Source organism: Pedobacter chitinilyticus, from assembly GCF_003313385.1.
GTDB classification, from domain to species: domain Bacteria; phylum Bacteroidota; class Bacteroidia; order Sphingobacteriales; family Sphingobacteriaceae; genus Pedobacter; species Pedobacter chitinilyticus.
In genome coordinates, this window is record NZ_QMHN01000001.1 from 1042097 (window position 1) to 1099767 (window position 57671).

The window sequence follows — 57671 nt, forward strand, 5'->3', positions numbered from 1 at the left end:
CCGCCCCAGCACAAACTTCAATAGCAAAAGGCGCAGTCGGCGACTTTTCCTCCCTTTTGGTCGCTCAAAAGGGAGTGCCAATGCCCGGCATAAGGGCAGGCAAGCCTTAAGCGTGGGGCAAACAGCAACCATGCACAACTAAGCACCCTATTACGCTTTTTCAAAAGAAAACTTCAAAGTAAAAGTCGTCCCTTTATTTTGTTCCGTTTGGCACGCCACCGTACCATTCATAAGCCCTACATATCGCTTCACAATATTAAGCCCAAGACCAGTACCAGGAATATCGCCCGTATTATGCGCCCTAAAAAAAGGCTCAAACAAATTCACCTTATCCACTTCAGGAATACCAATCCCATTATCCTTCACCTCCACAATCAGTTCGTTTTGTTTCAATATCGTATTAAACTGAATCATGGTGTTTTCACCCGAATATTTAATCGCATTAGAAATAAGATTAATGATACAATTCTTTAACAGATTATGGTCTAAAAACACCTGCGAACTCGTTCCCGTATGCTCATACACAATCAGCTGGTTTTGTTTACTGATCAATTGCATTTCCTCCACAATCTCTTCAGCAAAAAAGATGATATCAAACCAATTGGCTCGAGGCTCTACCTTACCAGCTTCTAACTTCTCTAAGGATAAGAAATCGTTAAGAATAGTGGTCAGGTTGTTAATCGCGTTTTTAATCTTCGAAGTATGTTTTTCTACATTTGCTTCATCATGCTTAGAACTATACTTATCAATTAGCGAAGCAGATAACTGGATAGAACTTAGGGGAGTTCTAAACTCATGAGAGGCCATAGATACAAACCTGGTCTTTAGCTGATTAAGCTCCTTTTCCTTTTCAAAAAGTGCACTTACATGCTCCTTAGCCGTTTCCAATTCATTAATAGAGCGGATGAGGTCCTGCGTACGCTCCTTGATCTTCTGCTCCAGCTCCTCCGTATAACTTTTAATTTTGAGTTCATCCTCCTTCTGTCTACTTAAATCGTGGATAAAGCCCGTAAAGATACGTCGGTCAGAGAATTTCACTTCACTTACACCCAACCTAAAAGGAAAAACAGAACCATCCTTACGCTGCCCCTGAACCTCCCTACCAATACCAATAATATGGCGTTGGCCAGTATCACGGTAGCTAGCAATATACTGATCGTGCCTAGCTTTATCAGGTTGCGGCATCAATACCGAAACGTTTTTACCAATCAATTCACTACGCTCATAACCAAATAAAGTAAGTGCCGAAGGATTAAGATGCTCAATGATCCCAAACTCATCAATCGTGATAATTCCATCAATCGCATTCTCAATAATCGCATTTAACAATTTGGCTCTTTCCATGTATTTAATTCCAGTTGAAGTTCAAAGTTAAAATTTTTAGGAACTAGTTTTAGTGGTTAGTTACTAGTGGTTAGTAGTTAGTAGGTAGTGGCTAGACATTAGTAGTTAGTATGTAAATGAGTAGTGCCCAAATTCCCCTCTTTTAGAGGGGTGTCCAACGGGCGGGGTGTTTTTTCTAATTGTTTAATCGATGATTTGTTTAACTGGTCATTCATTCACAGGCTCATTAGTTAATTGGTTCATTTTTAGTAGTTAGTACTGCCATTCCTGTCATCCAGAGCACTGCGCCATATCCCCCTTTGGAGGCGGCAAGGGGGAGGTTAGTCTGGCAACTAGCTCCTTCCATTCCTTTCATCCAAAGCGTTACCTGTATCAATTCCTCGGTAGCGAAGGATCTTTAAAACAGCTTGGTTAACTGGTAATTTGTTCATTGGTTCACTAGTTCATTAGTAAGCAATATGGTCATCCAAAGCGTTACCTGTATCAATTCCTCGGTAGCGAAGGATCTTTAAAACAGCTTGGTTAACTGGTAATTTGTTCATTGGTTCACTAGTTCATTAGTAAGCAATATGGTCATCCAAAGCGTTACCTGTATCAATTCCTCGGTAGCGAAGGATCTTTAAAACAGCTTGGTTAACTGGTAATTTGTTCATTGGTTCACTAGTTCATTAGTAAGCAATATGGTCATCCAAAGCGTTACCTGTACCGACTCCTCGGTAGCGAAAGATCTTTAAAAGAGCTTGATTAACTGCTAACTGAAAACTGAAAACTGCCAACTGAAAACTGGTAACTGCTAACTGAAAACTGCCAACCAATCACCCCACCACCACCTTCTCCAACCTCTCCTCCGATAAACTCAACTCCTTTAACACCTTCACATTCGCCAATTCAGCAAATAAACCTTTATAATAATTAATCCCCTTATGTAGCTGATCCTTAAAACCATCCAAATGTTTCTTCTTCTTATCATTGATATCCTCCCAGTAACGTTGAATCTCCGCCTGCAAGTAATCAATATACAAGTTCAGCTCATTCACAAACACATGCGGTCGTTGTACCTTTTCCAACAGATTAACCCCACCATAAATATGTTTCACCATTTCATCCAAAGAGTACACCTTATTAAAAAACGCTAAGTTAGGGCCAGGACAAATCGCCACCGCTTTACTTTCCTTAGGCTTTAGCATATGATTTTTGAGATAAGTAGAAGCGCACAAACCTTCGCACAAACACACCTTCTCGGTAATGCGTTCGTAGGCTTTTTGATGCGCTTCATTATCCAAATGCTGTGCGGCCAACTCCTTTAACTTCAACTTTTGGTATTTGCTAGAAGCCGTACAAATAGGCTCTTTGGTAAACTCAGTATTGGTACACAAGTATTTCTTAGTGCAAGGACTTCCAGGTTTTCCCGCCGCAATACGGTCCAAACGTTGCTGCTCGGCACTGCTGTACTTAAAATTATTAAACAACACCCCTAACGGCGATGAGTTACTTAAATAATAATCCTGCTGTGCTGCCTCCGCTAACTGCTGTAACGTTTGCTCATCCACATTAGTTACCTCAGGCACCAATAAAAACGGACTACCCCAGCCCGTAGCATCCAAGCGATAGTACTTTAACAGAAATTCATTTTCCTGCGCCGTACCAATACCACCCTGTACCGTAATGCGCTGCTTAGGCAGCTTGTTAATGCTCATATGCTTTTGCTCCAATGCCTTGCGGTAAAGTGTTTCCAGCTCCAGTAGCATCAAACCACGACTTTGTTTAAACTCCTCTAAAATAGGACCTAGCAAAAAACCGTCGGTGGCAAAAGCATGTCCACCACAGTTTAAACCTGATTCTATCCTAAACTCCGATACCCATAAGCCCTTTTTAGCCAAAAACTTAGCTTGGATCAAGGCCGAGCGGTAGTCGCTTACCTTTAAAATAATACGTTTATCAAATTTACCTTCAGCATCAGGATTAAAGCCCTCAAACCTTTCGATATAGCTGTATAAACGTGGGTTCATTCCCGCAGAAAGCACTACCGAAGCCTTTAAATCACTTTTGGCAAAAGCCTTAAGCGCAGCCAAAGCATCAGTGTTTTCATCGCCCAAATAAGTACCATCTTTATCAAAGTTCAACTTGTCCACCTTGGCCATAATATTCACATCAATACGGCCTTTTTTCATCCGCTGACGTAAGCGGTCTTGGAAGATCTTTTTCCGCTGTCCTTCCGGATAATCCATCATCAGCTCATAACCATGCTTAGTTACCGAACCTTCGGGCAGTAGCTCAAAATAGCGACAAATATCACTCCCTGGCACAAAATCTTGTTGCTTAAGCGCTTCAAACTGTTCATCTACCAACTGATTAAGCAAGTTCAAATAAGCCGTAATACGTAAAACACGACTATCTGCCGTCTTCTTCTCAATAGGATGATAAGGAATTTGGTTCAATTGCGAATGGTATTTACGCATGCGCTCGGTCAGTTCATCATCAACAATAGAAACTACCGAAGAAATACCATAACGGGCAACTTTCAAAGGCGTATCAATGGAAAAACCTAGGCCTAAAACGGGAATATGAAATTGATGGGGCATATAAAATGAGGTTCTACTTTTCCGTCAAAATTATTGACACCGCTCACCTTTTAGCCGTTTGTTGGTCACATTAAAAAGTGATTTAAGTCATATTTAGGAGTTAGGAACTAGGAACTAGTGGTTAGTAATTAAGTAGCTAGTGATTAGTAGCTAGTGATTAGTAGTTAGTGTTTAAATGAGCAGTCCCCAAATTCCCCTCTTTTAGAGGGGTGCCCAACGGGCGGGGTGTATTTTAATGCTTATTCGTTTAATTGTTTAACTGATTAATTGCCGTTACAGTGTCCTTTCCCAAGCACGCTCTCGCCCTTTTTGGGAGAGACACCGCAAAGCGGAGAGAGGGTAAAGGAATCTCTCCCTAAGCCTTCCGAAGTATCGGAACAGGTACTCCTTGAAAATAAGAGGAAATTTGGCGATGCTAGCATTCCTTTCCTACAACATCATCCAGTACCGCCATTACTGTTATCCAAAGCGAACCCGTACCGACTCTTCGGTAGCGAAGAATCATAAAGCGGTGGGTTATGCAGCTAATCAACTATGCTCCTAAATCTTTATTCCTTGCTCCTTACTCCTTATTCCTAACTCCTAACTCCTAACCATTAACCCCTCCCAAGCACGCCTCTCGCCCTTTTAGGGAGAGACACCGCACAGCGGAGAGAGGGTAAAGGAACCTCTCCCTAACCCTTCCGATGAATCGGAACAGGTACTCCTTGAAAATAAGAGGAAATTTGACGATGTTAACCCATTCCCTCCTACAACGTCATCCAAAGCGTTACCTGTCCCGACTCTTCGGTAGCGAAGAATCATAAAGCGGTGGGTTATGCAGCTAATCAACTATGCTCCTAAATCTTTATTCCTTGCTCCTTACTCCTTATTCCTAACTCCTAACCACTAACCACTAACCACTAGCAACTAACCACTAACCCCATTATCAATTCTATGTTAAGCCCAACTGTTAACATTAACACAATGATAATATACACTTAACGCAACAATGCCCTAGTTTTGCAGAAAAGCCCATTCCATGAAGAAAGACAAACAGAAAGCCCAAATCAAAGCCGATCGTAAAAAAGCAGAGAAAGTAATTAAGGCAACCCTTATTACCGAACTCACTACTGTAGCCAGCAAATTCGCTGAACCTTCAAAGAAGCTAAAGAAACTGATTGAAAAAACCGCATCGGCCTTTGCCAAAGAAATCAATAAAAATATCAAGCCTACTGAAAAAGCAACTACCGATCAAACGGTAGAAACGGCACCTGTTGCAGCCCCTGCTAAAGTAAGTAAACCACGTGCTACCAAAAAAACAGCAAAGGAAACAGCAGAATAGTTGTATTAATTTATTGCACATAAATAGCTGTAGCGGTGTTATTTGCACCATTACGGCTATTTTATTCCAAGCACTATTCATTTAAAATTTGAATTTCTATTTCATTTAGCAAATAATTAATTGCAACTTTGTATCAATAATGAAAAGAAGAACGACATATCGTAAAAGAGCAGCAAAGCAATTTGCGGCATTTTTGTTAACGATATTGTTTTTGGCCATTCCACTAGTGCAAACCCTTCACTCGCACCACGCCAGTAACCTCTTCAGCAAAAACAATACAGAGAAATCATTTACCGATACCAGTGAGAAATGTCTCATTTGTGAATACACTGCCGAAATAAAGGGCAAGCAAATTCTCATGAGCTACCCACCAGTATTAGATATTCCTACCCAAGTATGTACCGAACTCAATAGTTTCGTATATACTCGAATTTATAAGTTCACCCTTCAGAACTTCTCCAACAAAGGGCCTCCTAGCCTTTTAGCTTAATTTTCTTAATGGCAGCACCCTTTAGGATGTTTTGCCTGTAATCCACTTATTTTTTAACGAAAATGCCCTTGGGCGCTTTCTCCAATCTATTTCTTGTTTTTGGTGATGTATTGCATCGCTACGGATCAAACCTTATCGTTTGACACCAGCCCTGCGACAAAGCCAAATGCTAAAACCAATTATTTCTGATGAAAAAATGGTATGCATTATTTTTTAGCTGCTTTTTAGCGAGCTACGTTTTGGCACAAAACACTGAAGTGTCGATATATGTAAGCACGGCTCAGCAAACTGCAGTTAAAGGTGCTAAAGTATCTTTAAATCAATCCACGGTACTTACAGATGCCGCTGGAACCGCTGTACTCAAAAACATCCCTTTGGGAAATTACGTACTAACGGTACAAGCTACAGGCTATGCTCATTACGAAAAGCGGGTGCAAATTACTGCTGCCAACAAACATATCCATGTAAAGCTTAAGCCAGAAGTGACGGAGCTTAAAACCGTAGAGATCAACAGCAATGCCCAAAACATCAGAAAGAACAGCGAAGCCAGAAGTATTGAGGTGTTAGACCAACGCTTTGTACAACAACATTTAGGTGGCAGTTTAATGCAAACCCTAGATCGCTTGCCTGGCATCAGCAATATTGGTATTGGTTCAGGTCAATCAAAACCCCTTATCCGTGGCTTGGGCTTTAACAGAATAGTGGTGGTAGACAAAGGCATTAAGCACGAGGGGCAACAATGGGGTGCCGACCACGGCTTAGAAATTGACCAATTTGCCGCTGGTGAAATTGAGGTCATCAAAGGCCCTTCATCCTTTTTGTATGGAGCTGATGCCATTGGCGGTGCCATTAACCTTAAACATGTTACCATTCCAATGAACCAAGGTTTGGGCGGAAGTGTAAACTTAATTGGCAAGTCCAATAACGACCATTACGGGACTTCTATCAACCTCTTTGGCAGTAATAAGAAATGGTTTTTCGACAGTAGAGTCACCTACCAGAGTTACGCAGATTACCGTGTACCTACCGACACCGTTTACGTGTATGATTTTGCCGTTGGACTTCATCAAAACCGATTACGCAATACCGCAGGCAGAGAAACTGGATTACATTTTAACACTGGCTATGTAGGAGAACATTTCAAAACCTCGCTTCATGCCAGCAATAGCTATGCTAAAAGCGGCTTCTTTGCCAATGCCCACGGTTTAGAACCCCGCAGGGTTGATCAAGCCCTACATGATCGATCCAACCGCGATCTCCTTTCGCCCTACCAACGCGTTAACCACTTTAAACTCATTAGCCGTACAGAAATTAATCACCCTACCAGTAAAACGGAAATAGAACTGGGCTTTCAGCGAAACTTTAGGCAGGAATTTAACCACTATGTAAATCATGGCTACATGCCTCCTGTTTATCCTGCCGAAATGACCATTCCCCAGCACTTGGAACGCGAATACGACAAGTTCATTTACTCAGGTAATTTAAGGCACAGTTTCATGCTTCAGCAACACCAACTGCAAATAGGCCTCAATGCCGATTATCAGGACAATAACATTAGTGGCTGGAGTTTTCTAATCCCAGGTTTCCAGCAATTCAATACAGGCGTATTCGTGTATGATAAATATGTAGTGAACCATCAGCTTATTTTGCATGGAGCCCTGCGTTACGATTACGGGCATATCCAATTTCAAAGATATGACGATTGGTTTACTTCCGAACAAAAAGAAGGTAACATTACTACCATCGAGCGATTAACTCGTGCCGCTAGTTTTAGTAGAGATTTCAACAGCTTTGTATGGTCGGCAGGTATGAATTATAACCCCAGTAAATTGGGCTTTAAATTAAATATCGGCAAAAGTTTCAGAATGCCTATTGCCAAAGAACTGGCAGCAAATGGGGTTAATTATCATTATTTCAGTTACGAAAAAGGAAACGCAAACCTAAATGCAGAGGTCGCTTACCAGGCCGATTTAGGCATTAGTTATACCGAAAAGAAATGGGGCCTGAGCTTTAGTCCATTTTATAACTATTTCCCAAACTACATTTACCTTAATCCAACCCCTTACCACGATTATTATTACGGTGCAGGTAACCAAGTATTTGAGTATACCCAAAGTCGGGTGATGCGCTATGGAGCCGAGCTAAAAGCCAATTACCAATTGCTCCCTAGTTTAAGCACTGAGTTTTTGGGCGAATACCTTTACAGCGAGCAATTATCGGGCGACAAAAAGGGATTTACCTTACCCTTCTCTCCTGCTCCATCGGCACTCATTAACCTGACTTGGTCACCTAAACTATCAGATAAACTGCACAATAGCTACCTGTCGGTAGATTATCGACTTACTGCTCGCCAAAATAACATCGTGCCCCCAGAGAAGAAAACCCCTGGCTATCAAATTGTAAATGTGCAAATGGGCACTACCCTTAGTTTAAACAAACAAGTGTTTGAGCTAAGTATGCAGGCACAAAACCTGCTTAATGCCAAATACCTCAACCATACCAGCTTCTATCGTTTAATCGAACTGCCAGAAGCCAGTCGCAATATCATCTTATCCATCAAAATGCCTTTTAAAATCAACTAAATAAATCACTAACAAACCATTAACATGAAAACAAAACAGATACTGGTTGCCTTTCTCATCTTAGCGGGAACCTTTACCGCATGTAAGAAAGACAAAGCAGAACCTGAAGCAGTTAAACCTAGCGTTCAAAACGTTGAAATTGGGTATGCCAATAATAAACGTGCCATCAGAGGCAGAGATTTCCACCTCAATGCCGATGTATTGGCAGGCAGTAAAATCACTTCTGTAATGGTGAAGATTTTGCAGAAAACAGGCCAAACCTATTCGGCCAACTGGAAATTTGAAATCACATGGGATGAGTTTAAGGGGGTAAAAAACACCAACGTACACAAGCACTTTACCATTCCGGCAGAAGCACCAGAAGGCACCTACGACTTCTTTTTTATTGTGAACGATGAAAATGGTAGTAAGCTAGAGATCAAGGAAGATTTTGTCATTATAGATGCAGCCAATATGCCTGTAGATCCTATTGTAGATCGAGATATTTTCTCCAGAAATGGCACGATGATCTATTACATTAATACCTATGTAGAAAATCCGTTGGTGTTTAAAAAGAATGATGAGTTTACCGCACGTACCCAAATTAAGCAAATTCAAGGTGACGGGACATTATATACCGTACTCATCAACAAGAAACTGAATTACTTCCCTGAAACCATCAGCCAATTGGATTTTGCAAAAGGGATCATTATTTCTAAAGTAGAACATAAGGGCCTTGGTCCTGCATCAAGCATTACTACTTTAAAAAATGTCAATGGCGTATGGGGCGGCGATTCTATCATTATTGGTGCAGAAAAGGATGGTATTGGCAATGCCATTTCTGGACAAAAAGCATGGGCATCAGGACAATACAATTTGGTGATCCTTTACCACAATTCTACTTATAACGTTAGCACACACAAGTCAATTCCTATTACCATTAATTACGAATAACAACATATCATATTTAAATAATTTAATATCAAATCTTAATGAAAATGAAAACAAACAAATTCCTATTCCTAGCCTTACTTTTTGTTACTGTGTTAAATGCTTGTAAGAAAGACAATGATGAAGTGATTGCACCAGCACCCAAAATCACTGGACTTGAGGTTGGAAGCAACAACAACAAAACCGCTTACCCTGGAAACGATTTGCACATAGAAGCTACTATTGAGGCAGAAGGCAATATTGCGGATGTAAAACTAGAAATCAACCCTGTAAGCGCTACAGGTTGGAAATTAAGCACGACTTATACCGATGGTTTTAAAGGTTTAAAAAATGCGGAGTTCCACAAACACATTGATGTACCAGCTACTGCTGCCGTAGGCGACTACAAAGTGGTACTCACCGTAACCGACCAAGCGGGTAAAATCACCAAAATAGAATCAGACTTAAAAGTGGTAGTTGACCCTACACTACCTTCGGTGGCTAACTTAGAAGTGGAATATGAAGGCAATGATGAAATTCATTTGGATGCCACGGTAAATGCTCCTAGCAAAATTGCTAAAGTAGTGGTAGAAGTACACGGAGGTACTTATAACAAGGAATTTGAATTTACAGATGCCGCCATGGTTGGACAAACCACTTATAAATTCCATAAGCACGTACACATTACCGGAGCACCAAATGGCCACTACCACATTCATGTAAAAGTAATTGACCAAGCGGGTAAATCTATTGAAGTAGAAGATCATTTCGATAAGAAGTAAGGCAGTTATTAGTGACCCAACAGACTTACGAAGTTTTAAAACGGCGAAGCCCTCAACTTTACAATTGAAAAAGTAAATCAACTAAAGTTAAACTTCGTAAGTCTAATTAATCGGTCAAGCACGTACCAATGAGGGTTAGGTAGAGGTTTCTAACCCTCTCTGCCCTTTAGGCATCTCTCCCTAAAAGGGTGAGAAAAGCACTTAGGAAAGGTTTGTGCAATTCCTTATTAGCTAAAGTCATACCCAATTCAATTGGGTATCCTAAAGCGATAGAAAGGAAAACTGCAATATGCTTTAAAATCCCCGCATACGCGAGGATGACGATATAAGAGCGGAGTGTGTTACAATTAACCGATTAAACAAATCAACAATTAACCAAGCTGTTTAGCTATCCTTCACTACAGAAGAGTCAGCACAGGTAACACTCGGAAACGACATAGGAATGAGCTAATTCCCAATGAACTAATGAACCAGTGAACCAATGAACTAATTACTAACAACTAACCACTAAAATAAAATGAACAAATTAAAAATTACCTGCCTTAGCGTATTACTACTCTTAGGTATTGCCAGTGGCTGTAAAAAAGACAAAGAAGAGGTAGATACCATTTATCCTACTATTTCCATAGAAGCCTCGAATGCTTTTCCTAAACAATGTAGCATCCTTAAAAGAGGCGAGAAATTCGTCTTTAGAGCCGACTTGTCGGACAACATCGCCTTAGGCTCTGTGAGTGTCGACATCCACCATAATTTTGATCACCATAGCCATAGTACCGAAGTATTAGGCTGTAATATGGATGCAAAAAAAACACCCGTTAACCCCTTATTATACATTAAGGACTTCCCTATCTCAAGCGGGCAAAAAAGCTATCAAATTGCACAGGAAATAGAAGTGCCAGCCAATGTAGATCCAGGCGACTATCACTTTCTAATCAGATTAACCGACCAATCAGGTTGGCAAACCATCAAAGGTTTAAGCATCAAAATACAATAAAGCAAATATTATGAGACCAATTAAAGCATTATTCATCATCCTATCGGTTACTTTCATGAGCAGCGGATGTAAGAAAGACCACCATGATGAGGAAACCACTCCAGAGAAACCATTTGTAATTACCGAACATTACATTGCTGGTACGCTTACCCAAAAAACAGGGAGCAAGTACAGCAGTGTATTTTTTATCCAGCTTTTAAAAGATGGTAAAGCTACGTTCATCAATTCTTCTGCTACTAACCTATCGGGAACCTATACCCTTACCGATACCGAGTTGGTTTTTGAGGTAACAGGTGGCAATGCCCGCATCGCTAAGTTTACTTTAGATAAAGACAAAAAAGTGACTTCCGCTTACTACAAAGCACTCACTACAGAATATGAAGCTACAGGAGAACTGCTTCCTGTAAAAGAAACCAATGAGCTGACAGGGAAAACCTTCAAAGGTGATGAATATAAAATGGGCGAAGTAAGTAACAGAACTGGACTAAATTACAGTTTCGGAGCTACTGCATACGGTTCTGGAACAGATGCTACCACCATCGACAAAACCACCAATAACTACACGCTTATTGGCGGCAGCGGATTTAAATATGTAAATGGCAGCAATGTAGAACTTGGCTTCGTTTCCAATAAAAAACTCACTGTTTTTAGGGTAAGTGGCTTGTATTACTATGGTAAGTATACTCAACAGTAAATAAAGATCGTTCGTTTAGGTTAGTTGCAATGGCCCCAGTGGATTCTGGGGCTTTGCTATTTTTCTATTCAAAAGAACCTTGTAGGTTTTAAAAACCTACGAGGTTTAATCGTCTTATATTTGCCTTATAGACTTACGAAGTTTCCGAAACTTCGTAAGTCTTGCTTATTAAATCTTGCTTATTTTAAAACCTGCTAGGTTGAATGTCTGGAACTGCCCTTCGGTTATAGCCCCGACAGTAATGGAAAGCCCGTAAGGGAGCGAAGCGAGTGCGGACTTGTAATGAATGGCGGGACTATCGGGATTTACCTGTATTGCATTAGCGCTTCAAGCTTTATAGACTTACAAAGTTTTGAAACGACAAAGCCCTCAACTTTACAATTGAAAAATTAAATCAACGAAAGTTAAACTTCGTAAGTCTTACTTTCTCCTAAATACCTGCGAGGCTTAACTGTTTGACTGTATCAACGTGCTACTATCTTGATCCAAAAAGAGCACCGCTTTAGGATGCCTTCTTAATACAGTGGCAGGATTTTTAGTATTGATTTCGCTGTTTAAAGTATGTGCTACAGCATTAGCCTTGGTTGGCCCTGGTACTACACAATTAAGGTAACTAGCGCTTAACAAAGCAGGAATAGTTAAGGTGAGCGCTTGTTGAGGGACTTCACTTAAAGAAGCAAAACAGCCATCATTTACTTGCTGTTGCCTGCAAACCTCATCTAAAACAACCACTTTTACCATTTTGGGATCTTCAAAATCAGCTACAGGTGGGTCGTTAAAAGCCAGGTGCCCATTTTCACCAATGCCCATACATACGATATCTACTGGGTATTTTGCTAGTAAAGAAGTATATCTGGCGCATTCATGCTCAATATCGTCGGCATTACCATTTAAATAATTCACCGACTTGAAATTAAACTGGTCAAACAAACGCTCTTTCAGGAAATTCCCAAAACCTTGCGGGGCATCAGCAGCCAAGCCAATATATTCATCCATATGGAAAGCATTAATACGTTGCCAATCTAAGTTCTCGTCCCTTAAAGCCTGTAAAAACTCGTCTTGCGAAGGAGCGGCTGCAAACACCACATTAATTTCGGGCTTGCTGTTTAAAAGCATATTTACCTCTTTGGCAAATTTTTCTGCCGCCGCCACTCCCATTTCCTTTCTGGTACTGTATATTCTTACGTCTAGTTTGTTTTCTTTAGTGCTTATCATTTCTATTTAGGTTGTAGTGGTTAGGTGTAAATTGTTGCGTGCTCATTAAGTGCATTAATTAAAGGCAAATTCTCCAAAAAAGTCTTTCCTATGAAAATCAGGTTGCTCTGCTTCAATCATGTTCCAAGTAAGGAAATGAGGTTGAGGCAAACCATCACCGCACTTGTAGAAATTACCTTTTGCGTTAAGGTGATGAAAAGAACTGATCTGATGCTTGATAAAAATCTCTTTAGGAATCACCAACATAATTTCCCAATCAAAACCTTCATTGCTATTAATGGTGCTGTTGGCGTTAATTTTAGAAGAAAAACTCAATTGCTTAATCACTTCTACAGGCAATAGTTCCCTATCCAGTCTATCGTATCCATAGCCTATTTTGGTAAATCCCAAGCAGTTAAATTCAAGGTTATAATAACCTTCGTCGCCAAAAGCAATAAAAAGCTCTACACAGCTATCATTGTGGATATTACCGTTGGTGCCTTCATTAGCAACCAAGTATTGCTCTGAAATGATATACTTCAACAATATCGCATCACCATTATGTGCTATTAAAAACTTGGCTTGGGCATCAGCTTGGTAGGCAGGCCAAGGATTGCAGTCGATAGCAGCTGCCTGTAAACCATCCATCAACTGGTTGAATTTGTCTATTTCCTTAAGGTTATGGGTATCTAAAAAAGGAATCTCTAATCTTCTCACACTTATTTCTTTTGGGTATCGGCTTTAAACTTTTACTTCATCTTTGGTATATACCAAATTTCCTTTGACAATGGTGGTGTAGATGTTAATTTTTTCATCAAAAATGATCACATCGGCATCTTTACCTTTTACGAGCTCCCCTTTGTTGTCGGCAATGTTCAAGATTTTGGCTGGGGTAGCACTTGCCATTTTTACGGCATCCAATAAAGACACTTCTGCTAAGGAAATCATGTTACGCACCAGCCTATCTGTAGTGGCTACGCTACCTGCAAAGGCTGTACGATCTGGTAATTTGGCTACCCCATCTTCAATAATCACTTCTAGGCCGTCTTTTAAGCTTCCTAATATGCTTTTGCCTTCGGGCATCCCTGCTCCTCTCATGGCATCGGTAATCAACGCCGTATGCTCGGGTCCTTTAATCTTATAAATCAGTTTGAGCAACGGGGCTGGTAAGTGGACACCGTCTACAATAATCTCCACGGTCATGTCATCCAATAAATAGGCGCTTTCTATCGCACCAGCATAACGAAATGCATTTCGACGTGATACTCCCGACATACACGAATAAAAATGCGTAGCATGGGTAAAACCTACTTCATATGCTTTCACTACTTCCTCGTAAATGGCGTCAGTATGGGCAATGGCAGCCAAAACACCATGCTGTTTTAAAAATTGACCAAAGGCCAAAGTTCCTGGCAATTCTGGTGCAGCACTCCAACGCTTGATATGTTTTGAAGCGGCTAATACTTCCTGATATTCCTTAGGATCTGGATCACGAATATACCTTGGATCCTGCGCCCCTTTTTGCGACATGGCAAAGTAAGGCCCTTCGATGTGGATGCCTACAAAATCGGCACCCGAATGATTAATAGCACCTGCTTTTTCATAGATATCCAAAGTAGCAAGCAGGTCTTCCTTTTCGCAACTTAAGGTGGTGGGCATTAATGCGGTAGTGCCATATTGAGCATGGGTTTTGGCAATCTCCAAAAAAGCTTCGATGGTGTTGTCCATAAAATCATGACCGCCACCACCATGCACATGCATATCGACAAAACCAGGAGACACATATTTGCCTCTGGCGTCTATTTCCAAAGCACCTTCTACGAAGATGTTATGATTGCCCACTTCGGCTATCTTTCCATCAGAAATGACCAAAGTACCCTCTTTTAGCACTCCCGCGGGAGTAATGATTTGGGCGTTGAATATTTTAATTAAGTTACTCATGGAGATTATTTTTTGATAGTCCAACTTTTCAGTTTGTGACCATAGAAAGCGTAAAAAATCAAATAAGTATAACAGGGAATCAGGACCCAATAAGCTTCTCTTAAACTATGTTGATCGGCCCAATAACCATATAACAAGGGCATAATGGCATTGCCACAAAGGCCCATAATCAATAGCGAAGCCCCTGTTTTAATGAAACGGCCAAGATTATCCAGAGCCAATGGCCAAACACCTGCCCATATCATAGAATTGGCGAAACCTAACAGTACGATGAACCAAACGGAGATATCGGTTTGATGACCGAACAACGTCATTCTTCCTGAAAACAACAAAATGCAACAGCTTAAAGCCAAACCTAGTAAGGTGCAGATTTTTAGCGCATTTAACTGTGACAGTACTTTTGGAATAAAAGTAATTCCCAACAAATAGCCTATAATGGTGGCGGTAAGCGTATAGGATGGAAAAGTTTTGGCTTCCATAAAATCCATTCCGTGATGCGTAGCGTAGTTTACAATGCTATCCACGGCAATTACCTGCGAACCCACATGAAAGAAAATAGCAACTGCCCCGAGCACTAAATATGGAAAGTCTAAAATGCTGTTCTTACCTTCATTGGCGCTTGATACTTCTTCCGTTTCCGTTTCTGTGTCTATTTCTGGCAATGGCGAAAGCCTCACAAAAAAGCCTAAAAGCAATAGCAATACCGCTACAATACCATAAGGCAACACCACACGCTGGATCAGTTCATCTAAAGCTTGCGCTTTTTCAACGCCCTGCATCAGTGCTATCTTTTTGAACAAAGCACTATCCGTTGGCCGTAACACTACTGCAGAGAAAAGTAATGGAGCCAAAATACCAGCCATTTTATTGCAAATGCCCATGATGCTGAAACGTTGAGCGGCCCTTTCTTTTGCTCCCAAAATGGTAATGTATGGATTGGCGGCTGTTTGTAAAATGGCTAAGCCTATTCCCAAGGTGAATAATCCAGTTAAGAAAATACCATAAGTTCTTGTTAGTCCAGCAGGTATAAATAATAATGCACCAATACACATAGCCCAAAAGCCATACATCATGCCGCGCTTAAAACCTACCTTTTTAAGTAAATAACCAGCAGGTAACGACATGACCAAATAGGCAATGTAAAAAGCAAAGGCTACCAAATACGACTCAAAATGATTGAGTTCGCAGGCTATTTTAAAGAATGGGATAAGAATGGCGTTGATCCATGTTACAAAACCAAAAATGAAGAACAACAGACCTATTATAGAAATAGATATGGCACTGTCCCGTTTGGACAAGCTACTTATCTGTACCGCTTTATTTTGCTCCATCGTTTTTTACTTGATCAATTTTTGAGACTTCGCTTCCCCTACCAGCATGGTCAAAAGTTCTAAAAGTAAGTTGACTGCCTATACTTACAGGCTGGGTATATAGTGGGCTTTTCAGTGTGGGCACCGAACCATCTGTGGTATATCTAATGCTAAAACCTGGCAATTGTACATTGGCCGAAACGCTACCGCCATTTACCTTTAAACCTGGCGTAGGTACACGATAGCTAAAACCACCAGCATAATGGTTAAGTCTTCTCAATTCTCTTTTCCCTAATAAATTGTAAAATGCAGATAGTGATTGTCCGTACAGCTCCTTCGCTTTAGTTTCGTCGGCTTCTTCCGCCCAATCTGGACTTTTTGACCAAGCTCTTTCTGCTAAAGCCAATAATCTTGGCATCAATAAATATTCTAAGTGATGGCTGTTTTTAATGGTTTCAGACCATAGCTGTCCTTGCAGTCCAACGATGTTATTTTTACCTACTTCGGTAAGTTTTTCTGCTTCGTTCAACACTTTTTCACTCAACTGTCGGCCCAAGTAATTTTTCTGCTGATTTTTAAGGTAGTTATAAGGGATAAAGTTAAAAGGCTTGTCAAGTTCTGTAAAGCCGCCCCAATAAAAACCTGGCTCTTCAAATTTCTTGAAATAGGCCATGTCAAAGTAAAAAGTACTTACAAAGGAAATAACGACTTTATAATTGCCATTAGCCAAACGATAGGCTAAATCTTCGTTGCCCAATAGGTTGTTCCATACATTTACATGCACATTCTGATTGGCAAATTTATCGTTCACCAACCACTTGGATTTACCATTTTCAACAGCTTTTTTTAAGCCTACCTCTTCCCATCCCGATAGGTATAAACCTTTCTTTTTTAGCATGGTACTCACCTTACCAAAATAGTAATTCCACAGGTCGGCAGTGGTTTTAACCTCGCTATTGCTTTGTTTTAAACGGTTAAAAGCTGGCGATTTTTCCCAAACGCCCTTAGGCACTTCATCACCACCGAAATGGATAGTTTCCAAAGGGGCGTTGGCTTCTTTATACATCGTGATGATTTCATCGGTTACTGTTTCTAAAAAGTTATAAACCGATGGCATAGCTACGTCCATTACATTATCATTCCACTTTTGTACTGAGCGATAAACCGATTGATCTTCTAAGTGACGAAGTAGGTACTTTTCCGCTGCAATTTTATCACCCTTCTTTAGTAGGTTTTGGTAGCGGTAATCCATTGACTTGATGGCCGCTCTGGCATGTCCAGGGGTTTCTATTTCTGGAATCACACAAATATGTCTAGCGGTAGCATAACGTAAAATTTCTTTAAAGTCCTCTTTACTGTAGTAACCACTTCCAGGAAGTTGGTCTATGTAAGGACCTGAGCCATATGACGGCTGCAAATGGCTACCTTGTGCATTTGCATGCGCTCGTTTAGCACCTACATTGGTCAGCTCAGGTAAGGCAGGTATCTCCAAGCGCCAACCCTCGTCGTCATTAAGGTGAAAATGCAAGGTGTTGATCTTGTACAATGCAAAAACATCCAATAGTTTTAATATTTGTGCTTTTGGCTGGAAATTCCTCGCCACGTCGAGCATAAATCCTCGGTAACCAAAACGAGGGCTATCTTTTACTTCAACTCCTGTTAAAACAATCTCCTTATTCTTGTCGGTTGCAAACGCCGCAGGATCAATCAAAGTTTTAAGCGACTGAATACCATAAAAGATACCCGCATTGCTACCTGCGTTAATCGTAACGCCCTTTTCGTCTACACTTAGGGTATAAGCTTCATTTGCCGAACCATCATTTAACAAAATAATAGTTGGTTTAGCTGCTGAGGGTAATTTGCTTACTTTGATTTTTTTACCAAATAGTTTAAAAAGGTCGTTTGCCAATAAATTAGCTTCATTTTCAAAACCAGTTTCGTAACCTATGCTTAGGTTTGAACTTAAAGTTAGCGATTTACCATTTTCTACATATTCAACGGGTGTTGGAAATACCTTGGTTAGCTTGCTTTCGCTGATATTTGAGATGCTTTGGTTGGCATTAAATATCATTTCGGGCGTCGTTTCCTTGTCGCCACCAACCCTAAAAAACTTCTTCTGATCTGGCGGTGCAACAAAGGAAACTGGTTTGAAGGGGACAATTTCGTTGCTATTGTCCCAAACCAAGTAAAAGCCCTGCGGCGAATCAGAAGTGTTTACCATCCACGAGTTGGATAGCATTTCATATTTCAAGCTTTCGCCAGGTTTAAGTCCCTCGAAGTTCTTGCCTGGTGTAAAACAAGACAAGTCGCCATTGAGGTGTGCTACGTTGAACGGTTGGTCTGCATTTTTCGGGGTAATCACCCTAATAAAATTGAAAAATAGCTTCCATCCATTCTTTGGCAAGGCCGTTTTACCTACATTTTTAATCTCTAGTACCGATAGCCCCTGTTCATCTTTCAGGTAGTTATTTTCCAGCGGCTGCCAAGTAATGGCTAAATCTAATTGTGGTGTCTTTTTAGTTTGCGCATATACCACCGAACTGAGTATACAAAGGATAATGCTATATAAAAATTTCATCTTAATCATTGGTTTTACTTCTGGATAATCGTTGAATTAAGAGCTTAATTTTCGCATTCCTTAACTGGTTTTCCTGTTCAATTTCTGCCTCATATAAGGTATTTTTATTCAAAGCAATAAATCTTTTATCCAGTTTAGCCGTGTCTATCTGTTTCAACTGTTTAATAATTTCTGGTATCCTGCTCTCTTTAAAATCTACACTGTTCACCTCTATTTCTAAAGCCATGTAAGTAAGGTATTGCACCCTGATGTCGGCCATTAAGCGGTAGTGCTCAAACTCTTCTTGGTTCTTTAAAGGCTTTAGTTGTTCAAATTGCTTTGCGGCAAGTTTTGCACTGTCTAACAGCTGATTGATGCTTACATTTTTATTGCTTACTACCCCTTGGGTCACTTCATAAGGAGCTGTGGTTAACGCTTTCCAAAAAGTTTTACTTTGGGCCTCGTCAAACCCATAATTCTTAAGCGTGTAGTTTCTAACAAATTGTACCGTATTTAATGGTTCTTTTGTCTTTAAAGCCTCAAAATAGGCGTCAATAAGGATGTTAAACCCAGTGATAGGATATACACGTCTGATGGCATATAAATCCACAATATCTCTGGTAGTTTCAAAAACTGGCGAATATAATCCAGAGGTTGACCATGAGGTGATGACCATGCCTTTGTAGCCAAAGTTTCGGGCTGTTGGAATGAAATCCTTGATGTTCTTAAAGTGTTTTTCCCATTGGGTTAAGAAATAATTGTCGGGATGGCTTCTGATCGATGGCGATCCCCATATCTCAAAACCACTCTCTAATAATTTGCTATGATCTCCAAACATGTTGGTATCCCAACCATAATTCCAATCAATAAAGATGGTTTGTTTGGGCAAATACTTTAAGGCGTCAGGATATTTAATGGCAATATCTGCCCATAATACAGGCGTTTTACCCAAGCTCACCACCAAGTCACAAAGCAGTTTAATATAATCGCCATACAAGCGGCCCTTACCTAATTCCTGCGCCTTCTTTTTTGATTTTTCCGAATGTCCAAGCAAATAGGTTTCATCGCCGCCTATATGGATATATTTTGAGCTGTGCGTAGAAATCAAATCGGTGTACAGATCTTTAAATAAAGCACGATTTAAATCTTCCTGCAAGGGATCTACCTGCGAATAGTCCTTTTGGTCCTCTCTCTGGTTCTTATATCGATAATTACGAAGGATATATTCTACGTGTCCAAAACTCTGTTGTAAAGGAATAACATCAATATTGATGGATTTACAGTAGTTCACAAAATCAACCACTTCTTCTCTGGTATAGGCAAACCTATTGGCAATCATAGGATGATTTTTAAAGGGATAGGTTGCTTCCCATTCCATCACCAAGGTATTAACGCCGTTATCGCTTAATTTCTTGGCAAATTGCTTTAAAGCGGGCATCTTCATCACCTGAATTCTAAGATCTAAGTGAAAACCTTTTACTGAAAAGTCGTTGTTTTTAGGGCTAGCCTGAGCTAAAACTAAGCTTGCGAAGAGCACGAAAATTATACTGAGAATATATCCTTTTTTCACCTGAAATACTATTTAATGAATTTGAAACTTTTGCTTTGATCGCCCATTACAACACGAGCAACATATAATCCCGCTGGAATATTGCTAAGGCTATAGTGGTAGTTGTTGAGCTGCTTTTGATAACGGATTTTTTGGCTCAGTACTTTCTTTCCCGAAAGATCACTAATGAGTACATCACCATTTCCTTCTGAATTAGCTGAAGCCGAAATATGAATGGCATCACCTGCTTTCGAGAATTGGATGTCACTACTTAATTCAAAATTAAGAAAAGTAATCTTTTCGAAGGTCGTCGCTTTTCCATCCTTATCTACCTGTTTAATTTGATAGTAATTATCCCCTGCTGCTGGATTAAAATCTGTATAAGCATAACTATTTAAGGCTCCAGCCGTTACTTTGCTTGATACTTTAGCAATGGACTCAAAACCCTTGGAATTGTCCGTTTTCCTTAATACTTCGAAATAATCATTGTCCTTTTCTGAGGAAGTTTGCCATTTCAAAAAAGCACTATTAGTATTTTTAGTTGCTGTAAAATCTACAAAGCTAACAGGTAACGTACTGGTCGGGATAAATTTAATATCGAAATTACCAAACCTAGCCGTAGCCAAGGCACCATTGGTACTTCTTACCCCCTGTACTAATAAGCTGTTTAATTCTTGGCCAAGAGCCAACTCGCCAGTGCGTGGAAAGTTGATTAACGATGAAGTCCCTGTAATTCTTGCACCGTTTACCCAAATATTAAAGGTTCCAGAGGGTAGCGTATAGGTGGTTATACCTCGTACATAATCGTGTGCATTAGCATGGTTGTTCGCATAGACTTCAACATCATAGTCGCCACCATTTTTACTAAAAGTAGAAGAGTTGATGGTGATTGCAGCGCCATCGGTGCCGCGATAAGAGAAAGTAATGGTTGTTGCCGTCATATCCCATCTCAAATAATTGAAAATGCCTGGAAAGCTACCTCCTTGGAGAATGGTGCCATTGTTAAAGATGTTATTTCCTTCGGTAGTGCTGGCACTGTTACCAAAAGCGTAGGTAATTGCCCCAGTACTTGCTGTAGTATTGTCAAAAGACATTTTAAAGAACGTACTGGTAACTGCGCTTAAACCTTGAATGTTATATAAAGATAATTTGTTGGGCGCAGAAGTAGAATTACTTGCCGTTAAGGTAACCGATACTGGCGAGCTATTAACCGCAAAACCTCCTGAAGAACTTGCTCCCGTATATACTCTGGCATAGCCACTTGTTGGATAAGCTAAAAATCCAGCAGTGGTACTGGTAGATACCGATGATTTTGATGTGCCTGTTGCATTGTAGGTGTTTCCACTGTTTCCCGTGGCACTACCAAAATCGTAATTAAAAGGTGGGGTGCCTTCTCCCTGCCATATACCCTGCGCCTCAACTTTAAAAAATTGAACCAGTAATAATGATGCTATCAATAAAGATTTCCTTTTCATAACGATGAATTATTTAGCAAAATTCATTTGAATATGACTTAAATTAAGGGTTAGCGCATTTGGTACAGAGCCTTTACTGTGGTAACCCTGAAATAAAAAGCTATTTAATGGCGCTTCTGGTGCCAATTCCCCACTTGCTGGGATACCTGCACCGCTTTCAGTCGTCATTAAATTACCATCTACCCAAATATTAAACGTAGCTGGTGCCAAATCATAAGCTTTACCCATTTTGGTATATTTTTGCGATGTAGTCGCATTATTGATATATAATTCTACTTGGTGCTCTCCAGTTTTGGTAAAGCTATTTGCATTGATCAATTTATATCCATACGAGCCGTTATTTAAGGCACGATAGGAGAAGAAAACTGCTTTATTGGTGCTAAACTCCCAACGTAGCCCAGCAAATACACCAGTAGCATCTGCACCCGTTAGCGACGATGTATTTTTGAAAATGTTATTGCCTCTAGCATTACCTATACCAAAAACCACAGCGCCATTTGTTGGATCGTTGTCGCCTTTAAATGAAACATTAAAAAACAGACTGGATACTGGGCTTGCTTTTGAAATATCGTATACGGCAAACTTATTTGCACTGGCATTGCTCGAAGCATCTAAAACCAATTTAGTAGCCGCATCTTTTCCTTCTGTTTTAACCGAACCACCAGCATTGGCACCTGTAGTTACCGCGGCAAAGCCTGAAGAAGGATAAGATAAGAAGCCTGGCGTAGCCGTAGATGATACAGATGTTTTAACAGCTTCACCGCTACTGAATTTATCTCCCGCATTCCCAGTACCTTTTCCTAAATTATAACTCCAAACAGTACCCTTATTGTCAAAAGTTCCAGCATCGCTCCAAGTTTTGGTTTGTGCCTGGGCTACTCCTAAAAATAGGGCTAACGCTGCTGTGATATGTAGTCTTTTATTCATCGTTGTTTAGTTTTTTGGTTGTTATTTATTTGGCTTGATAAGCGCCTGGAGTGAATTTGCTTAAGTTGATAGCGGTGCCAAAGAAATCTTTTGCGCCTAAATCTGGCAGCCAGTAATTCCCTTCCATTTCATTTTTAGCTAGGGCTTTATTCAAAATTGGACTGGTAGCTTTAAGCTTTAAGCCAATTGCAGAGGCAAAACCTTTACCATAGTTCAACGGACTTACCAATTGCGGATCTGTAAAAATCCCTTTGTCGTCTTTTACATAAAACTTCTCATAACCGAAATACACGTTGCCATTGAAAACAGCGGTTTGTCCGCCCGATTTTACCACCAATTCTCCTTGCCCTTCGTGATAAAAAATGTTGTTATAAAATTTAGAAGTGTTTAAGGCTTCGTCGGCAATCACTACCGCTTCATGCGCCTTATTTAATACTATGGTATTGTTGTGTGCAATGGCGGTTCCTCTTACATGGTTGGCCCAAACTGGAAAGTCAAATACATGCAGCCCTTTGATACCATCGTTCACACTTACATTATGTCTGACGATAGCATCTTCTGAGGTACTAGTAATCAGTACAAAACCACCTTCGTTATCATGTGAGTAATTGTATTGGATTAGAGTACGATAGGCATCCTCATCTGCATCAAATGCCTGTCCATCTTTCCCACCTCTGGTATTGTACACTTCATTGTATTGGAAAATGGTTTCATCGGTACTGCGGCACCATAAGGCTACTCCATACCGTACTAGTTCCTCATCAGCGTTATGTGTTTCCCACACTTCATTATGCTCTACCAATGCTCGGTAAGTATACCTTACAATCACTCCATCGCCAGCGCAATGATGGATTTTGTTTCTCCTAATTACCAAATTGGTAATCGGTCGATTTCCTTTAACAGCCTTTTTACCATCTGTTAAATTGGTAAAGATTCCTAACCGTACCACATTTGCAATTTCACAGTCTTCAATCAGAATGTCATCAAACTTACTTTCGGCAGTACCAATAATCCCAATTCCACCTGTGTTTTTCCCTTTCATTTCAAAAGAGTAATCGCCCATAATGTCGTGGATGTAGAGGTTTTTAAGATGGATATGTTTCCTCGAAGCACCGTTATCTTTTACCAGCACGCCTAACCTGCTGCCAATAGTGGTGGCATTATTGGTAATTTCTAAATGGTTAACTTCCCAATAGTCTACATCTTCCAATTTTAATACCTCCGATACTTTTCCTTCGCCATCAAGTAAGGCTTTTTTAGTGCCGTTGTATACCGAAACTACAATAGGATTTGCAGCATCGCCAGAGCCTTTAGGTGTCAACTGTCCCGCCCAACGGTCGCCAGCTTTAAAAAGCAACGAATCTCCTGCCATAAATTGATAGCCATTTATTTTTTGAAGTGATTTCCATGCTTTGGCAGGCGTTTTTCCATTATTGTTATCGTCACCATTTTTAGCATCCACATAAAAAGTACTCCCTTTTCTAGCGTTAGTTACTTCTGGCGTATCCGCTTTTTTGCATGCAAATACAGAAAATTGGAGGCAAAGCAACAAGAGCGTAAATGTTTTAGTCTTCATTGTTATTGGATGTTTACCGTAATTTTAAGTGGTGTAGTATAAAAACCACCATTGTTATCTTTTGCTTCCACAATGATTTCGTCTGCATTTCCAGTTCCCGAATACAAGTACCTGATAGAACCATTGGTTAAGTCTGTTTGTGAAAAGCTGGCATTTACTGGCAACGGAATACCGTACTTAACCAAATAGCCATTAGTCGGTATTTTATTAACGATATAGCTAATATTTCTATCCTCAGCACCATTCATTTTTAGCTGTGTAGTGGTCAGTTTGGCAAATCCATCTTTTGCCGAAACATTAAGTGCTGTAGCATTTCCAAAAGTTAAAATGGTTGCTGGTGGGCTTGAGATACTTAAATAAGCTTTGAATTTACCCGAATCGAACTCTCTAGGATAGATTTTCACAAAGTTATCGTTATTGTGGTTCATCAAAATATTCAGGAAAGTTTTATTGCTGCCATAAAGTTGGCTTACCAAAGAAGTCACATCCATGGTGATCCAGCCTGTTTGTCCAGCAGTTAGCGAAATATTTGCCAAGCTGATACGGTCGTAAGTGGGTGCGGTCATCCAAGTTACGGTAGTTTCATCAAAATTGGTATCGGCACCAGCGTAAGCTGTCAAAGAAGAAGCTAAACCCGTGAAATAAACGTAGAAATTGATTTTTGCCAATCCAATCTTGTTTCCAAAACTTGGAGTGGTCAATGGAAATTGAAATAGTCCCATCCTATCCACAGAAACATCCTTACCGTTCGAATTTTTCATATCGATACTAGTGGTGTTGTTAAAGTTCTTGTTTCTGTTGGCAGTACCATTTTGGATAAACAAATCCTTTGTGACGTTAATGACATCGGTTTGTGCCCCTACCGAACCAGAAGGCGCATCAGGAACAGCATCTTTTAATTTATAGAAAGTGAATTGATCGGTGACATGTGCAATGCCGTTTTTAAATTCTAGGTTCTGGCTTCTGATGGTTGCTGGAGGCGAAGTGAGCTCTGTAGAATTGTTGGCAGTTAACACATATTCGTTGGTGCTATTGCTACTTCTGGTATAATAAATAAAGCTTCCATTAATGGTTTCAAACTTTTTGGTTTCGCCAATAGCCAAATCAAACGAACGTAAACGGCCTTTAAAAATCTGGTCAGACAAAATATTTTTTAAAATAATGGTGGGTACGTCGTTAAGATTGGTGTAACCCAAACTGCCCACCATGTTATTTACTGCCTGGTTGGTCAAAAACAAAACCGTATAATTTTCAGGCTGGTTTAAAAACTCTGTTAACCCTGCCTTTTTTATGGCATCAGCATAAAGGTTTAGGTTGGTAAGGTCTGAGCTGTGATCTATTTTCAAGAAATCGGCAAAGGTCATTCCTTTGAGGTTGCTACCTGCATCTACCGCTTCTGGTTGTTCGTTTTTTAGAAACTCTAACTTGCCACAACTTAAGCTAGTGCAAGCTAAAGCAATAGCCAAAGATTTGATGATGATTAATTTTCTATTCATAACAAGTTTATTTAATTATTGATAGTAAGCGTTTTGTTTCAATAAAGGGTTTAACCTGATTTCGTTTAAAGAAATTGGCCACACATAATTGTCTACGTTATTTAAACCATTAATAGGTTGCATTACGCTGATCGCTTTGCCTGTTCTTACCAAATCAAACCAACGTTTACCTTCAAAACAAAGTTCCTTTGAACGTTCGTTTAAAATGATATCCTCTACTTGGCTTTTGGTCAAATTGTTATAATCTGTTGGCAACAAACCTGTTTCCCCTGCCCTTACCTTCATTTGGTTCACAATCGTGATGGCGTCTCCGGGTCTGTTCAACTGATTTAAAGCCTCGGCACGTAGCAATAAAATATCCGAAAGGCGGTACATGATGATATTCTTGTCATCCATGGTACTTCTAACAAAGTTGGTTTTATCAAAAAACTTGGTGATGTCCCTACGCTCGTTGTAACTAATGGTAGCCCTTTTATCGCTTGGCGAAAACATGGTCATTAAAGGCACGCTTACCTGAAACGCTGGTTGAAAGCCTATATCGCCATAAACTTGAATGTAGAAAGATCTTGCGCCACGCTCTGCAAAATTAAAGTCGATTTCAAAAATACTTTCCGTAGAAAAACCATGGGTAAATTGACGGGCATAAGAAGTATTTTCCAATGCCGTAGCGTCGGTTAATGACGTTAACGAGTAATTGGAAGTATTGCTGATAATTTTTTGCGAAGCAGTTAAAGCCTTCTCATATTGATGGCGCCACATGTACAAATCGGTATAAATGGCATTTACAGCTCCAGCGGTTAACAAAGCCTTGGTGGTTTGCGATGGCGCATAACTGGTAGGCAACAGCACCGTGGCGCTGTCTAAATCCAATTCTATACGGGCATAAACCTTTGCCGTGTCCGATTTTTCTACATAGTAGTTCTCGGTAGCATCTTTCAAAGGTTTGGTTACAATTGGCAATTCGCCCCAAATTCTGGTCATGTTAAAATAGCAAAGTGCTCTTAATGCGTAGGCTTGACCCAAAGTTTGGTTATACTCAGCCGTTTTATTGGCATAAAGTCCGCTTTGGTTCATTACCCTTACATTTTGAATGATCAAGTTAGCTTGGTTAACTACCGCATATAACTGGCTCCAATTGGTAATCCTTAAACTAGGGTTTACATTATTAGTCAGTAAGTTCAACGACTCAGTGTTTAACGAGGTTAAATTTTGTGCTACGTTATCTGCCCTAGCCTCACCGTAAAAAACGCCTTCGGGTCCCATAGCTGCTTGCAAAAGTGTATAAGCACCATTTAAGGCCGCGGTGGCCTGTGTTGTTTCCTTCCAAAAATTTGCGTTAGCGTATTCGGTAATGGGATTAAGTTCTAAGGCTTTTTTACAAGCTGTAAGCCCTAAAACCGCCAGCAGCATATATGTTAATAGTGTTTTATGTTGTTTCATGGCACTATAAATTAATGTTTAGAGAAAAGTTATAAGATCTTGTTCTTGGGAATGCGCCTCTGTCAACACCACCCGCCAATGAGTTGGTTGACGAGCTTACTTCTGGATCGTAACCTGAGTAAGACCCCAACGTAAATAGATTTGATACGCTAAATCCTACACTAGCACCCGATATTCTTACTTTTGATAAAAGGCTCTTCGGCAACCTATAGTTCAATGCAATATTTTGCAATCTGATAAATGAAGCGTCTTCTACAAAATGATCAGAAACTGCATAGTTTAACATAGGGTCAGTTTTCACCAATCTTGGGATATCGGTCACATCTCCTTGATTTTTCCATCTTCTTAATTGATCGGTCGAGAAATTTTGGTCAATTGGAGAAGAATCTAAGCTTCTTTTTAATTCATTGAATACATCAGCTCCAAAACTATAAGTAAACAAGAAACTGAAAGTGAAGTTTTTATAACTGAATTCATTGAATAATCCTCCAGTAAAATCAGGATTTGGATCTCCAATAATCTGCAAATCATCGTCGTTGATGATGCCATCACCATTCAAATCTTGCCAAATCATATCGCCACCTTTATAGACCTTACCATTTGCAGATCCTTGTTTGTAAGGAATGACTACGCCTGTGTTTTCGTCTCTTTTATAAACATTGTCTTCGTCTCTGGCATACACGCCCAGTTTTTTCAGACCGTAGAACACGCCCACAGGTTGTCCCACTCTAGCCATGTTAAACAAGTTTGGTCGGTAATCTTGTCCGTCAGGCAATGACAATATCTTGTTGCGATTGTAAGCGAAAGTAAAGGTAGACGACCATTTGAAAGGTGCTACAATGTTAACACTGGTTAAAGTAGCCTCAAAACCTTTGTTCTGCAATGAGCCAAAGTTGCCTGGAACGGTAGTTACCCCAGTAGTTCCCGGAACCGTAACATCAAACAACAGGTCTTTGGTTTTCTTCAAATAAACATCTCCAACAAAGGTTAATCTGTTTTTAAAGAAAGATAGCTCTAAACCTAAATTGCTATGTTGCGTGGATTCCCATTTTAAGGATGGATTTGGAATACCCGATAATATCACCGCGTTTTGTCCTAAATAAGAACCGTTGTTGATATAACCACCTTGTCCAGCGTAATTGCCAATAGATTGGTTTCCAGTGATACCAAAACTGGCACGTAACTTACCTTCATCCAAGAATTGGAACTTTTTGAAGTAAGATTCTTCACTAAATCTCCAACCTGCTGAAACCGCTGGGAAATAACCAAATCTGTTATCGGCACCAAAGCGTGAGGAGCCGTCTCTTCTGATTAAGGCCGAAAACAAATATTTGCCTTTATAATCGTAATTAGCTCTGGCAAAGAATGATAATAATGCATTTTGTGAGATATTTTGTACATAAGTAGAAAGCACCGATGCCGCACCCACATTGGTTAATTGTGCATCTGGCAATCCCCTACCTACTAAATCAAGATTATCTCTATTAAACTTTTGGTACGACTGACCCAATAGAAAGTTAAAAGTATGGTCGTTTTTTAAGGTTAATTTATAGGTTAAAGTATTTTCGTTGATAAAGGAAGATGCTTTGGTAGTTTGTAGATAAGAACTACTTAATTGACCTTGCGGAAGTAAACTTGTTGGGGTAAAATTAGATAAATCGCTGTTTTCATAATCAAATCCCAAGTTGGTAGTAAACCTCAAGTTTTTAGCTATCCATACCTTAAACTCCTGATTTCCGAACATTCTAAAACGCTTAATCCTATTGGCTGCTAATTGTGCAATAGCCAAGGGATTTGGTTTACTACCTTCAAATAACGGAATCAATTGTCCAGAAATAGGATCGTAAGGGTTATAAACAGGCATGGTACTTAAAGCCTGAAAAACCACACTTTGGCCACTCAAACCTGTCAAAATTCTGGTATAATCTGTATTGGATAGGTTAAAAGATGAACTTCCCGAAATAGATTTATTAAAAGTATAGTAAACTTTTGCGGTAGCAGTAGCCTGTTCGTAATCCGTTTCTTTTACAATTGGATTTAGGTTTTTGTAACCAGCACTTAAATAGTAATTAATGGAGTTATCAGAAGAACCACCGCTCACACTCACATCATACTTTTGCTGCAAGGCCTGCCTGTACATAATTTCATGCCAGTCGATAGACTTTGAATAATAGGGATGTAATGAATCGATTACCGATGGTTTGGTAGTCATTTGTCCTGTACTGTTAAAAATAGCATCGATATAAGCACTGCGCCATTGAGGGGCATTTAATACACCTACCGTTCTGGTGAGCTCTGCCAAACTCGCATTAGAAGAAAACCTAAGGGTGGGCTTTTTTGAGTTTTTCCCAGATTTGGTAGTAATTAAAATTACCCCATTTGATGCCCTAGAACCATAAATAGAAGCGGTTCCATCCTTTAGGAAATCAATAGACTCAATATCTGCAGGGTTAATATCTGCCAATGGACTAAAGGTTGACCCATCATCATTCAAACCTCCCGCATAAGTGTCGGTGTTAATGGGTACACCATCTACAATGTACAACGGCTGACTGCTTCCATTTACCGAAGAAGCTCCTCTAATTCTAACGGTAGCTCCTGCTCCAGGTTCTCCTGAATTTGAAGTAATTTGTAAACCCGCAATCTTACCTTGCAAACTGGTATTGATATCGCCCATTGGATGGGTTTCTAGCTGATCTGCTGTAACTGAGCCTACCGCACCGGTTACTTCTTTCTTTTTCTGTGTACCATACCCTACGGTAATATTTACCTCGTTAAGGCTCACCGTTTCAGGCTGTAGGCTAATTTGTAGGTTATCCCTACCTTTTACCGCCACTGATTGAGCTTTAAAGCCAATAGACTTGACCAACAATACAGGGTTGTTGCCACTTACTGGAATCTTAAACTTACCCTCCTTGTCGGTAATTACCGTTTTGCCAGTACTCATAGATGATATGGTGATTCCTGGTAAGGCATCGCCAGTAGTTTCGTGCTTTACCGTACCAGAAATGGTCTTGGTACTGTTTACCTGAGCCAAAGAGACGTGATGCGTCGCGAAAGTCAGTAACACTGCAAAGAGCAACCGTTGATAGAATTTTATGCGCATATTTTTTAAATAGTTTGATAAGATATTAGGTTGTTAGGGTTAAATTAAACTAAAACGAGCTGCTCGCTTATCTTAGTCGTTAAATAAAAACGTCGAAAAAGCATCAGCAACCAAAGAAAACATTTCGTTAACGTACACGATATATGAAAATAGAATACCTGATTAGTGCTTAACATCATTTATAAAATAAAAGGGTTGCTAAGATGACATGCTAACGCATTCACTGTGGTGTACTTGTCGAAATATAGATTATTATCTTTCATCAGTTCAGCTTCGCATGTGCAGATCAATATACTGGAAAAGCATTCATCATTACTCCTATCGAGAATGACCATTGCTATTCCAAAATAGCATTAATCAGCAGTTAATATTCATCTTTAAATTATACAATTAGGCATTGCCTGTTGTACATACAAAATTGGAAGTACAGTTATATTTGGTTAACGGTAACGTACACGAAATTAGCAATTATTATTTTACATCCAAATTATTTGTATAAAATTTTAGGATTTTAATGTTGGATAAAATAAAAAAGGGAATTAATTACTGTAGTATTGGTAGTTCTCTCGGGTAATGATATCAATAGGCATGAACTGTTCTTTTTCGATAGGTGTATTGAGCACTAAGTGATCATAAAGGCTCATTACTCCCCTGTAACCTTGTTCTTGGGGCTTTTGGCAAATGAGAAAATCGATGGTCTTATTTTTCAAATGAAGAATGTTGTCTTCCAAGAAATCATAGCCAATCAGCTTAACCCCCTTAATTTGATGCTCCTCGAAATATTTGGCTACGGTGGATACTCTGGAATTGGTGACAAAAACAACATCATAGCTACTTTTACTCAATTGCTCTGATAATTTTTGCTGAATATGGGCGTAACTGGTTTGTTGAATATCTATTTTACTGATTTGGTTAATAGCACCATTTTCTTCAAAATAATTCCTAAATCCTTCTTCTTTGCGTAATAAATGATGATGTAAATCGATCTCCTTGGAAATATTGACGATTAATGTCTTTTTATCAGCGGGTGACAGGTAATTCACAATGTGCGCCGACAAATAACCGCTTTGGTACAAATTTGGGCCGATGTAACATAAATTGTTATATCCAGGCATATCCGAATTAATGAAAACCAAAGGAATTTTATTTTCATTACAAGTTTTAATAAATACTGCACTTTCGTCCTCAAACATCGGTGCCATTAAAACACCATCAAATTGACCTGCAATAATTTTTGTCGCACTATCCTTAAAAGTACTTTTGTCATTTTGGTCAAAAAAAAAGGAAATAACCTCTACCCCAAAATCTTTAATTTCATTGGCGGCTTGCCGTATTCCATGCAAAGGGGCTTCCCAATAAGTAGTTTCTTCGGATACTTTGGGAATCAGGGTCGCAAATCTTAACTTTTTTTTGGAAGCAAGTCGTCTGGCAAAGATATTAGGCTGGTAGTCCAGTTCTTTAATGATCTTCAGTATTTTGGCTTTGGTCTTCTCAGAAACACCTACCCTATTGTTCAATACTCTATCTACCGTTCCAATAGAAACATTGGCCAATCGGGCAATTTCTTTTACACCTACAGTTCCTGAATTCTTCTTTTCCATTTTAACAAAACTAATAAAAAGTTTAATCGATGTATTTAGAAACTGTGCAAATTTCAGGAACCAGCAGTTTGAGTGCAGTGATGTGAAGAGGAAAGGCTCACGAAGTGTGGAGCGCCTCGTAAGCCTTGTTTACCCTATCCCATTAAATACGGAATGAATATCCTCTTACCACTTATTTAACCACTATTGATTGCCCAGCGTGAGATAACGCTGGTATAATTTTTCGTAAACTGCCGCTTTTTCTGCCTCTGGCAAATATTCGGCATCATAACCCGAGGTCATCTTTTGTTGTGCTTCGGCAATATTTTGATGTACGCCACCAATTACTGCTGCAAACATGGCCGAACCTAAGGCGCAGGCCTGTTCACTGGTAGCCACTTTAATAGGCACATTTAAAATATTGGCCAAAGTTTGCATGACGTAAGTGGATTTCTTGGAGATTCCACCCAAGGCGATTACCTGTTTAATGGCTACACCCTGTTCAATAAAGCGGTTCATAATGGCTTTTGAACCAAAAGCTGTCGCCTCAACCAATGCTTTAAATAAATGTGGTGCAGTGGTGCCTAAAGTAATCCCAGCGATAAGCCCTTTTTTGGTCATATCAACATCTGGGGTTCTACGACCATTAATCCAATCCAAGGCAATTAAATCGTTTGCTGTTACTGGAATTTGCGAAGCTTTATCAGCTAGCTTAGGTAAAATAGCATCGCTTGCATCCTTTAATTGCTCCTTACTAAGGGTATCCGCTAAAATCTCTTTCATCGGAAACTCCAAAATTTGTTTGAACCAACTATACACATCACCAAAAGCAGATTGTCCAGCTTCCATACCCAACATATCAGGAATGACGGAACCATCTACCTGTCCACAAATACCATTCACCAAACCTGTAAATTCTTGCTTAGGCACCACCACCATGTCGCAGGTTGAAGTACCCATTACTTTTACCAAACTGTAAGCTTCAATTCCAGTACCTACCGCACCTAAATGTGCATCAAGGGCGCCCACTCCTACCTTCACACTTTCTGGCAAGCCTAGCTTTTGTGCCCATACTGCCGATATATTGCCCACCATTTCATCGGTGGTATAGGTATCGTGATACAATCTGTCTCTAAGTCCTGCCAAATTAGGATGTAAGCTTCCCAAAAACTCCTGGCTGGGTAAACCATTAAATTCTTCGTGCCACATGGCTTTATGCCCAGCGGCGCAACGACTACGTTTTACAGTAAGCACGTTATCGTTACCTGTTAAAAAAGCAGGCATCCAATCGCAATGCTCCATCCATGAAAAGGCTTTTTGTGCTACGGCACCTTCTTTTTTGGTAATGTTTAATATTTTAGACCAAAACCATTCCGAGGAATACAATCCACCTGAATACTTGGTATAATCTACGCCCCATTGTTTAGCTAAGGCATTAATATCATCTGCTTCTTTTAAGGCCGTGTGGTCTTTCCATAGAACAAACATGGCATCAGGGTCTTCCTCAAAACCTGGTGTTAAAGCTAATGGTGTTCCCTTTTCATCTACCGCCCCTGGAGTTGAGCCTGTGGTATCAATGGTAATGGCTAGAATATTAGCCACTACCGCTGGACTTACTTGAGCCACAATCTCCTTAATGCTCTCTTCCATCCCTTCAATATAATCAAGGGGATGTTGCCTAAACTGCGACTTTTCAGGGTCACAGTACTTCCCTTCGGCCCATCTTTTGTATAAACTTACCGCACAAGCTACTTCGGCTCCATTTTCGGCATCTACCAATAAGGCTCGTACCGAATCTGTGCCGTAGTCTAAACCGATGACATATTTTTTATCCATCCTTAATTGAATTTGGTACCTGTTACATCTACCGTTCCGCAGAAATGCGTTTTGATGCCCAATTCTTCCAAAGCAGCTGCTTTAATTCTGCAAGCCCGGTGTGCCGCTGCCTCGTCGGTAGCGTAAACCACTTGAATATGGTTGGCTTTGTGACGAGCCATCATTTGGTCGCGGGTTACGCCATCCAAAGTAGCATGCATTATTGGCCATTGGTAATTGGTTTCATTCCATCTTCTATCAGTTTCCTCCTTAGGCAACTCTACGGCTTTACCTACGCCCAAATCGCAATGCAATTCGTTGTTGATGACATATACACGGCTCCAAACTAAATGGCCTGGCTTGGCTACTCCTCTTAATGAACCACCGCCAAACTTGAAGAACATAGCTGGCTGACGGATACTGTCTGAACCTGCATAACCGCCAACGTGATGTGCTGGTGGTGCCGCACCCGAAATTTCAAATACCCAAACAAAATCATCTACTTTGTCGCTTTTAAAGTGTTCGCCCCAACGCAAATCGTGCAAGGTATTTTCGCCAGGCATGCCTAGCTTTTGCCATAACCTGTAAGTCAACAAACCATCAATCCCTGCGCATTCATCTACTTCGTTAAAATGAGGAAGTGCTTCTCCTGCATATAATTCTTTACCATTCTCGTCAAAAACTGGTGGGCGGTCTTGATTGTTCAATAAGCCTTCTACCAAATCACTGGCAGGTACTAAATCTTTTAAACCTTGCTGATATTGAATTCCAATGGTATCGCAACCAAATTCATCTGCCAAACGCAAGGCAGCCACGTACATTTTGCATTGGGTTAAGGTTTGGGCTTTGGTCAATTCAGTCGCATCATCTGTTCCCCAATCAAATTTCATTCCCTTGTCTAATAACCAGTTCAATACCTTTTCGGCATCGCTATCACTTACCGTCAGCATTCTGGCGTAAAGTGTCGATTGGCTCAATCTTTCCTTGAAAATTCCAGTAGCATGTAAAAGATCATCAGGTACAATAGCATTGAACATGCCCATGCAGCCTTCATCAAAAACCCCCATAATGGCTTTTTCGTCTTTTAGCTTAGCCGCAAAATCACGTCCTATTTTTTCATCCGCAGCAGGTATTTTTACTGCAGCAAATGATTTTACATGTGTTTCTGGATGATTAATTTCTCCATTGGATAGCCAGCTTTTAATGCCGTTTAGGAAGAACTCATCATCAAAATTAACACTCCATAAACTGCTATACTTTACATTGGCTTTGGTTAACGACCCATTTAAATTAAGTAAACCTACCAAACCTGGCCATTGTCCGCTAAAGTTGGCGAGCGTTAAAATAGGCCCACGGTGAGTGGTTAAACCTGCTAAAACGTGATGGCTGTACTGCCAAACACTTTCAGCTACAATCAGCGGTGCATCTTTATCGATAGTTTTAAATACTTCAATGCCCATGCGTTGCGAGTCGATAAAGCCGTGTTTCTTTTCAGGATTGTAGGCATGTGCTCTTTTAATGTGATAACCAAATTTCTCTAGAACGGCTGCTAAAGCCTTTTCCATTTGGTCTTGCGTTTCCCAACAACTTTGATTGGCTGCAATTCTTAAATCGCCACTGGCTACAAGAAAAATCTCTTTGTTCATTTGCTAAAAATTTTGTGCGGTTTAAATGCCAAACGAAGGTGGCTTGGGCGCTATTTTTCAAGAGGCAACCCTAGGAAACTTCCTACACATTCATATTTGGCTGTAACAAATGTTACCTTACAAAGATGCTTGATGGCGAGAAGTTATTTTTGCGGCTTATTAGCTATTTATTGTATGATATTAGCATAATAACTATTCAATTTGGCAATATTCGAAATTATTTAGCTATAATTAAGGAATAATAGCAACCAAATATAAGCGAGTACCATGAAACCACACTTTCATAAAGTGCCTGTTAGCCTGCAAAATTCTTTCAGCATTAGGCACGATATTCAAGAGAACTTTGGCAAGATATGGCATTACCATCCTGAACTGGAATTACATTATGTGATTAGAGGCGAAGGGGTAAGATTTATTGGCAATAACATCAGTAATTTTTCTTCGGGAGAAATTATTCTTTTGGGCGATAACCTACCCCACACTTGGCGTTGTAGCGATGAGTATTTTCAAAGCAATCCCAGTCATGAAGTAGAAGCCATTGTGATTCATTTCCTACCTGATTGTTTGGGAAAGGATATTTTGAACCTACCAGAAGCCTATTTAATTCCCAAGCTTTTTGAAAAGGCTAGAAAGGGCATGTTGCTAAAAGGCGAACACAGAGACAAACTAGCCCAACTGATGTTGCAAGCTAAGGATGCGCAAAATTTGGACAGACTGATAGTGCTCCTATCCATTTTAAAAACCTTGGCAGAGGCTGATGATTATACCGTGCTTAATCCAGGGAATGTGCAGTACCAGTCTGACGAATCGGATGTGATTAGACTGAACAAAGTGTACAACTATACACTGACCAATTTCAAAAAAGAAATTAGCTTACAGGAAGTAGCTTCTATCAGTAATTTAAGCGTGACTTCTTTTTGCCGTTATTTTAAACAGATGACCAAGAAAACCTATTACGATTTTTTAATTGAAATTAGGGTAAGTCATGCTTGTAGGTTGTTGATCGAAGACAAACATCCAACCAACATGATTTGCTACCAATGCGGTTTCAATAATGTCTCTAACTTTTACCGACACTTTAAGAAGGTGAACGGCATTACACCATTGGAATACAAAAGGAAATACTTAGCAGAGTAATCTTTTAGCTGAGGATAGGCTCAGCTTCAAAATGCTTAAAGCTTAAATAAAACACCGAACCTTGCCCTGGTGTGCTGTTTAGCCAAATATTACCGTCGTGTTTGGCCAATATGCGTTTCACAATGGCAAGTCCTACCCCTGTACCTTCAAAATCGTTACCTGCCGATGCTCTGGCAAAAAGCTCAAAAATACCTTCCTGTTCATTGGTTGGTATGCCTATCCCGTTATCAGAAATGGCATAAATCACTTCCGAACCTTCCTTATTGCCGCTAATGCTCACTCTTGGTATAGTCGTTTTGGATGAATATTTAACCGCGTTGCCCACTACATTCGAAAACACCTGCAAAACCATCAGTTCGTCGCCATATACTGCTGGAGTTTCCCCAATTTCAATATTTAAATCTGGATGTTTACTCGAAACCATCAGGTCATGGCTAAGTTCTTCCAGCAAACTACGCATATCAATATGCTTGCCTTGTATTTTCGACTGTCCCACCTTTGAGTAAGCCAATACCTCATCAATCATCATCTGCATCTTCTGCGTCCCTTTATCAATCCTCTCGGCCATCATTACCACCCTATCCATGCTGTTGTTTCCTTTCTTAATCAACTGCGAATACGATTTAATGGTAGCTAAAGGATTTTTAAGATCATGCGAAATGGTGTAACTAAAGCTATCTAGCTCCGCGTAAGCTGCTCTTAGCTTTTCGTTCATTACCCTAAGCTCGTTGGCTTTTCTGCTTATGGCGTAGTTCACTTCATCGCGTAAGGACAAAGCCGCTTCCAGTTCATGTTTTTTCCAAGGTATTGCCGTAAGCTCAACTTGCTGTAGCCACTCACTAAACGAATTCCTAGGCGAAATATGGCTCACACCCTTTTCAGTTTTCTCCATCGATTTCTCTGGATTTCCTGCCCATTTCACTAAAGTTTTCACTTCTGGTCTAAACCATAACATGTACTCCTTTAAATCTTTGCCTAACCTGCAAGCCAATAAACCACTTGCCATTTGTCTATATTTGGCGGCCAGCGGAAAATCTTTAGAAAGCTCTTGGCTCATGTAAAAACCTTCCTGATAAGTTCTTTCATCCAACCAATCAACCAATTTCTCTATAAATTCCCCATCGGGCGCTTGCCCAGTTATATGCAATTTATTCTCGAAATAAAGGGCAGCACCTGTGCAGTCTACCACGTCTTTCAACGTACTATCTTGTCCAGTTAAAGCTTCTTCTACATCAATATTGCGCAATAAAAACCTGGTCATGGTTTCTACTGCCTGCCTATGCTCCGCAGCCTGTTGCTGGTCTTCTTCCTGCGCTCTAAAACTAATGGCCGAAGATAAAACCTGCCCCACCAATTTGGCACTTTCCCGTTCCTTAAAATTAATAAATTTGGGTGAATAGTTATGGCAGGCAATTAATCCCCACAGGCTTTCGTGATCCATAATAGACACACTAAAACTCGAGTGTACGCCCATGTTTTTAAGGTATTGGATATGGATGGGTGAAACTGCCCTTAACGTACTATGTGTAAGATCCAAAGGAACTGCTTTTCCCTCAACCGCACTGGTCACCAAGGCCGAAGGAGTGGTATTTACATCTGCAATAAGGCGCACTAAGTTAATTTGATAAAGTGCCCTGGCTTGTTTTGGAATATCCGAAGCAGGATAATGCAAGCCTAACCAACTTTCGTAGTTATCAGCCTTAGCCTCGGCCACTACTTCGCCATGCCCGTCTTCATGGAACTTATACACCATTACACGGTCATAGCCAATAATTTTCTTTACCTGTTGTGCCGCATTGTTCAATAGGTTTTCCATTTTCTTATCCGAAAGTATTTCCGATAACGACTTTCCTATTAGCGACTGTAAATCGTGGGAAAGGTTAGAAATGGCTGGTTCAAAATCAATGATATGATAACCATTGTGAAAATGGATAATGATGTTAAAGCTTTGTCCATTAAGCTGATAAGAAAAGCCGTTTTGATTAATAACCGTATCTTGCAGACTAGAAAAACGAACCAAAGCTTCTAAATCATGCTGTGGCCCATTGTTAAGTTGCTCTACTTCGTGCAAAGGCTTCCCTAAAATAGCACTTGCAGTAATGTTTAAAAATTCTTGAATATTTTCACTACAATACCGCACCACCAGCTCCCCATCAAGGGCAATAAGGAAACCATGATTTTGGATGCTTCCTGGAATGTGAATGGGTTCGATATCGCAGTTATCTAAATTTGGATCACTCATGTTATTATGCCGATTGGTGAAAGGGTATATCGTTTAAGTTAAGCAAAATATTAAAAACAAAAAAAGCAAACACTAGCTTTTAAAAACAAATTGAAACTTTTCAAAGGTTTCATTTGCTGTTTTAATGGCTTCCTGTTGTGCCATAGCACTTTGCAAACTTTTGTTTAAAATGGTAACAAAATTATTCCACATGGTTCCTGTTGCTGCACCATAGCCAGCAAAGAAGGAAAAGCCCTTTTGTAACCCATGTTTGCGCAGCATTTCTACAATAATAGGACCGCCCATAATAGAGCCCTCCATCACATACATGGCCCCCAAGGCTTGCGCCAAACTATTAATTTCTGGTAATGCAATGGTTCCCTCCTGCGCATCCTTAACTCCCAAAGCTTGCAAATCAGCCTTTAGGTAACTACTATTTCTTCGTTCAGAAAGATCTGGCACCACGGTATCGTTAATATAAGCAGCAAGCCCCTTTTCAAGTGCATTAAAATAAAGGTAAAAAGCATGGATAAATGAAGCATAATCAGCTTCTGAACGGATGGCTTTCAACTGCAAAATCACTTTCTTCTCTAAAGCTTGGTGCGCAGTCTTCGTCTCTTCTTTTAGACGGATGTTGGGCAATGTATTGGTCATTAATCTTTCTATAGTCGCTTCTCTATTAAACGCCCATGCAACAAATGTAAGTATTTATCTTTTCAAAAAAAGCCATTTATAATATTCTAAAAACAGCTCAGTTTACATTCTAAAATGACTAACTTAGGCCTTTTATGCTACATGGAGCCGAAAAACAACCCCAATAGATTCGACGAACTTATCAATGCCGCCCCATCGGCTTCTGCTATTTACCATACCAGAGATATCATCATTACTTCGGCCAATGCCCAGATGTTGGCCTTTTGGGGAAAAGGTAAAGAAGTGATTGGCAAACCTTTGATAGAAGCCGTGCCTGAGCTAAAAGGCCAACCCTTTATAACACTTTTACAAAATGTTTTTGATACAGGCATTACGCACCATGCTGAACGTGATCTTGCAGAACTTGTAGTGGATGGTCGTTTGCAAACTTTTTACTTTAATTATACTTACAAACCCGTAGCGGCGCCTGATGGCAAAACAGAATTTATTTTCCATACCGCTATAGACGTTACCGCCCTCATTAAAACTCAGCAAGAATTATCCGATACACAGGAACGGTTAAACTTAGCGCTACAAGCAGCAGAAATTGGCACTTGGGATCTCAATCCACTTTCGCATGCTGTACATTGGGACCAACGTTGCCGTGAGTTATTCGGCTTTGAGGGCGAGGCCGATATTGCCTATCATCAAGTATTAGACTGTATCCATCCAGAAGATAAACCAAAAGTAATGGAAGCAGTAGCAGCGGCCATTAATCCCCTAAAAACAGATACCTACGATATTCGTTACCGAACCGTTGGCAGCAACAGCGGAACATTGAGATGGGTACACTGTAAAGGCCGTTCCTATTTTAATAAGGAAGGCTTGGCCTATCGCTTTGCTGGTACCGCTAGAGATATTACCAATGAAGTAAACACTTCGTTAAGTCAGCAGCAATTGTTATCATTGGTAAGCCACAATGCCGATATCATGACCATTGCCGACCTGCAAGGCAATTTGATTTACATGAACCGTGCAGGCAGGGAGTTATTTGGGGTACCCGATGAGGTTGATCTGACCAAAATGACTGCTAGTGATTTTTATGAGCCCGAGGAACTCAAACGTGTTCAGGAAACCATTATTCCAAAAATTGATAGCGAAAAAGGCTGGAAAGGCATTTTGCACCTTAAACATGTACAAACCCACGAGGCCATTCCCTGTCAGGTAAACTATATCTTGGTAAAAAACCCATTTACTGGTGAAATTATTGGCCGTGGTTCTACCGCTAGAGATCTTCGCGGCGAATTAAAATCCAGGGCCGAGCTACAACGCTTAGCCACCATTGTAGAGTTTAGTGAAGATTTTTGTAATTATACCGATTGGCAGGGCAATACCATTTACCTTAACGCTGCTGGGCAAAAACTGATTGGATTATCGGTAGATGACGTTGCTAAAACCAATATCGAAGCTTACCACTCCTTCGCTTCTAACCGATTGATTAAAGGCAGCATTCGTGCACAATTGTTAGAAACTGGAAAATGGTCGGGCCGTTTAGAGCTCAAGCACCAACAAACAGGAGAAATCATTCCAATCCACAAACAGTTTTTTCTAATCAGGGATAGCCTTACAGCCGAACCCATTGCCATTACAGGAATTGCACGCGATTTAACCGCCGAAATGAACGCCAAAAAGGCCATGGATAAAAAGAACAGTGAGCTTGCCCATACCTTAAAAGAACTGGCGTTTTTAGCCAATGCTGTGCCTATCGTAATGTGGACCGCTACTCCAGACGGTATGCTTGATTTTATCAATCAACGTTGGTTAGACCAAAGCGCCATGCCTATTCAGTCCTCTTTAGGTGACAAATGGACGGCTACCATGCATCCTGACGACGTGGCGAGAACCCTAAAAACTTGGCAAAAAAGTTTAGCTACGGGCGAACCCTACCAAGCAGAGTTTCGCTTAAAAGACAAATATGGCAATTACCGTTGGTGGTTGGTAAGAGCCGTGGCACTTACCGATAGCAATGGACACATCATCAAATGGTATGGCAGTAACACAGATATCAGCGAGCAAAAGGAACTACAACGACAAAAAGATAATTTCCTAGGGGTAGCCAGTCATGAACTTAAAACGCCAGTAACCAGCATTAAAGCTTATGCACAGGTAGTAGAAATGATGCTGCACCGTGCTGGAGATGAAAAAAATGCAGCCTTAATTGGCAAGATGAATAATCAGATCAATAGGCTCACCGCATTGATTGGCGATTTGTTAGATGTCACAAAAATTAACTCAGGCAAGCTAGCCTTTACCAATACCCACTTCAATTTTGATCAACTCGTAAACGAAATTGTTGAAGACATTCAGCTTACTGCTGAAAAACACCAAATACAATTAAAACTGAAAAGCTTACGTGATATCCATGGAGATCGGGAACGCATCCAGCAGGTCATTGTAAACTTAATAACCAATGCGGTTAAATATTCGCCTGATGCCAATCGCATTATCGTATTTACCGAAGATCATGGCCACGAAGTACAACTTTGTGTACAAGATTTTGGCATTGGTTTGCCACCCGACAAAAAAGACCTCGTGTTTGAACAATTTTACAGGGTATCAGGCACTAAAGAACATACCTTCCCAGGATTGGGCCTTGGCCTTTATATCTCTTCAGAAATTGTAAAGCAATTAGGCGGCCGAATTTGGGTAAACTCCATTGCAGGAAAAGGGTCGACTTTCTGTTTTGCTATACCAGTGGTACAAGCCCTTCAAACCAGCACCCAAGAAAATGAAAGTTAAAAGAATTTTAATTGCAGATGACGACGAAGGTATTTTAGATGCAACCAAAACCATGTGCGAAGCCCTAGGCTACGAAGTAACCATGATTATAGATGGCAATAAAGTATTTCAGGCCGTTGAACAACAACAACCAGATTTGTTGTTATTGGACATCTGGATGTCGGGCATAGATGGCAGAGAAGTTTGCCGACAGCTTAAAGACCATGCTGCCACCAATAAAATCCCTATTTTAATGGTATCAGCCAGCAGGCAAATCAAAGAATCGGCACTGGCTTGTGGTGCTAATGACTTTTTGGCCAAGCCTTTTGAAATGAACGCTATCTTGGAAAAAATAGAAACATTAACCGCTTAGTTTTTATACCATTTTTTTAAGAAACTAAACGCTTAACCTTCCTCATAAATTCATCTATATCAAAAGGCTTTGCAATAAAATCGTCTGCCCTGTAATAACCATTTAAATCAGAAAGTCCTTTATTGGCCGACATCATCAGCACAGGTACATGCTTTAATGTGCCGCTCGTCTTCACATCGTGGCATAGGTCTATCCCATTACCATCAGGCAGCATCACATCCATTACCATCATATCAGCATCAGCTTTAGATAGCTGCTCTTTAAATAGCGAGGCATTTGGAAACAGGGACACCTCGTAGCCCTCATCATTCAGTAGAAAGGAAATTACTTCTCCAATATCCGGATCATCTTCCACCACCCAAACCTTTTTCTTCATCAATTTTCAAATGTATATCTAGTCTGCAACAAATATAAAAACATATTGTTTATTGTCATTTTGTGCTTTTTACCTAAAAAAGAGTTTTTAGTTCAAAATCAGCTAAATAATTTTTAAAACACGTATTTAACCTCAATCCTACAAACCTTAACGTACTACTAATTGTTGTAGAAATACTGTGGATTTGATTGCTTTATTTGTGGCAAAAAATTCGCAACAGTGCGTATAGAAGCTACTAGCCGCTGTGGATAAAAAAATTAATGGATTAACCCGAAAGGCAGTAATTTAGTAGCCCCATGAACAACCTCAACTCAAATATATTCGAATATTTATACGTTTTAGAAAGCGAAGGTCTATACCTGGCTGAAATTAAACGCAATGACCTGGGCGAATATGCTGCTATTGGCGAAAAATTTCAATGGCTTAGGGTAGAAAAAAAGACTTGGGAAATTTCAAAACTAACCTTTCGTTCCATGGATTCGTCCGAAGAAATAGAAGAAAGATATTTTGAAGAAGGTTTCCTTAAATTCAATTTAGAAAATGGAACCTATATCGAAAAATACAACTCGGCCCAACATGCCTTAAGCAACATTGGGGTACAAGCCGCACCTGCCGAATTACATGAGCACATTAAAGCCATGCTTCTAGGAAACGTGTTAAGCGCTTAATCACTCGTTAATCATTTTAATGTTTTGGGGGTAGCGTTGTGCATAAGTCATTACCAATTGCAACATATAATGATTACCCTTTACACGTGTTAAACACTCTTTAATCGCTATTGCATCTTGTAAGGGCTGGTCTTCAGCTAAATACCCCATGCCGTAAAACTCACCTTTTTCAATCCAAACACAGCTTTGCTCCTGAGGCTCTCTACCATTATCCAATAGTATAAAACTCAACTGCTCTTCATCAATACTAGCCAATAATTGTGCAATGGCTTCATTATGAATTTCCAAATCAGGCAAGGGTTGGTTGGTTTTAAAAGCAGCTCCCCTACCATATCTGCAAAAGCGCTGATCAATATTAAACAGTTTACTTTGCGAAGCCAAAAAGTTAAGCCCATCTATTTCCCTATTAAACACCTTGGCACATTTCAATTGCTTCGGTAATCTGCCAACAGCCAAATGGGCGTAACCATTTACCGCAACATAGTGGTACAAACCAAATTTAGGTTCCGAGCTCTTTAGTGCACTGTTATAAATGGGCCATAAACGTTGTATTTCAGTACACTCCAGTAGCAAAGCCATCAGCTCAGAGCCACAGCGTTCAAACGAAATTCCGTAAATTTCCTTTAAAAAATGTTGTCGCCTAGCACTTTCATTGTGCCCCACAAAATGCGAAGCCACCCGCTTTTTCAAGTTAATGGCTTTGCCCACATAAATCACCTTCCCTTCTTGATTGTGAAAATAATATACCCCTGGCCCCTGTGGCAATGCCTGAAAATCGGCCAAGGGCACATGTGCAGGTAAACGTTGCTCGGGCGATGCACGTCGCAACATCCCGCTAATCAATTGTTCTTCATCCTTGGCCAATAATATCGAAAACAATTGAGCAGTAGCCACTGCATCACCCAATGCCCTATGGCGGTCGGTAATGCCAATACCTATGTTGTCACATAGTTTCCCCAAGCTGTAGGAACTAAAACCCGGCAACAGTTTACGGGAGAGCCTTACCGTGCAAAGCTTGGGTACATCCCATGCAAAGCCACAGTTGGCCAATTGAGCTTTAACAAACGAATAGTCGAAGTTGACGTTATGGGCAACAAACACCTTATCCTTCAACCATTCAAATATTTGAGGGGCCAAAGTTTCAAAAGTGGGTGCCTCGGCCACCATCTCATTACTAATTCCGGTTAAAGCGGTAATATGTAAAGGAATATCCGTCTCTGGATTAACCAAGCTGCTCCAACGTTGGGTTACATCTTTCCCGTCATGACAGATGATGGCAATCTCCGTAATCCTACTGCTAGACACGCTTCCACCCGTGGTTTCAATATCCACAATGGCATAAACAGGATAGTTTAATGAAGTTTGACTTTTGCTTCCCTTTGGCATAGTGCAATTTTACTAAAATTATTAGTAAAAACAAATTGTCTTTCTTTCATTTTTAAAGTAAATAGGCACACGTGTGCCAACAAATGCAGCGCCCAGGAAAGACAGCCCTACAACTAACCGATTAAACAAATCAACAGTTAACCAATAGTTACCAGACTAACCTCCTTTGTCAGCGAACGCGTGTCGCGTGTGCTATCTTTTCCCTACATCTCCTATCTTTTTTCTTATCATAAATCATATTTGTTAGCGCACGCGTGTCGCGTGTGCTGTGCTTTCCTATCATAAAATCGTTGATCAATCACCCAACATGTGCTAATACCTTGGTTTTGTTTCTTTTTAGCAGTATATTACTGATACTTCTATAATCATCAACCTATGAGTCGTAAATATAAATTCCACAATAAGGAAGGGCTATACTTTGTAAGCTTTGCTGTCATCAATTGGATTGACGTTTTTATTAGACCGCTTTATGCTGAAATTTTGATAGAAAGTTTAAAGCACTGTAAAGATAAACTTGGTTTAGAGCTATTCTGTTGGTGCATTATGCCCAGTCACATACATTTGATATTTCGCACGACGACAGTTAATCCTGAAGTGGTTTTAGGAAGGTTTAAGGAATACACTTCAAAACAATTAGTGAAGGCCATTAAAGAAAATATGAAAGAAAGTAGAAGAGAATGGATCCTATGGATGTTTGCAAGAGCTGGGGCCAAAGCGAGTAATGTAAAAAACTACCAGTTTTGGCAACATCATAATCATCCAATAGAGCTGTGGAGTGCAGCTATAATTGAGCAAAAAGCCAACTATATCCATAACAATCCTGTAGTAGCTGGTTTTGTAAACGAGCCTTACGAGTGGCGTTATAGTAGCGCTATTGACTATAGTGGCGGCAAGGGATTAATAGAGATTATTTATTTATAAAGTAGCGCATATCGTCAGTATGATTAATTAAGGCACACGCGGCACGCGTGCGCTAACAAATCTTAATAATTAGCTAATGGTCAGCGCACGTGTATCGCGTTTGATAACTCTGAAACGTTGTAGGAACGGAAGGAGCTAGTTGCCAGACTAACCTCATTTGTTAGCGCACGCGTATCGCGTATATTAACAAATGCAGTGCTAAGGAAAGGCAGCCCTACAATTAACCGATTAAACAAATCAACAGTTAACCAATAATTACCAGACTAACCTCCCTTTGTTAGCGCACGCGTGTCGCGTGTGTTAACAAATGCAGCGCCCAGGAAAGGCAGCCTTACAATTAACCGATTAAACAAATCATAGATTAAACAATGAAAAAACACCCCGCCCGTTGGGCACCCCTCTAAAAGAGGGGAATTTAGGCAAGTAATCGTCTAAATACTAACTACTAATATCTAAATACTAATTACTAACCACTAGCCACTAATTCACCCTTCCTTCCATAAATCAAAATCCTTTTAAAAGCATAAATGGCAGGCAGTTTGGTAAACCTTTTAGCTATCTGTGCTTTAAACTCATTCACCAATGCTTGCTTTTCATCTCCCTGCAATCGATCTAAATACGGAATAAGTGAAGTACCCGAAATAAAGTTGTAAAGGGCATCATGGTTTTCGGCGATAATGGGATATACCTTTTGAAAAATCTGGATATTAGACAAACCATGATCAAAAAGCAGCTGAGCATAATCATCCATAGACAGTACGGGCGAATCTCTGCTCCAATTATCCAGATAAGAAGCATAAGGCTCTTCTGCAACCAGCTCAGCCAAAATTTGGTTCAGGATATTTTCCTTTTGCACCGGCATTTGTATGGCCAGTTGCCCGCCAGTATCAAGTAAAGCCATTAACTGCGGAAACAGTACTTCATGCTCATCTACCCATTGCAAAGCCGCGTTGCTAAAAACAAGGTCGTAACGGGTGGGCAATGCTACTTCCTGTTCAATAGTACTCTGTCTAAAATGTAAACGGTCGTTTTCAAAACGTTTAGATTTCTCGAGCATTTCTGCTGACGAATCAACCCCTACAAAATCAGCATTCTCGAACTTTTGGCTAAGGATATTCGTTTGTTCACCTGTGCCACAGCCTAAATCTATGGCCTTCATGTTTTCCGTGCGGACAATCAGGTTCGCTAAATCATAAAAAGGTTGATAGCGAACATCTTTAAAACGATCATAAAGTTCTGGATTCCAAGCCATATAAATATCATTAAAAGTGCGAAAAAGTTTAACTGCTAGTAAAGACTTATGAAGTTTTTAAAACGGCGAAGCCCTCAACTTATTTTTTAAAAACAAAAAACAATTAAAGTTAAACTTCGAAAGTAAAATTTAAAGGTACAAAAATTGATTTGGCCTTCGATGAGCGGAACTTTGGCCAATATAAAAAAGCAAGTGTTGAAGCTGCTCTTCAAAAACTGGATCAATCACCATCGTTATAACACGTATTTATACCGATATTAAAACCAACAATTACTTAATTTACGTTGTTTAAAAAACCATATCAGCCTTAAGGTGTTGCTAATGTAAGGACCATTTTAAATTCACGGTCCTTTTAATATGCAAATTCATCAATATCAAAAAAAGGCAAACACAATGATATTTGGTTTATGCTTGGCAATAGCCGCGTGCAAACCCAAAGCAAACCAAGCTAGGCTAAATGAAACCTGCATGAACTGCTTGGCCGATATGGTGTACCATAGCAACTTTCAACAACAACGCATGCAGTTTAGCTTAAGGGTTGACGAAGAAAGCAGCGATTTGGTAAAAATGAAGCTATACCACCCATCTACTCAGCAAACCCTCGGGTGGATTGCCTACTACCCCAAACAGCGCAAATTGGTAGAAGTATCCAGCTATCTGCACCCCAAACCACTGGAAGTAACTTTAACTTGGCTGGAAAAATATGAACGTTGCCGTGGCATTCTTGGGGACAACGAGCCTAAAGGCGCTGCTCAGCGCATGGCCATTAACACCCTACCCTAATGCCCTTTAATCGTTGTATTTTTTATGGGAAAACTCCAAGTCTTCCTTTCAAAAACAGCTGACCACCAAAAGGCAAACTTCCATTAAAAGCGTTTTAAATCACTGATAAACTCCTCAACCTTACTTTCATCCGTAGCCCACGAGGTGATTAAACGAACGGCCGAATGGCCTGCATCAATAGGCTTCCATACATAAAACTCATACTTTTGGCTCAAACTGCTGATGACCTCATTTGGCAAAATGGGAAAAATTTGATTGGTAGTAGATTGGGTCAGTGTGGCATAACCTTTCTCCGCCAATGCCAGGGCAATCTTCTGTGCCATTTGGTTGGCATGTGCCGCTAGATTAAAATACAAATCATCCTTAAACAATTCCAGAAACTGAATGCCCAACAACCTGCCCTTGGCCAATAAAGCCCCTCTTTGTTTTAAGGCATAATCAAATTCAGGCGCAATTTCTGGTCGATTAAAAACCACGGCCTCGCCCAACAGCGCACCATTTTTAGTGCCGCCAATGTAAAACGCATCTGTTAAGGCCGATAAATCAGCAAGTGTCAAATCGTTATTCGTGGCCGTAAGCGCATGGCCCAATCGGGCACCATCCATAAACAAATACAAACTTTCCGAACGGCAATAGGCCGACAGTTCCTCCAGTTCCCATTTTTGGTAAATGGTACCAATTTCGGTGGAGTTAGAAATGTAAACCATCTTGGGTTTCACCACATGTGGCCGTAGGGCATACTCCTTTAATACCTGTGCAATATCAGCAATACGCAACTTTCCATCAGCCGTTTCTACCGTAATTACCCGATGTCCCGTTGCCTCAATCGCTCCCGTTTCATTCGCATAAATATGCCCAGTTTTAGCGCTAATTACCGCTTCATGTATCCGCAAAAGCGACGCAATCACAATTAAATTGGTTTGGGTACCTCCCGATAGGAAATAAACACTCGCTTCGGGCTTGTTTATCTGTTGTTTAATCAACGCTTTGGCCTCCTGCGAGTAAGTATCTTCGCCATAACCCGCCTGTTGGCTCAGGTTGGCTTCCATTAATTTGTGCAGGATATTGGGGTGTGCCCCTTCAGAATAATCGTTTTTAAAACTATACATGGATACGTGAATGAATGATTTGCAGGAGCGTTTAAACCCTATTGGCAAAGGTCATTAAAAAAAACAGCTCCTCAAATTTTAGCACCCCAAAAAAAAATGACTGAGCTAAGCCACAGTCATTTTCTTCGATAACCCCTTTTACATTACTGCTACGGTGCCTGCATATAAGCTTAAAGAGCATCGGGTACTGTTTTGCGCTATAAAAAACAGAAAAGTATCAATTTGCTTTCCTACAAACTCTGTAGGTACATCCAACAATACCCCACCATCGCTACGTTTTGCCACATCTATATAAGGCATAAAAATGGCATTTTCTTCACTGTAAAAAATTACCGCTAAACGATCATCGTCAAAAGCAGTAAGCTTGTTAGCCATGTTGCTATAAGCAATTTGTACCTTGGCCGCTGCTGGTGAAGTAAGTGCGATACCAGCAGGTGCCGTTAAACTCCCCTTGGCCAACAAAACTTTGCTCAAATCCAAACTATAGTCGGGATAATCGCACACTATGGCAAAATTCAAGGCATGTTGGATCGCCAGGTTAAAAGCCGAGGCCTTTTGTTTTTCCTGTGCCTGAAATCCAATTTTCACGATTTCCTTAATAGGCGACAGGAAGGCCAACACCAAGGCAAATCTGGCTCGTTGTGCCTTTTGCTTGTCCGTAGGCGGTTTTGAGCTCAATCTGGGGATTCCCTTAATGTAACTCACATTTTTCCAGTTGCTGCCAATAAAACTTCCGGCTTTGCCAGAGAAGGCACCATTGCCTCCATTTCTAATAATTCCCATAACATTTATTTTTAAAAAATTTAAAAGCTTGCTGGCCAGCGGGCTTATGCATACAAACGTAACGCAAGCATTTGAAAAAAACGACTTTTAACACTGCTATGAGGGGATTTGAAAGCTTTTGAACGACAATGATAGCTTTTGCCTTAATGGTTCAGTACTGCTTATGTATGGCGTCGCTACAGCGTCGTACCAAAGTCGTAATGGCTTCGGTAATTGTTCGGTAGTTCTTCGGTGGTTCTTCGGTAGTTGTTCGGTGAAAACGGCGTTTTGTTCGGTGGTTGTTCGGTGGAGCTTCGGTGGGGCTTCGGTGAACGACCGAACTAGATAAAACGCTGAAGCGAGGTAAATAGGTTCTAGGTCCCTAGAAGTGACGAAGGTTTACCGAAGCGGAAAGCTTAGGTTATAACCCTCTCTCCCAATAAAATCGGGATCTCTCCCTAAAGGGCGAGAGCGTACTTGGGAAAGGCAGTGCCTACCATTAACCGATTAAACAAATCAGCAGTTAACCAGTACCTTAGAGATCCTTCGCTACCGAAGTGTCGGTACAAGTAACACTCTGGATGACAAGAACGATGGTACTAGGATGACATTGTAGGAACGGGATGAGCGAGTTGCTCAGCTGACCTCCCCTTGCCCCCTCCAAAGGGGGATATGGAGCAGTGCTTAGGAAGGGTTGCACAATGCTATCGTCATACCCAACTCGATTGGGTAACGTAAAGCGGTAAAAGGAATTTATGCAATGCTTTAGTTTCCCACATAAGCGAAGATGATACCTGTGGGAATGTGATCAACAATTAACCGATTAACCCATTAAACAAATAACCTACATCAAACTTACAACAATCAATCCCTTATTTATGCCGATACCATTCCCTATACGCAGCAACTTTCCTTTGCGACACCACCACGTAATTCCGTTTGTGCCCCTCCACCTCCGTAAAAGGTAAAGCCTTATGGCAGGGCGTATTTAAATACAGCAATAATCGGTGCGACGAAGCCCTCATAGGTTGCTTGATAGATTCCCGATGTACAATAAATCCTTTTTGCACCCTAAAAAAATCTCCCTTAGGCAACAAAGCCTCCAATTCATCCATTAAAAGCCCCGTATCTATCATTTCACCAGCTTCATTAATGGCCCAATTTACCCTATTGCCATGGTAAAAGTAAACCATCTTACTCAATACAGAAAGATCTATTGCAGGCTCCCGCTTCGCGGTCACTTGGGCTTCCTCCACCTCAAAAAACGGCTCTTCTATAGGCTGATAGTAGATTTTTAACCGCTCAAATAAATAACGGCACAAATAAAATATGTTCAGCATCACAATCAAAATGGCACTTACCCCAAAATCAATCCGCATATACTCGCCAAAATCAAAAGTCTCCCCTCTAATGCCAAAGTACGCCCATACCAATAGTAGCAATAAGCATAAGGGCAAAACAACACCAAATTGCAACTGTTTCAGTAACCGCTTATAAAAGTCCTGTAACCACGACCAAACTAAATTTAAACAGCAGTCAATATAAAAAACCACAAGGCAGACCAAAAAAGCAATCAAAAAGCTACCCAGCAATGCAGGGTAATAGCTTTTCATCATCCATAGCTCCCAAAAATATTCAGCTTCTCTATTCGAAACCAAATAGTGTCCAGCAAAAAGGGAGAATAAAACTAACCACAAAAGGTCTTTTAAGGTAATGGCGCTAAACGCCTGTACAATAAGTTTAGGTTTAATTTTCATAAGTAGCGTATTTGGGCCTAGCGGCACAATGAGTAGATGACGCTAATATACAAAAAAATTAACCCAAACGCCACGCTAGCCTTACCACTCCGCTACCATTTCATCGTTGGTACAATAGTTTTCATCGTTCATGTCACAAGGCTTCGTAAACGCTTCATTTTGCCCAACTACCTCTCTAATTTTAGCCTCAACATGCTCGTGCACAGCATACCCAAAATTTAATCTTACTAAAGCCATGAAACACCCATTTACGCCCGAAGGCATAGCAGCTTGGCAGCAAAGCCTTCAACCACTTACCCAACAACAGCTACAAGAATTGGCATCGCAAATCACCGCCAACTTTAAAATTTGGCTGGCTAATACTTTCATCCTCGAGCCAAGCCAGTTAAACTACCTAAAAAGCATCAATGCCTACTTCCTTCAACTATTGGCGGCACAGTTAGCTTTCGCGGTGGCCAATAAGTTAAACATTAAACTAACAAAACCCCAATCATCAGCGCTCCGAGGCACAAAGCTTATCCGCGATAAAAGCACCCTACAAGCCAATGCAGATGGCCAAGGAAACGTCAATGCTAGCGGCGAAGTAGTCATCGAAATCCTGTACAGCTAAAATAAAAGGCAAGCCGTGGCCGGTGCTGGCAGCACGACTAGCCCTACCCAAAAACTAAAAAACCAACCATTTAAACAACCAAAAATCCACCAATTCGCTACCGTCAGCTCTAGGAGCCAACCGTCGCAGGTAATTAGCCCACCATAGCGGCTACATCAACAATTATTTTTTTTAACAAAACCTTTTTCGGCTGCTTTTTCAAAAGCAACAAAGTAGTCATTTACAATGAAAACAAATAAATTTTTCTTCGGCCTTGCAGCGCTAATCCTAGCGTTCGGCTTAGTGTTCATCACCAGTGCTTTCATCCAAAAAGACCCAACTTATTTAGCCTATCAGTACACAGGTGATGATGAAAGTGGGGTGATGTCTACCGCAAACTGGACCCCCATCACCTATAACCCTACGCCAACTGAATGCGATGCTGAGGGCGAGCTGGTTTGTGTAGTTCAGTTCGAAGACGTGCAATTTGCTAACATTGCCAGCTTCCTTAGTAACTACAGCAATGCTAAAGAGGTAAACAAATCAAGCTTTGCCAAACGCCACAAAGAAGCGGTGAACCATTAATATAGATAGGGCGGCGAAATACCGCCCATCTACTTAATACTGGTTTTGCGCCATTCCTGAGGCATTAATCACTCCCTCCGGAATGGGATTAGCAAAGCGGGCCGAGTTGGCGGGCAATGTATAGGTAACGCCATTGATCGTTCTGCTTAAGGAAATCCCCCGCCCCTCTTTGTTTAGGCGTTTGATGTCCGACCATCTTAATCCCCTTAGCGTTAACTCTTTTCTTCTTTCCAATAACACCACATTTATTGCGGCTTCTTTGGTATTTGCCGTGTAGGGAATAAAACTCTTACGCTTATCCCAACGCATCTTCAACAGCGTGTTTACATCGTCCATTGCCGCCTCTAAACGTCCCGCCCTGGCATAACTTTCTGCCCTAACTAGGTAAACCTCGTCCGTAGCCAATCCTCCAAAAGGTATCGTTTCTCCTGAATAACTACCTCGCTGAGCATAGGCACCATTGCTTAGACGATAAAATGCCTGCTTACGCAAATCACCATCAGCATAGCTATTGATGATCTCCAAACTGATTTTCGCCCTAATATTGCTTAAGCTAGAGGGATTTTGAAAACGGGTATAATGTATCGTTTCTGGATGAAACATTACAAACGGGTTGGTCAGGGACAAATTCAAGGTGTTATAATCGATCAAATTAGATTTTAGCTGCAAACAACTGTCTGCATGTAATCCTGCTTGTTCATACTTGCGCATCATCAGGTAGGCCCTAGCCAACAGAGCATGTGCCGCAGGTTTACTTGGGCGCATGACATGTACCGCCGTAACTGGCAGCAAAGGAATAGCTTTATGCAAATCTGCAACCAGCTGTTGGTAACCCTGCTTAACGGATGCCCGTACCGAAGGTTTGTTAAAATCTGTGTCTAAACGTAAGGGGATACCAGGGTTTTCTTCGGCCTCATCATATGCCAATGCATAAGAACCTAGCAATTGCAAAAACGACTTGGCTCGGTAATAATAACCCTGCCCCAACACACTGCGCCATTCTACACTGTTCAACGCATGTAGTGCTGGGGTACCTTCTATCACTGTATTGGCACGGTACACCATGTTATACATGTTGATCCAATCATTGGTGGTCAAGTCCATCACATTACTGGTTGCCCACAGGTAAAGTCGTCGCTCCTGTTCAGCTCTTGAGGCCCAATCGGCATCCGTCAAGTAAAAATCGCCCGCCACCATTTCGGCACTGGAAAGGTCCATATAATTCATGACCGAGTAATTATCCAACAACGATTGAAAATCTGAAACGGTGGTCGCAATCCGCAAGTTACTTTTCGACCGCTCATCCAAAAACTTCTCGCAGCTTAATAAGCTTAACGTTGTGCACAGCACGATAATATAATTTAACTTTTTCATATTTATAGATTGATGTTTTAAAGCGAGCCCTTAATGCCAAAACTCCAAATTGGTTTCGGTGGCAAATTTGGATAGTCGGGATCTAGTCCATGCTTATTTGCAGCCCAAATCATTCCCAGTTGGTTGCCTGCAACAAACAACTGCAGACTTTGTAAAGAAGTATACCTACTTTGCTTAAAAGCGGCATAGCTAAGGTTGATATACTGCAACCTCACATGATCACCACGTTCGGCGGTTGCCTCCGAATATTCGTAAAAGGCATCCCTAGCCGAAGAGAGCGGGTAAATAAATGAGGGTACATTGGTCTGCTTTTCGTCGCCTGGCTTTTGCCAACGCAAGGCATAATCGCCGTGCCCCCGCCTGTTGCCCACCAAATTAACATAGCTAATGGTACTACGCCTAAAAAAGTAGCCAAACTTTGTACTTAACCGTACGGTTAATGATAAGCCCTTATAGGTAAAGGTATTGCCAATTGCTCCAAAATAGGTAGGCATCACCCTACCTTCATACACCATCTCTTCGGGCTTACGTGCATTGGCGGTCATGTAAGCATAATCGTTGCTAGGTTGCCCATTTACAAAACCGATGGGATTACCCGTTTGCCCATCCAAGCCACCCCAACGGTAAGAGTATAGGGCATATACTGGTTTACCTACCTGTCCCGTAATCCTGTTGTCGCCCACCAACAAAATGTTTCCCAGATTAATAGGCAAGTAATAATCGGTGATCTCGTCACGGTTCATGCTAAAGTTTACATCGCTCCGCCAATTAAATACTCCTTTGCGATGCTGCCATGCTAAATTCAGATCAATCCCGTTTCCCTTCATGGCCGCTACATTTTTGGTCATGGTATTGCCAATACCAGCAGTTGCATCAATTTCGGCAAGCCCAAACAGATCCGTACCACGCTTGTGGTAATATTCCAAACTGCCCGTCAATCTATTGTTGAGCAGGGCAAAGTCAGCGCCCAAGTTAAACATATAGGTATTTTCCCAGCGCAATTCTGGATTGCGGAAATTTTTAAAAACCGTCATCAGTTGTTGCGTATACACCGAAACCCCATCGTTATTAATGGTAGTGACTGCCGCCATGTCGGGGTTTACATTCCCACTCACGCCATAGCTGGCCCGTAATCGCAAGTCATCCAATTTCCACCCTAAGAAGGTTTCACGGCTCAGGTGCCAGCTTGCCCCCACCGACCAAAACGGGTTCCATTGGTCATTCACATTCAATCCGAAAAGATTAGAAGCATCTCGCCGCACACTCGCCGTCAGCGTATATTTATTTAAATAGGTATAACCTGCATTGGCATATAGGGACACGTACCGATCGGTAGCGTAGTACTGGTTCGTATTATTTGTAATTGGGATGGATCCGCCACCCAAAAAACGGGGATAATTGCTGGCAAAATCCACCGAAACAGAACTGCCAAATAGCTTGTCGAAGCCATAGCGCCTAAAATTATCGTTCAGACTAAACTCATCACGCAGCTCAGCCCCAGCAAATACATTCAGTTCATGCCGCTGCCCAAAGGTATTTTGGTATTCCAATTGTCCACGCAAATGGTGCCTGCTGTATTGATTATTTGCATAATCATAAATAGTACCTAAAGGAATGGGCCGCTTTAACGTACCACCACTCACCTGCGTCAACGTATTAATCATATTACGGGTATAGTAGCTATTCCCTTCGTAAAACTGCTCGTTCACTGTTGTCTGTCTACCATATTGATACAACACCTGCGCGCTAAAACCTCGCCACTGGTACTTGGCATTAAAGTTCAGCATCAAGTCATGCAGCTTCACCGTATTAGGACTCAGTAGTGCCTCCTCCGCTGGGTAATAGTTCCAATCCAGCAGTTGCTTAATGCCACTAAAGCTGTTCAAATAGGCTGCCCGATATTGATTCATCACCGCTAGGGCATTTCCCTGTTCATCTACAAAATTCACATAGGGCGGCAAGCTACCATTGGTTGCTCTAATCTGGCTATATTCTAACTGGCCCGAGTGCCGTTTACTATGGGTATAATAGGCTGCAATCCCAAGCTCTAAATTTTTCGTAGGCCTAAACCCATTCTTTAAACTAAGGTTTAATCGATTAAAACTTGCATTTAAATTGGAATGGTTATCATCATAGCCCACCGAAGCACTCCACCATTGCTTTTGCTCCCCACCACTCAATCCAATGGCGTATTGTCGGTTCACGCCAACCCGATAAAAATGATCTGTATAATTGTCAATATTGTTCTGCTGCCTCAACACAGCGATTTGCGCATTGGCCTCAGCGACAGAAATGTTACCATCTCTCTTGGCAATCAACAGCTCTACCACTGGGGTTAAGGGTACCGAGGAACTGGGATTTTCTAAACTGGTATATTGCCCTTTATCAAACAGGAACATTTCCATATCTATAAAATCCGAAGTCGACATACGACTTATGTCATTCAGATCAGGTTTTGCCAATAACGATACGTTCGCATTATAATTCACCTTTACCTTTTGTCCATATTGACCCCGCTTCGTGGTAATCACAATCACCCCGTTGGCGGCCCGCGCTCCCCAAATAGAACTCGCCGCCGCATCCTTTAAAATCGTCACATGCGCTACATCATTAGGGTTCAGGTTATCAATATCTCCCTCATAAGGGAAATTATCCACCACAATTAACGCTCCTCGCTCGCCATTTAAGGTACTAATCCCTCTCACATTAATGCTCGGCTTATTCGTTTTCCGGTCTACCGATAAACTGCTGGCCACCCCTTCCAAACGCTCCAATACATTGGCACCTACCTGCTCTTGGTAACGCTCGTTCCCCACCACATCGTACGATCCCGCCAACTTTTCAATGCTCACCTGCTGGTAGCCCGTACTTATCTTCACCGCTTCCAATTGCGCTATGGCGAGCTGCATTCGCAACAACAACGGAGCCTTGGGCAAGCTGCTAATCACCGTGTCTAAAGGCACATAGCTCATGTGACGTATACTTAAGCGAAATGGTATCTTTTGCACCGTTAAGCTAAAAAGTCCTGCTTCATCGCTTTGTGCCTTAGCAACCCCATCTACCAAAATACTTGCTCCTTTTAAAGCTTCTTTATCGGCCGTCACTTTTCCTTTCAACAGCTGTGCTTGGGCACCTATGGCCATGCTCAATAATAGCAGTAATAAATATCGCCTAACCATCCTTCCCTCCTTTCTTCACTTTGGCGCCATAGCTATCCAGCATCAAACGTATATTGGTGGCCGTCATCAGTTCGGCAGGTACAATTGCCCTTACCTCGGCGCTAGGGCTAATCAATACGTAATAGGGCATAAAGCCATAAGGAAATAGTTGGTAGATGTAGGTGTCGTTAAATATTGTTGTCAGGGTGTAGGGTGCCGTGCGGTATTTTCTTCCAGAAAGCAAATCACCAATCTTCTTTACGTCATCCCTCGTGCTTTGGGTGTTCACCAAAAGAAACATGGCCTCGGCACTAAACTGCGCCTGCAAAGCCTCCATGGCTCTAAATTTATTGATGCAGCTTCCGCACCAAGTGGCCCAAAAATCGAGTACAAGCAGCTTGCCTTTGTAAGTTGTTAAAGTTTGCCTGCTGGTTTGCCCTTCGGTATAAACAAGATGCTCCTGCTGCCAAAAGCTTTCGGGCAGTTTATCCCCCAC

The 57671-nt window shown here is 40.8% G+C and carries 44 protein-coding genes (1 of these 44 cut by a window edge); 15 read left to right on the top strand and 29 right to left on the bottom strand.

The features are described 5' to 3' along the window. Positions 1–150: 150 nt before the first annotated feature. Together DUT70_RS04435 and DUT70_RS04440 are read right to left on the bottom strand one after the other, a co-directional pair. Positions 151–1344: a PAS domain-containing sensor histidine kinase gene (locus DUT70_RS04435; protein ID WP_113646065.1), complete on the bottom strand. Its 1194-nt coding sequence runs from the start codon at positions 1342–1344 to the stop codon at positions 151–153. 815 nt (positions 1345–2159) lie between these two features. Continuing rightward, positions 2160–3926 (bottom strand): hypothetical protein, encoded by a 1767-nt coding sequence (locus tag DUT70_RS04440; RefSeq protein WP_113646066.1) that lies wholly within the window; start codon positions 3924–3926, stop codon positions 2160–2162. 1021 nt (positions 3927–4947) lie between these two features. Here DUT70_RS04440 and DUT70_RS04445 point away from each other — a divergent pair. The 7 genes from DUT70_RS04445 (at position 4948) to DUT70_RS04475 (ending at position 11701) form a co-directional block, all read left to right on the top strand. Beyond that, positions 4948–5250, top strand: a complete 303-nt coding sequence (locus tag DUT70_RS04445; RefSeq protein ID WP_113646067.1) for a hypothetical protein — start codon at positions 4948–4950, stop codon at positions 5248–5250. A 139-nt stretch (positions 5251–5389) separates the two neighbouring features. Beyond that, the gene (locus DUT70_RS04450; protein ID WP_113646068.1) at positions 5390–5740 is read left to right on the top strand and encodes a hypothetical protein; all 351 of its coding nucleotides are present in this window, start codon (positions 5390–5392) and stop codon (positions 5738–5740) included. Positions 5741–5928: 188 nt separating this feature from the next. Further along, positions 5929–8322, top strand: a complete 2394-nt coding sequence (locus DUT70_RS04455; protein ID WP_113646069.1) for a TonB-dependent receptor — start codon at positions 5929–5931, stop codon at positions 8320–8322. Between the two features lie 24 nt (positions 8323–8346). Next, on the top strand, positions 8347–9255 hold the full coding sequence (locus DUT70_RS04460) for a DUF4625 domain-containing protein (protein WP_113646070.1): 909 nt from the start codon (positions 8347–8349) through the stop codon (positions 9253–9255). Between the two features lie 44 nt (positions 9256–9299). Beyond that, positions 9300–10013 carry a DUF4625 domain-containing protein gene (locus DUT70_RS04465; RefSeq protein WP_162926563.1) on the top strand — a complete coding sequence of 238 codons (714 nt, stop codon included), beginning with the start codon at positions 9300–9302 and terminating at the stop codon, positions 10011–10013. A gap of 517 nt (positions 10014–10530) precedes the next feature. Beyond that, on the top strand, positions 10531–11007 hold the full coding sequence (locus tag DUT70_RS04470) for a DUF4625 domain-containing protein (RefSeq protein ID WP_113646072.1): 477 nt from the start codon (positions 10531–10533) through the stop codon (positions 11005–11007). Between the two features lie 10 nt (positions 11008–11017). Beyond that, positions 11018–11701, top strand: a complete 684-nt coding sequence (locus tag DUT70_RS04475) for a hypothetical protein (RefSeq protein WP_113646073.1) — start codon at positions 11018–11020, stop codon at positions 11699–11701. 447 nt (positions 11702–12148) lie between these two features. Here DUT70_RS04475 and DUT70_RS04480 read toward each other — a convergent pair whose 3' ends face one another. The 15 genes from DUT70_RS04480 to DUT70_RS04550 all read right to left on the bottom strand — a co-directional run bounded on the left by DUT70_RS04480 (position 12149) and on the right by DUT70_RS04550 (position 35313). Then, positions 12149–12916, bottom strand: coding sequence for a glucosamine-6-phosphate deaminase (locus tag DUT70_RS04480; RefSeq protein WP_113646074.1), 768 nt, complete (start codon positions 12914–12916; stop codon positions 12149–12151). Between the two features lie 54 nt (positions 12917–12970). Then, the gene (locus DUT70_RS04485) at positions 12971–13612 is read right to left on the bottom strand and encodes a carbohydrate-binding family 9-like protein (RefSeq protein WP_113646075.1); all 642 of its coding nucleotides are present in this window, start codon (positions 13610–13612) and stop codon (positions 12971–12973) included. A 24-nt stretch (positions 13613–13636) separates the two neighbouring features. Continuing rightward, positions 13637–14836 carry an N-acetylglucosamine-6-phosphate deacetylase gene (gene nagA / locus DUT70_RS04490; protein WP_113646568.1) on the bottom strand — a complete coding sequence of 400 codons (1200 nt, stop codon included), beginning with the start codon at positions 14834–14836 and terminating at the stop codon, positions 13637–13639. Between the two features lie 5 nt (positions 14837–14841). Then, the gene (locus tag DUT70_RS04495; protein ID WP_113646076.1) at positions 14842–16167 is read right to left on the bottom strand and encodes a sugar MFS transporter; all 1326 of its coding nucleotides are present in this window, start codon (positions 16165–16167) and stop codon (positions 14842–14844) included. Then, on the bottom strand, positions 16154–18724 hold the full coding sequence (locus DUT70_RS04500; RefSeq protein WP_162926564.1) for a family 20 glycosylhydrolase: 2571 nt from the start codon (positions 18722–18724) through the stop codon (positions 16154–16156). Before DUT70_RS04500 ends, DUT70_RS04495 begins: the two co-directional genes overlap by 14 nt. A gap of 1 nt (position 18725) precedes the next feature. Beyond that, positions 18726–20147 (bottom strand): family 20 glycosylhydrolase, encoded by a 1422-nt coding sequence (locus DUT70_RS04505; protein WP_240432020.1) that lies wholly within the window; start codon positions 20145–20147, stop codon positions 18726–18728. A gap of 134 nt (positions 20148–20281) precedes the next feature. Beyond that, complete coding sequence (locus DUT70_RS04510; protein WP_113646079.1) at positions 20282–21727, bottom strand: T9SS type A sorting domain-containing protein; 1446 nt, start codon at positions 21725–21727, stop codon at positions 20282–20284. A 9-nt stretch (positions 21728–21736) separates the two neighbouring features. Then, positions 21737–22654, bottom strand: a complete 918-nt coding sequence (locus DUT70_RS04515) for a hypothetical protein (protein WP_113646080.1) — start codon at positions 22652–22654, stop codon at positions 21737–21739. Between the two features lie 25 nt (positions 22655–22679). Continuing rightward, positions 22680–24230: a right-handed parallel beta-helix repeat-containing protein gene (locus tag DUT70_RS04520; protein ID WP_113646081.1), complete on the bottom strand. Its 1551-nt coding sequence runs from the start codon at positions 24228–24230 to the stop codon at positions 22680–22682. A gap of 2 nt (positions 24231–24232) precedes the next feature. Next, positions 24233–25726, bottom strand: a complete 1494-nt coding sequence (locus DUT70_RS04525; RefSeq protein WP_113646082.1) for a CBM96 family carbohydrate-binding protein — start codon at positions 25724–25726, stop codon at positions 24233–24235. A gap of 15 nt (positions 25727–25741) precedes the next feature. Then, positions 25742–27166, bottom strand: coding sequence for a RagB/SusD family nutrient uptake outer membrane protein (locus tag DUT70_RS04530; RefSeq protein ID WP_113646083.1), 1425 nt, complete (start codon positions 27164–27166; stop codon positions 25742–25744). Between the two features lie 4 nt (positions 27167–27170). Next, the gene (locus DUT70_RS04535) at positions 27171–30272 is read right to left on the bottom strand and encodes a SusC/RagA family TonB-linked outer membrane protein (RefSeq protein ID WP_113646084.1); all 3102 of its coding nucleotides are present in this window, start codon (positions 30270–30272) and stop codon (positions 27171–27173) included. 539 nt (positions 30273–30811) lie between these two features. After that, the gene (locus DUT70_RS04540; protein ID WP_113646085.1) at positions 30812–31873 is read right to left on the bottom strand and encodes a LacI family DNA-binding transcriptional regulator; all 1062 of its coding nucleotides are present in this window, start codon (positions 31871–31873) and stop codon (positions 30812–30814) included. A gap of 183 nt (positions 31874–32056) precedes the next feature. Continuing rightward, positions 32057–33688, bottom strand: coding sequence for a ribulokinase (locus tag DUT70_RS04545; RefSeq protein ID WP_113646086.1), 1632 nt, complete (start codon positions 33686–33688; stop codon positions 32057–32059). A gap of 2 nt (positions 33689–33690) precedes the next feature. Then, positions 33691–35313: a fucose isomerase gene (locus tag DUT70_RS04550; protein ID WP_113646087.1), complete on the bottom strand. Its 1623-nt coding sequence runs from the start codon at positions 35311–35313 to the stop codon at positions 33691–33693. 267 nt (positions 35314–35580) lie between these two features. Here DUT70_RS04550 and DUT70_RS04555 point away from each other — a divergent pair, with 267 nt between their 5' ends. Continuing rightward, on the top strand, positions 35581–36450 hold the full coding sequence (locus DUT70_RS04555; protein ID WP_113646088.1) for an AraC family transcriptional regulator: 870 nt from the start codon (positions 35581–35583) through the stop codon (positions 36448–36450). Between the two features lie 4 nt (positions 36451–36454). On the opposite strand, the gene DUT70_RS04560 is transcribed toward DUT70_RS04555, so the two are convergent. Further along, positions 36455–38692 (bottom strand): ATP-binding protein, encoded by a 2238-nt coding sequence (locus DUT70_RS04560; RefSeq protein WP_113646089.1) that lies wholly within the window; start codon positions 38690–38692, stop codon positions 36455–36457. Between the two features lie 72 nt (positions 38693–38764). Then, a complete protein-coding gene (locus DUT70_RS04565) occupies positions 38765–39325 on the bottom strand; it encodes a biliverdin-producing heme oxygenase (protein ID WP_240432021.1) in 561 nt (186 codons plus the stop codon). A 114-nt stretch (positions 39326–39439) separates the two neighbouring features. Between DUT70_RS04565 and DUT70_RS04570 the strand changes: the two genes are divergently transcribed. Both DUT70_RS04570 and DUT70_RS04575 read left to right on the top strand, forming a co-directional pair. Beyond that, the gene (locus tag DUT70_RS04570) at positions 39440–42103 is read left to right on the top strand and encodes a PAS domain S-box protein (RefSeq protein ID WP_240432022.1); all 2664 of its coding nucleotides are present in this window, start codon (positions 39440–39442) and stop codon (positions 42101–42103) included. Continuing rightward, entirely contained in the window at positions 42093–42455 is a 363-nt protein-coding gene (locus DUT70_RS04575; RefSeq protein ID WP_113646091.1) for a response regulator, read from the top strand. The genes DUT70_RS04570 and DUT70_RS04575 overlap by 11 nt, the downstream gene beginning before the upstream one ends. Positions 42456–42471: 16 nt before the next feature. On the opposite strand, the gene DUT70_RS04580 is transcribed toward DUT70_RS04575, so the two are convergent. Beyond that, positions 42472–42831 (bottom strand): response regulator transcription factor, encoded by a 360-nt coding sequence (locus DUT70_RS04580; protein ID WP_113646092.1) that lies wholly within the window; start codon positions 42829–42831, stop codon positions 42472–42474. 296 nt (positions 42832–43127) lie between these two features. Here DUT70_RS04580 and DUT70_RS04585 point away from each other — a divergent pair, with 296 nt between their 5' ends. Further along, on the top strand, positions 43128–43499 hold the full coding sequence (locus DUT70_RS04585; protein ID WP_113646093.1) for a hypothetical protein: 372 nt from the start codon (positions 43128–43130) through the stop codon (positions 43497–43499). Here DUT70_RS04585 and DUT70_RS04590 read toward each other — a convergent pair whose 3' ends face one another. After that, positions 43500–44885 (bottom strand): exonuclease domain-containing protein, encoded by a 1386-nt coding sequence (locus DUT70_RS04590; RefSeq protein WP_113646094.1) that lies wholly within the window; start codon positions 44883–44885, stop codon positions 43500–43502. It lies immediately after the preceding gene. 375 nt (positions 44886–45260) lie between these two features. Between DUT70_RS04590 and DUT70_RS04595 the strand changes: the two genes are divergently transcribed. Beyond that, positions 45261–45806: an REP-associated tyrosine transposase gene (locus tag DUT70_RS04595; RefSeq protein ID WP_113646095.1), complete on the top strand. Its 546-nt coding sequence runs from the start codon at positions 45261–45263 to the stop codon at positions 45804–45806. A gap of 466 nt (positions 45807–46272) precedes the next feature. Here DUT70_RS04595 and DUT70_RS04600 read toward each other — a convergent pair whose 3' ends face one another. Continuing rightward, complete coding sequence (locus DUT70_RS04600) at positions 46273–47058, bottom strand: methyltransferase domain-containing protein (RefSeq protein ID WP_113646096.1); 786 nt, start codon at positions 47056–47058, stop codon at positions 46273–46275. A gap of 468 nt (positions 47059–47526) precedes the next feature. Here DUT70_RS04600 and DUT70_RS04605 point away from each other — a divergent pair, with 468 nt between their 5' ends. Further along, positions 47527–47841, top strand: coding sequence for a hypothetical protein (locus tag DUT70_RS04605; RefSeq protein ID WP_128353290.1), 315 nt, complete (start codon positions 47527–47529; stop codon positions 47839–47841). Between the two features lie 83 nt (positions 47842–47924). Here the strand turns inward: DUT70_RS04605 and DUT70_RS04610 are convergent, their stop codons facing one another. The 4 genes from DUT70_RS04610 to DUT70_RS21100 form a co-directional block, all read right to left on the bottom strand. Further along, entirely contained in the window at positions 47925–48950 is a 1026-nt protein-coding gene (locus DUT70_RS04610) for a threonine aldolase family protein (RefSeq protein WP_113646098.1), read from the bottom strand. A gap of 138 nt (positions 48951–49088) precedes the next feature. Next, positions 49089–49733 (bottom strand): DUF6266 family protein, encoded by a 645-nt coding sequence (locus DUT70_RS04615; RefSeq protein ID WP_113646099.1) that lies wholly within the window; start codon positions 49731–49733, stop codon positions 49089–49091. Between the two features lie 851 nt (positions 49734–50584). Continuing rightward, the gene (locus DUT70_RS04620; protein ID WP_113646100.1) at positions 50585–51469 is read right to left on the bottom strand and encodes a LytTR family transcriptional regulator DNA-binding domain-containing protein; all 885 of its coding nucleotides are present in this window, start codon (positions 51467–51469) and stop codon (positions 50585–50587) included. A gap of 81 nt (positions 51470–51550) precedes the next feature. Beyond that, the gene (locus tag DUT70_RS21100) at positions 51551–51706 is read right to left on the bottom strand and encodes a hypothetical protein (RefSeq protein ID WP_162926565.1); all 156 of its coding nucleotides are present in this window, start codon (positions 51704–51706) and stop codon (positions 51551–51553) included. Here DUT70_RS21100 and DUT70_RS04625 point away from each other — a divergent pair. Further along, the gene (locus tag DUT70_RS04625) at positions 51705–52079 is read left to right on the top strand and encodes a hypothetical protein (protein ID WP_113646101.1); all 375 of its coding nucleotides are present in this window, start codon (positions 51705–51707) and stop codon (positions 52077–52079) included. The two genes, DUT70_RS21100 and DUT70_RS04625, sit on opposite strands and share 2 nt — an antisense overlap. A gap of 225 nt (positions 52080–52304) precedes the next feature. Next, entirely contained in the window at positions 52305–52643 is a 339-nt protein-coding gene (locus tag DUT70_RS04630) for a DUF6520 family protein (protein ID WP_113646102.1), read from the top strand. A 33-nt stretch (positions 52644–52676) separates the two neighbouring features. On the opposite strand, the gene DUT70_RS04635 is transcribed toward DUT70_RS04630, so the two are convergent. The 3 genes in view from DUT70_RS04635 to DUT70_RS04645 are tightly spaced (at most 17 nt apart) and all read right to left on the bottom strand, a layout consistent with a single transcriptional unit that may run on beyond the window. Further along, the gene (locus DUT70_RS04635) at positions 52677–54017 is read right to left on the bottom strand and encodes a RagB/SusD family nutrient uptake outer membrane protein (protein WP_113646103.1); all 1341 of its coding nucleotides are present in this window, start codon (positions 54015–54017) and stop codon (positions 52677–52679) included. Between the two features lie 17 nt (positions 54018–54034). Continuing rightward, complete coding sequence (locus DUT70_RS04640; RefSeq protein WP_113646104.1) at positions 54035–57196, bottom strand: SusC/RagA family TonB-linked outer membrane protein; 3162 nt, start codon at positions 57194–57196, stop codon at positions 54035–54037. After that, positions 57189–57671: the 3' portion of a TlpA family protein disulfide reductase gene (locus tag DUT70_RS04645; protein ID WP_113646105.1), read on the bottom strand. Its footprint extends 90 nt past the window's final position; 483 of the gene's 573 nt are visible here — the last part of the coding sequence; its start codon lies beyond the right edge, outside the window; the stop codon is at positions 57189–57191. Before DUT70_RS04645 ends, DUT70_RS04640 begins: the two co-directional genes overlap by 8 nt.

Bases quoted from the DNA above. Each gene is read 5' to 3' on its own strand.
- DUT70_RS04550 (WP_113646087.1), bottom strand. From the start codon at position 35,313: ATGAACAAAGAGATTTTTCTTGTAGCCAGTGGCGATTTAAGAATTGCA.
- DUT70_RS04540 (WP_113646085.1), bottom strand. From the start codon at position 31,873: ATGGAAAAGAAGAATTCAGGAACTGTAGGTGTAAAAGAAATTGCCCGA.
- DUT70_RS04600 (WP_113646096.1), bottom strand. From the start codon at position 47,058: ATGGCTTGGAATCCAGAACTTTATGATCGTTTTAAAGATGTTCGCTAT.
- DUT70_RS04585 (WP_113646093.1), top strand. From the start codon at position 43,128: ATGAACAACCTCAACTCAAATATATTCGAATATTTATACGTTTTAGAA.
- DUT70_RS04440 (WP_113646066.1), bottom strand. From the start codon at position 3,926: ATGCCCCATCAATTTCATATTCCCGTTTTAGGCCTAGGTTTTTCCATT.
- DUT70_RS04445 (WP_113646067.1), top strand. From the start codon at position 4,948: ATGAAGAAAGACAAACAGAAAGCCCAAATCAAAGCCGATCGTAAAAAA.
- DUT70_RS04475 (WP_113646073.1), top strand. From the start codon at position 11,018: ATGAGACCAATTAAAGCATTATTCATCATCCTATCGGTTACTTTCATG.
- DUT70_RS04635 (WP_113646103.1), bottom strand. From the start codon at position 54,017: ATGAAAAAGTTAAATTATATTATCGTGCTGTGCACAACGTTAAGCTTA.
- DUT70_RS21100 (WP_162926565.1), bottom strand. From the start codon at position 51,706: ATGGCTTTAGTAAGATTAAATTTTGGGTATGCTGTGCACGAGCATGTT.
- DUT70_RS04495 (WP_113646076.1), bottom strand. From the start codon at position 16,167: ATGGAGCAAAATAAAGCGGTACAGATAAGTAGCTTGTCCAAACGGGAC.
- DUT70_RS04465 (WP_162926563.1), top strand. From the start codon at position 9,300: ATGAAAACAAACAAATTCCTATTCCTAGCCTTACTTTTTGTTACTGTG.
- DUT70_RS04565 (WP_240432021.1), bottom strand. From the start codon at position 39,325: ATGACCAATACATTGCCCAACATCCGTCTAAAAGAAGAGACGAAGACT.
- DUT70_RS04500 (WP_162926564.1), bottom strand. From the start codon at position 18,724: ATGAAATTTTTATATAGCATTATCCTTTGTATACTCAGTTCGGTGGTA.
- DUT70_RS04625 (WP_113646101.1), top strand. From the start codon at position 51,705: ATGAAACACCCATTTACGCCCGAAGGCATAGCAGCTTGGCAGCAAAGC.
- DUT70_RS04535 (WP_113646084.1), bottom strand. From the start codon at position 30,272: ATGCGCATAAAATTCTATCAACGGTTGCTCTTTGCAGTGTTACTGACT.
- DUT70_RS04450 (WP_113646068.1), top strand. From the start codon at position 5,390: ATGAAAAGAAGAACGACATATCGTAAAAGAGCAGCAAAGCAATTTGCG.
- DUT70_RS04570 (WP_240432022.1), top strand. From the start codon at position 39,440: ATGACTAACTTAGGCCTTTTATGCTACATGGAGCCGAAAAACAACCCC.
- DUT70_RS04640 (WP_113646104.1), bottom strand. From the start codon at position 57,196: ATGGTTAGGCGATATTTATTACTGCTATTATTGAGCATGGCCATAGGT.
- DUT70_RS04510 (WP_113646079.1), bottom strand. From the start codon at position 21,727: ATGAAAAGGAAATCTTTATTGATAGCATCATTATTACTGGTTCAATTT.
- DUT70_RS04620 (WP_113646100.1), bottom strand. From the start codon at position 51,469: ATGAAAATTAAACCTAAACTTATTGTACAGGCGTTTAGCGCCATTACC.
- nagA (WP_113646568.1), bottom strand. From the start codon at position 14,836: ATGAGTAACTTAATTAAAATATTCAACGCCCAAATCATTACTCCCGCG.
- DUT70_RS04525 (WP_113646082.1), bottom strand. From the start codon at position 25,726: ATGAATAGAAAATTAATCATCATCAAATCTTTGGCTATTGCTTTAGCT.
- DUT70_RS04460 (WP_113646070.1), top strand. From the start codon at position 8,347: ATGAAAACAAAACAGATACTGGTTGCCTTTCTCATCTTAGCGGGAACC.
- DUT70_RS04455 (WP_113646069.1), top strand. From the start codon at position 5,929: ATGAAAAAATGGTATGCATTATTTTTTAGCTGCTTTTTAGCGAGCTAC.
- DUT70_RS04555 (WP_113646088.1), top strand. From the start codon at position 35,581: ATGAAACCACACTTTCATAAAGTGCCTGTTAGCCTGCAAAATTCTTTC.
- DUT70_RS04515 (WP_113646080.1), bottom strand. From the start codon at position 22,654: ATGAATAAAAGACTACATATCACAGCAGCGTTAGCCCTATTTTTAGGA.
- DUT70_RS04605 (WP_128353290.1), top strand. From the start codon at position 47,527: ATGAACTGCTTGGCCGATATGGTGTACCATAGCAACTTTCAACAACAA.
- DUT70_RS04595 (WP_113646095.1), top strand. From the start codon at position 45,261: ATGAGTCGTAAATATAAATTCCACAATAAGGAAGGGCTATACTTTGTA.
- DUT70_RS04530 (WP_113646083.1), bottom strand. From the start codon at position 27,166: ATGAAACAACATAAAACACTATTAACATATATGCTGCTGGCGGTTTTA.
- DUT70_RS04580 (WP_113646092.1), bottom strand. From the start codon at position 42,831: ATGAAGAAAAAGGTTTGGGTGGTGGAAGATGATCCGGATATTGGAGAA.
- DUT70_RS04435 (WP_113646065.1), bottom strand. From the start codon at position 1,344: ATGGAAAGAGCCAAATTGTTAAATGCGATTATTGAGAATGCGATTGAT.
- DUT70_RS04545 (WP_113646086.1), bottom strand. From the start codon at position 33,688: ATGGATAAAAAATATGTCATCGGTTTAGACTACGGCACAGATTCGGTA.
- DUT70_RS04615 (WP_113646099.1), bottom strand. From the start codon at position 49,733: ATGGGAATTATTAGAAATGGAGGCAATGGTGCCTTCTCTGGCAAAGCC.
- DUT70_RS04610 (WP_113646098.1), bottom strand. From the start codon at position 48,950: ATGTATAGTTTTAAAAACGATTATTCTGAAGGGGCACACCCCAATATC.
- DUT70_RS04470 (WP_113646072.1), top strand. From the start codon at position 10,531: ATGAACAAATTAAAAATTACCTGCCTTAGCGTATTACTACTCTTAGGT.
- DUT70_RS04575 (WP_113646091.1), top strand. From the start codon at position 42,093: ATGAAAGTTAAAAGAATTTTAATTGCAGATGACGACGAAGGTATTTTA.
- DUT70_RS04480 (WP_113646074.1), bottom strand. From the start codon at position 12,916: ATGATAAGCACTAAAGAAAACAAACTAGACGTAAGAATATACAGTACC.
- DUT70_RS04590 (WP_113646094.1), bottom strand. From the start codon at position 44,885: ATGCCAAAGGGAAGCAAAAGTCAAACTTCATTAAACTATCCTGTTTAT.
- DUT70_RS04560 (WP_113646089.1), bottom strand. From the start codon at position 38,692: ATGAGTGATCCAAATTTAGATAACTGCGATATCGAACCCATTCACATT.
- DUT70_RS04520 (WP_113646081.1), bottom strand. From the start codon at position 24,230: ATGAAGACTAAAACATTTACGCTCTTGTTGCTTTGCCTCCAATTTTCT.
- DUT70_RS04630 (WP_113646102.1), top strand. From the start codon at position 52,305: ATGAAAACAAATAAATTTTTCTTCGGCCTTGCAGCGCTAATCCTAGCG.
- DUT70_RS04505 (WP_240432020.1), bottom strand. From the start codon at position 20,147: ATGAAGATGCCCGCTTTAAAGCAATTTGCCAAGAAATTAAGCGATAAC.